Source organism: Streptomyces sp. NPDC048504 (assembly GCF_043200035.1).
GTDB lineage: Bacteria > Actinomycetota > Actinomycetes > Streptomycetales > Streptomycetaceae > Streptomyces.
Map to the genome: position 1 here is coordinate 227,992 of NZ_JBICXA010000007.1, position 56,334 is coordinate 284,325.

The window sequence follows — 56,334 nt, forward strand, 5'->3', positions numbered from 1 at the left end:
ACTCCATCGGCGAATCGAGCCCAAGGTGGTCGATGCCGGTGCCGCGGACAACCATGATGTCCTCGGGTACCGGGCGAGCGTCCATGACCTTGTCCATCTCGTCGATTGTGTGCAAGATCGAATCGGGCACTTTGGTGTCATAACGGAGATGGTCGTTGATGGGATCGTAAGCGGAGCCGGTGTAGGTGACCAGCCCTTCCTTCCTCTCGGGGTCGAGGCCGTCCATGAACTCTTTCCAGTGCGCGTGGCCGTACTCCAGCCCTGCCGCGTTGCTGACGCTGGGCGCGGGGTTCGTGCCGTGCGCCAGTTCGGCCATTGCCACCGCGTGCTGCTGTTCGGGCGTGAGAGCTTCGAACTCGTCATTCGACATGGACGGCTTGTACTCGAACGGTTCTCCGGCCCGGTGCCCCAGCTCGTCCGTGCCCGGGTGACCGGCGTCGGCGCCGTGCATGGCGGCGTCCATCCCGCCGTGCGGATCGACGTGCCCTGCGTCACCGTGGCCGACGTCACCGTGGTGACCAATGCCGTCGTGACCGTGCCCGTCATGCCCGTCGTGACCGGCACCGCCGTGACCGGCACCGTGGTCCGGATGCCCCCCAGTGCCCGGGGTGTCGTGACCGCCCGGGTGAGGGCCGGTCGGCGGAGCGTCGTGCGGGGTGGTGTGCGGCACCTCGTGCGCCGGGGCCGTCGGGGTCTCGTGGTACCACGCCGAGGGCGTCGTACCGGCGTGCTCGCCCGCCGAGACCGCGTCGCCCGTGCCGTGCGGGACGCCTCCGGTGATGCCGTCGCCCGGGACGTGCGGAACCCCGCTGTGGACACCGTCACCGACGGACTTCGGAATGCCGCCGTGGACACCGTCGCCCACGGACTTCGGGATACCACCGTGGATCCCGTCGCCCACGGACTTCGGAATGCCGCCATGGATCCCGTTCCCGGGAACATGCGGGGTGCCACCATGCACGGCGTTGCTCGCAGAGTGGGGAACCGCGCCGTGGACACCGTCACCCACGGACTTCGGAATGCCACCGTGGATTCCGTTCCCGGGAACATGCGGGACACCGCCATGCACGGGGTTGCTCACGGAGTGCGGAACCCCGCCGGGGACGCTGTCCGTCGTGTGCGGGAGGGTCCCGTGCACGCCGTTGTCCACCGCGTGCGGGAGACCCCCGTGCACCCCATTGTCCGCCGCATGCGAGACACCCACGGACGCCGGTTCCGACGCCGGGACGGTCCAGTGGGACGGGAGTCCCGGCGCCGCTTCCTTCGGGATCGGGGTCGTCTCGACGTTGCCCGCGTGGTCGAGGAGGTTTCCGTTCGGTTGCAGGAGGCGGCCGTCGGGGAGGTGTACCGAGCCGTCGGGAAGGGTCGGGATGTCGATCTTGCCGACGCCCTTCAGGTTCTTGGCGATGTCGCCGACCTTGGACAGGCCGGCGCCGGCGCCCTTCATGACGTACGTCATCGGGTCGATGATCTTGCCGGCCTTCCCGGCCAGGGAGACCGCCTTGGCCACCGCGCCCGCCTTGCCGGCGCCGGCCGCGGCCGCACCCTCTCCACCGGTGAAGACGGTGGTGAGGACGTTGAAGGTGACCGCACCCGCGGCACGTGCGGGGTTCTTGCCCCACTCGTCCCACGCCAGCAGTGCCTTCCCCGTCTGCTTCATCGTGTTGCGCGACTCGCGGAACCACGACGGCAGGGCCTTGTCCGGCAATGCCCAGAAAGCGACCTGGGCACCCGGCATCATCGACAGCGTCAACCCGGTCGCCAGCTGCGCCAGGCCCTTCCACGCCTGCCCCATCGCGTCCCAGCCGCCGAACCCGACCAGCGTCCCCAGGCCCTTGATGGTGCCCCAGACGCCGTCCACGATCAGGCCGTCCCACACGAACGACTTCACCCAGTGCCCGACGTCGTACCAGTGGTGCCTCTGCTCCACCGGGTCGCCCCACGGCAGCTTCGCGTCCTTCAGGTCCGACGCGTTGTAGCCGTACTGGTCCTTCCTGTCCGAACCGTCGCCGGCGACCATCTGCGTGCCGTGCCACAACGCCGTGATCTCGTTGTGGCACGTACGCTCGGCGGCCCAGAACGCCGCCACCGCCGCCGTGATGTCGTCACGGATCCGGTTGTGCTTGTCGACCTTGTCCCCGTCGTACTCCCAGTCGTCGTCCCCCTTGACCGAGGCGACGAACTCCGTCGCCTCCGTCTTCAGCTGCTTCAGCTTCGCCACCAGCGGACGGATCTCGGTCGCATATCCCGACAGCGCCGAGGAGACCGTCTCCAGATCCGTGGCGAAGGTGTCCGAGCGATCCGACACCGGCTTGGTCGACGCGAACAGGGTCTCCGCCTCAGGAGCGTGGTAGTACGCCGACAGCCCCTGGAACTGCGCGTGCACATCCGCACCCGTGGAGCGGATGTTCCCGGCGTCCTTCTTCAGAGCGCCGTAGTCCTTCTCCAACTGCTCCAGATCACCGGTGAACTCAGGGATCTCCTCCGGATTGATCACGCCTACTTCACTCCCGGCATCGTCACCCCGGGCATGGACGCCTTGCGCTGCACCTCTGCGGCCATCGCGTCGTCGCCGTTCAGGTACGCCGTCGTCGCGTCCACCGCGCCCTGCATCGACTTGCCCGCCCGTGCGGCGATGAACTGCAGGTCCTTCATGGCGTGCTCGGCGTACTGCGACAGCGCCAGCGCCACCAGGCCGCCCTGTGCCTTCCCGCCGTCCTTGCCGCCCTGACCGCCCGACGCGCCACCCGATCCGCCGTCAGCGGAGATCGTGCCCGCGCTCGACGCCGCCGACTGTAGATGCGCGCCGTAGTCCTTCGCGTACGTCTCCAGATGCGACGCCGTCGTGCCCGTCGTCGTCAGCACATGCTGAATGCCCTGCGGACGCAGGTCCCAGCCCGTCATACCAACCCCCGTGAACCCGGCACCCGGCCGTCACGAACCATCAAGAACCACAACAGACACAGCGACCACAGCGGCCGCCGGTGAACCACCAACCAGCCGCGGTTCAGCCGATGTTGTCCACCGCCGACTTCGCCTTCGCCAACGTCGAATGCGCCGTCGAGTCGTTCTTCTCCATCGTCGTCTTCAGCAGCTGAATGATGTTCCGGACCTCCTGCGAGGCCTGGTTCCAGCGGTGCTCCTTGCCGTGGTACTCGTCCGCCACACCATCGGCCGTGAAGTCCGACATCGCCTTCTTCACCTGCTTGTCCCGCGCCGAGATCACCGTCTCCAACTGGGCGATCACCCCCGCGAGATTCCCCTGTACGTCCCCCGACGCCGTCGTGTCGTAGGAACGACGATCCGAACCCGCACCCGCCATCACACACCACTCCCCGAAAACAACCTGAACGACCTGAACAACGCGAACGAAGCGAACGAAGCGAACTCTCAGCGGCCCGAGAACCGTGCCGCGTCGAAATTGGCGGACCCCATGTGCTGCCGGGCGTTGTCACGCTGCTCGTCGTCACCCGTGCTGAACGCGCTGTCCATCCCGGACTGGCCACCCAGAATCGCCGCCAACGACGAGTTCAGCTCCTTCGTGATCCCGTCCGCCCGCAACTTGAACTGATCGAAGGCCGCACGGCCCCCGCCGTTGAACTTCCCCTCCAGCGGCTCCGCCGCCCGCACCAACTGCTGGATCAGCGTGCCCAGATCCTGACTCGATCCGCGCGAGTCACGCATCAGCGTCGACAGCGCCTGCGCACCCATGTCGAACTTCATGTCGGCTCCCCCGTACAGGCTCACGCGGCGTGTGCCGCTCGTGTCACATACGGATTCATCAATATCAACTCGCGAATCGTCCGGGCAACCCGGGGCCTTCACCATCACAAAGTCGGCAAACTTTCCTCACCGAACACCGGGGAGGAACCGCCTCGCCCGCCGGTGAGGGTCAGCGCCCCGCCTGGGCCGTCGGACCCTCGCGGCACACCAGCAGCAGGGCCCGGTCGTCGTTGACGTCCTTGGCGACCGCTTCGATGAGGTGCCAGGCGGCGCCGTGGAAGCCGCCGGCGACATAGCGGTCGGCCTCGCCGGTGAGGCGGTCGATGCCCTCGACGATGTCCCGGTCGGAGGTCTCCACCAACCCGTCCGTGAACAGCATCAACACGTCCCCTGGCCGCAGCGATCCCTTCACAGAGTCGAACTGCGCGCCGTCGTACACACCGAGCAGTGGCCCTTCCGCCGCCTTCTCCTCCCAGCGGCCGCTGCCCGCGCTGAGCTGGAGGCCCGGCGGGTGCCCGGCGGAGAAGAGTTCGTAGTCGCCGGAGTCGAGGTCCAGGACGAGGTGGATCGAGGTCGCGAAGCCCTCGTCCCAGTCCTGGCGGAGCAGATAGCCGTTGGCGGCGGGGAGGAACGCGTGCGGGGGCAGCGAGCCGAGCAGGCCGCCGAAGGCGCCCGACAGCAGCAGGGCGCGTGAGCCCGCGTCCATGCCCTTGCCGGAGACGTCCGTGAGGACCACCTCCATGGTCCGACCACCGTTCGTCCGGGCCGCGACCACGAAGTCGCCGGAGAACGACTGGCCGCCCGCCGGCCGCAGCGCCATCTCCCTGTGCCAGCCCTGCGGGAGTTGGGGCAGCTTGCTCTGCACCCGGATCCGCTCACGCAGGTCGAAGAGCATCGTGCCGCCGCGCCGCCAGGGGACGCCCACCCGGCTGCGGAACTGCGCGATCAGCAGCCCGAAGAAACCGCACGCGGCCACCACGAGCACCACGCCCGGGGTCACCCGCGCCGGGCCCTCGGTGTACGGGCCGAGCTTCACCGACTCCACGATCAGGCCGGTGGCCGCCGCCGCGTACAGGCCGAGCAGGCTCGCCGGCCGCAGCAGCAGACCGCCCGCGACGATCGGCAGGACCAGCGCGGCCGCTGAGAACCACACCGCGTTGGCGAGGGTCATGGCCACGATCACCGGGATCGTGATCAGCAGCCCGGCCAGCGCGACCCAGTCCGAGCCGTCCCCGCGGAAGTAGTCGACGGCACTTCTGCGCAGGCCGGTGCGGACCCGGTGAACCAGCTTCTTCAACCGGGCCGTGAACGTGTCGGCCTCCGCGCGCCGCTCTCGTCCTGCTGCCATTAGTTCGGGACCCTATCCATCCGACCAGCCGCTTGGCACGGGAGGTCCCACTTGTCCCCCCTGCGAGGTTCAACTTCACAGTGAACTTCACCGGAGGCCGTCGTGGTGGCGCCGAGCGGAAATTCCCTGGCTCGTCCCGCAATGCGCTGGTAGGCATGGCCCATGGGGACAGTTGCGAGAAACACACCGGCCGCGCCGACCGAGCTGCGGGTACTGCGCCAGGACGAGTGGAACACCTGGTACGACAACCTTGTCGACGCCTTCGGTGGCGTCCCGGAGTCGCCCGAGGAGCGTGAGCTGTGGCAGCGGCTCACCGAGTTCGACCGCTCCCTCGGCGTCTGGGACGGGGACGCGTGCGTGGGGACGGCGGGCGCGTTCAGCTTCCGGGTCACCGTGCCCGGCGGCGCCTCCGTGCCCGCCGCGGGCATCACGATGGTCAGCGTGGCCGCGACGCACCGGCGGCGGGGCATCCTGACGTCGATGATGCGGCGGCAGCTGGACGACGTACGGTCCTGGGGCGAGCCGTTCGCCGTGCTGACGGCCTCCGAGCCGGCGATCTACGGCCGGTTCGGGTACGGCGTCGCGACGATGCGGACGATCGCCGAGATCGACACCGACCGGGTGCGGCTGACGGTGCCGCCGGGCACGGACGACGTACGCCTGCGCTTCGCCGAACCCGCCGCCGTACGGGACCAGTGCGAGGCGGTGTACGCGCGGCTGGTGGCCGGGCGGCCGGGGATGACGGCGCGGCGGCCCGGGTGGGAGGACCTGCCGCTGCTGGACCCGGAGAGCGAGCGGGAGGGGTCCTCGCCGCTGCGGTGCGTGGTGGCCGAGAGGGACGGTGAAGTCGTCGGCTACACGCGGTACTTCATCAAGCCCGAGTGGGACGTCCAGGGCCCCAAGGGGACCGTCCTGCTGCGTGATCTGGAGGCGCTGGACCCGGCGTCGTACGCGGCGCTGTGGCGGTTCCTCTTCGACATCGACCTGACGCGGAAGATCGCGGCGCGCAGCCGTCCCGTCGACGACGCCTGGCAGCATCTGGTCTCCGACATCCGCCGGTGCGGTGTCCAGCAGGTGGACTCGCTGCACGTACGGCTGGTGGACCTCGGCGCCTCTCTGGAGGCGCGCACCTACCAGGCGCCCGTGGACGTCGTGTTCGAGGTCGCGGACGCCTTCTGCCCCTGGAACGAGGGGCGTTGGCGGCTCACCGGCGACGCGAAGGGCGCGTCCTGCAAGCGCACCGAGGAGCCGGCCGATCTCGCCCTGTCCGTACGGGAGTTGGGGTCCGCGTATCTCGGCGGGGTGTCCCTCGCGTCACTCGCGGGGGCCGGTCGGGTGCGGGAGCTGCGGGCCGGGGCGCTGGCGGAGGCGTCGCCGGCGTTCGGGTCGGCGGTCGCGCCCTGGCTGCCGCACGGGTTCTAGGACATCCCCAACAGCGCTACGGCTTCTGGCAGTTGGGGCACCAGAACAAGTTGCGGGCGGCGAGGTCGGCGGTGCGGATCTCGCCGCCACAGATGTGGCAGGGCTGGTGGGCCCGGCGGTAGACGTAGACCTCGCCGCCGTGGTCGTCGACGCGCGGCGGACGGCCCATCGCCTCGGGGGTGTGTTCGGGGCGGACGGTGTCGATGCGGTTGTCGCGGACGCCCTCGCGCATCAGCTCGACGAGGTCGGTCCAGATCGCGTCCCACTCGGCGGGCGTGAGGTCCTTGCCCGCGCGGTACGGGTCGATGCCGTGCCGGAAGAGGACCTCGGCGCGGTAGACGTTGCCGACGCCCGCGATGACCTTCTGGTCCATCAGCAGGGCGGCGATCGTCGTACGGCTGCGGGAGACGCGTTTGTACGCCGCGTTCGGGTCGGTGTCCCCGGCCGGGCGCAGGGGGTCGGGGCCGAGGCGGTCGTGTATCGCCTGCTTCTCGGTGTCCGTGATCAGGGCGCAGGTGGTGGGGCCGCGGAGATCGACGTACGACGTGTCGTTCGCGAGGCGTAGGCGGACGGTGTCCGTGGGCGGGGGTACGGGGGCTCCGCCGAAGGTGACCTTGCCGAAGAGACCCAGGTGGATGTGGATCCAGTCGGCGTCCCGGAAACCCAGGAACAGGTGCTTGCCGTGGGCTTCGGTGCGGGTGAGTTCCGTACCGGTCAACAGTGCTGCGGCGTCGCTGAACTTGCCCTGGGGACTGGTGACTTGTACGGCCCGGCCGGTGAAGTGACTGCCGTAGTCCAGTGCGAGCCGGTGGATCGTGTGCCCTTCTGGCACCTGACGAACTTCCTTTCCCACCCGCCCACCTGTCTCGGTCAGTTGACAGGCGGGCGCTCCAAAGACCTCGGGGCTCCGCCCCGGACCCCGCTCCTCAATCTCCCCCAGAGGGGGCACCCCCAAGGCGCTGATTCCGCCTACTGCTGCGGATGATGCGCCGGAATCTCCGGCAGTTCCCCCGTCGCCTCGTACTTCGTCAGCATGTCGATGCGACGAATGTGCCGCGGGTCCTCGGAGAACGGCGTACCGACGAAGATCTCGACGAACTTCGTCGCCTCCTCCTCCGTGTGCATCCGCGCGCCGACGGCCACGACGTTCGCGTTGTTGTGCTGGCGGCCGAGCGACGCGGTCTCCTCGCTCCAGGCGAGGGCCGCACGGACGCCCTTGACCTTGTTCGCCGCGATCTGCTCGCCGTTGCCGGAGCCGCCGATGACGATGCCGAGGGCCTCGGGGTCGGCGGCGGTGCGCTCTGCGGCGCGGAGGCAGAAGGGCGGGTAGTCGTCCTGGGCGTCGTAGATGTGCGGGCCGCAGTCGACGGGCTCATGGCCCGCCTCCTTCAGCCACTCGACGAGGTGGTTCTTGAGTTCGAAGCCCGCATGGTCGGAGCCGAGATACACGCGCATGCGTCGAGTGTGACACGGCTGTTTCCGGGAAGCAGCTCCGGGGCCCGACCACGTTAAATACAGGCAACGCCTCGCAACCTCAAGGAAACCTCAAGTAACGATCTGGATTCAAAGGTTCAGGAATTCCTTTACCTCCGATTCACTGGACCGACTCGTACGCCGCTCGTACGGGCACCCCCACCGGCATCCCAACCGGCGTAAAGGAACTCCCCCCATGACTTCCTCCATGACTGATGGCTCCGGCCTTCAGGCAGGACTCAAGAACCGACATCTCACGATGATCGCGATCGGCGGTGTCATCGGTGCCGGCCTGTTCGTCGGCTCCAGCTCGGGCATCGCGACCGCGGGCCCCGGCATCCTGCTCTCCTACGCGCTCGTCGGCACGCTCGTGGTGCTGGTGATGCGCATGCTCGGCGAGATGTCGGCCGCGAACCCCACCTCCGGCTCGTTCTCGGCGCACGCCGACCGCGCGCTCGGCCGCTGGGCCGGTTTCTCGATCGGCTGGCTGTACTGGTTCTTCTGGGTCGTCGTGCTCGCCGTCGAGGCGACCGCCGGCGCCAAGATCCTCGAAGGGTGGATACCGGCCGTACCGCAGTGGGGCTGGGCCCTCATCGTGATGGTGGTGCTGACCGCCACGAACCTCGTATCGGTCGGTTCCTACGGCGAGTTCGAGTTCTGGTTCGCCGGGATCAAGGTCGTGGCGATCGGCGTGTTCATCGTCGTCGGCGCGCTGGCGATCTTCGGCGTGCTGCCCGGCGCGCACACCGACAAGGCGGGCTTCGGCAATCTCACCGACCACGGCGGCTTCCTGCCGAACGGGCCCGGCGCGATCCTGACCGGCGTCCTGCTGGTCGTCTTCTCCTTCATGGGCAGCGAGATCGCCACGCTGGCCGCCGGTGAGTCCGAGGACCCGCAGCGCGCGGTCACCAAGTCGACCAACAGCGTCATCTGGCGTATCGGCGTCTTCTACCTCGGCTCGATCTTCATCGTCGTCTGTCTGCTCCCGTGGAACGACCCGTCGATCAAGGCGCAGGGCTCGTACGTGGCCGCCCTCGACTCCCTCGGTATCGCGCACGCCGGCCAGATCATGAACTTCATCGTGCTGACCTCGGTGCTGTCCTGCCTCAACTCCGGTCTCTACACGGCCTCCCGCATGGCCTTCTCGCTCGGCGGCCGCGGTGACGCCCCGAAGGCGTTCGCCCGGACCACGTCCCGTGGCGTACCGATGGCGGCGATCCTCGCCTCCGTCGTCTTCGGCTTCGTCGCGGTGTTCTTCAACTACGCCTTCCCGGACACGGTCTTCCTCTTCCTCGTCAACTCCTCTGGCGCGGTAGCCCTGTTCGTGTGGCTGGTCATCTGCGCGTCCCAGCTGCGCATGCGCCGGATCATCGAGCGCGAGTCGCCCGAGAAGCTCGTCGTGCGGATGTGGCTCTACCCGTATCTGACCTGGGCGACGATCGCCCTGATCGTCTTCGTCCTCGGCTACATGCTCACCGACACCGAGGGCGAGAGCAGCGGTCGTACGACCGTTCTGCTGTCCCTGCTGGTCGCGTTGGCCGTGGTGGCGGTCTCGGTGATCAAGGAGCGGGTGCGGGGCGGACAGGCGGTCCCGACCGCGGTCTCCGACACCGACAGCGACAAGGTGTCTGTGAACTAAGCGCCCTACTAAGGGAGTTCACTCAGACTGTTCACAGCACGACGAAGCTGTTCTTGACCCTGTCGTAGGTCTTCAGGGCCTGGGTCTCCACGCCCGGCTGGTACCAGGTGTTGATCTGGTACGACTTCCCGTCCTCGTCGAAACCGAGCAGCCGGGCGTGCCACGGGACGCCCTTGAGCGTGAACGTGTACTCCCAACTCACCGCCGGATAACCGCGGAACGTCGTCCTGTCGAGCCGGATTTTCCGGTAGCTCTCCCCCTGGTGCGCGTTCCGTTCCGAGGCCTCCCAGGTCTCCATCAGGTCACCGCGGGCGAGGGACGACTTGCCCACGAGCTCCTGACTCCCGTCCGGGGACGTGTAGTGCACCTCGGCCCCCGTCTTCAGATCCCGCCGCCAGCCGTTGGGCGTCGCCCACGCGAACCCGCCCGCCTCTCGGTGCGTGCCCGGGGGCAGGGTCGGGGGGCGCGAGGTGCCCTCGACCGTGGGGGACGGGGAGGTGGACGGGGACGTGGCTGTGGGGGACGGGGAGGTGGACGATCCCGCCGAAGCCGATGAAGTACCGGCCGATCCGCCGGAGTTGGCGAGGATCGTTCCGACGACGGCGCCCGCGACCACCACGGCCGCGGCGGCGATCAGTCCGGTACGGCGGCGAGTGCGGTGGGTCCCTTCGGGGGCGAACGGCTGGGCGGGGCCCGGGAGTTCACCGCCCGCCGACGGGGCGGCGGAACGGGGCACACGGGCGGGGTGGGGGCCCAGGTCCGGGCGCCGTAGAGCAGGGCGGGGCGAGCGGGCCGGGTGGGGACCGGGGTCGGGGTGCGGTGGTGCCGGGCGCGGGGCCGGCGGGTGGGCCGGGAGGGCCACGGGCTTTCGCGCGGTCAACGCCGCGGCTCGTTCGGCGAGTTGAGACTCATCGCCGCGCTCGGCTTGTGCGGCGCGCTCACCCCGATCAGCGCGGTCGAGGGAGACGCCCGTCCTTCGAGGAGCAGTTCGCCGGTTGTTGGACGAGGCCTCGGAGCTCGACTCCGAGGCGGCCTCGGCTGCGGAAGCCGGTTCTTCGGCGGCGGAAGCCGGTTCCGCTACGGCGGGACGCTGCGTCGGTATCGCGTCCTCGACGGGGTGGGGGTCGCGGTCAGGGGCGGGTTCGTAGACCCGGGGATCGCGTGCCGCGCGGACGAGCGGCGGCGGCAGGAAGGCCGGGGTCGGTGACTCCCGATAGGCCACGGGCGGCGATTCCTCCTCCAACTCCGTTTCCGGCGCGGCGAGTTCCTCTCTCCCCTGCCCCGCAGGCCCGCCAGGCTCCTCCGGCGGAGACGCCACCGGCACCAGAACCCGTTCCAGCTCGTCCAACCCCGGCCGGGCCTCAGGCTGCTTCCGCAGGAGCGCGGCGAGGATGTCGCGCAACGGGCCTGCGGCGGACGGGAGTTCCGGCTCCTCGTACAGAACCGCGTGCAAAGTGGCGAGTGTTGTGTCCCGGGAGAACGGTGACCGGCCGCCGAGTGCGGCGCAGAGTGTCGCGCCGAGGGACCAGATGTCCGAGGGCGGTCCCTGTGGATGGCCGGAGATCCGCTCGGGTGCCATGTAGTCGGGCGAGCCCACCAGCATGCCGACCACGGTCAGCGCCGTGGCGTCCTGGATCGCGGCGATGCCGAAGTCGGTGAGCACGACCCGGTGCCCGTGGCTCTCGACGAGCACGTTGCCGGGCTTGATGTCGCGGTGCAGGACGCCTCCCGCGTGCACCTGGCGCAGGGCGGCCACCAGGCCCAGACCGATACAGGCCACCTCGCGCGGGCCGAGCGCGCCGTCGTCCGCCAGCATGCGTTCCAGGGAGCGGCCGGCGACCAACTCCATGACGATCCACAGGCGTTCGCCCTCGTCGACGACGTCGTAGACACGCACGACGTTGGGGTGGTCGATGCGGGCCGTCGCCCTGGCCTCGCGCAGGGTGCGCTCGCGGCGGGTGCGGGTGTCCTCCGGGTCGAGGCCGTCGATGCGCATTTCCTTGACCGCGACCTGCCTGTCGAGCATTTCGTCGGCGGCTCGCCACACCCGCCCCATTCCCCCCTGGCCGATACTTTCGACCAGCCGATAGCGTCCGGTCACCCGTAGTCCCGGAACACCGCCGCTCCCCATGTTTCCCGTATTCCCCATTTTCCCCGGCAATCCGCCGCACCCCCACAATGGTCACACTTCATGCCGTACCAGCATAGTGCGGAGAAATCTTGTGGTACCTCTTCAAGTACTGCGAATTCAGGCACAGTCGCAGGGGGATACAGGGGAACACAAGGGGGACGAACATGAGTTCTCGTCGTGCTACGACCATGACCACGGCCGTGGCCAAGACCATCGCAGGATCGCTGCTCACGGCATCCTTCTCGGCGGTGATGGTCCTATCCTTCACCGCCTCGGCGGATGACCAGGGACCGGGGAGCGGCAAAGGCGGAAAGGCGATGGACGCGGCTCCGGCCGGAGTGAAACTGACCACGCTCCTGCCGGAGAAGATCTCGGTCGACAACCGTTCGAAAAAGACGGCGATCACCGCCACGGTGAAGAATGAGGGGACCAACGCGAGCGGCGATCTCCATCTCCTGGTCGTCGGTTTCGACGGCCTCAAGGTCAATGGCGTGCAGGGTTGTTCGGCTATCGCCGAAAAAGATCTGCCGCCCGGTTCGAACAGCGGATTCACGTGCTCCGTCGGCGCTCTCGCCGCGGGCAAGTCGAAGTCGTACGCCGTCGAAGCGACGTACGACCTGAGCAAGGCCGGGAAGATCTGTCTGCCGGTGACGTCCGCCGACGGCAAGAAGACGTTCTGGCAGCAGGGCCCGGTCCCGTTCGGTACGACGAACCCGTCGCCGAACGCCCCGGCCACCCCGTTGCTGCTCGGCACCGACAACAAGCCGGTGGCACCGGGTGGCGACACCCTGCCCAAGACGGGGGCCGGCGATGACGTCCTGCCCCTGGGCGCGGCCGGCGCGGCACTGATCGCGGCGGGTGCGGCGGGTCTGTACTGGTCCCAACGACGGCCGAGGCAGCGGCCGTTGGGAAGCTAGGGCAAGGGGGAGGGCCGGGTAGCGGGAGTACCCGGCCCTCCCCCGCTCGCTCTCGCTCGTTCCCGCCGGAAAGCCTGACGGCACATGTCAGGTTATGCGGCCAGCATGAACCCATGAACCGCACACAGCCGCTCACCTTCCACCCCACCGACCCCGGCTACGAGGACGAACTCGCCGGTTTCCAGACCGGGTTCACCCAGCGCCCCGCCGTGATCTTCGGCGCGCGCTCGGCCGACGACGTGATCGCCGCCGTACGGTACGCGGCCGCCGAGGATCTGCCGGTCGGCGTCCAGGCCACCGGACACGGGCTGCCGGGTGCCTCCGAGGGCGGGGTGCTGATCACGACGAAGCGGATGGACGGGGTGAGTGTCGACCCCGAGGCACGCACCGTCCGCGTCCAGGCGGGCGTGCGCTGGAGCCAGGTCGTCGCGGCGGCGGAACCGTACGGCCTCGCTCCCCTCAACGGATCCGCGCCGAGCGTGGGTGCCGTGTCGTACACGCTGAGCGGTGGACTGGGCATCCTGGCGAGGGAGTTCGGGTACGCGGCCGATCACGTCCGCTCGCTCGACGTCGTCACCGCCGATGGCCGACTCCGCCGGGTCACACGGGAATCGGAGCCCGAGCTGTACTGGGCGCTGCTCGGTGCCGGTCACGCCTTCGGAGTCGTCACGGAACTGGAGATCGGTCTCGTCCCCGTGCCGAGGCTCTACGGCGGTTCGCTCGCCTTCGACGGACGGGAGGTCGATGCCACGGTCCTGCTGCGGGCGTACGAGGAGTGGACGCGGACCGTACCGGACGAGCTGACCTCGTCCTTCGCCGCCGTACCGTACCCGGACATCCCGGTGCTGCCGCCGCATCTGCGCGGGCGGTACGTGCTCTCCGTGCGCGTGGCCTACACGGGAAGCGGCGATGAAGGTGCCCAACTCGTCGCGCCGCTCAGGAAGTTCGGGCCCGTGCTCGCCGACTCGTTGCGGGAGATGCCGTACGCCGAGAGTCATACGATCCACAGCGACCCGCCCGCCCCGCACGCGTACTACGGGGACAGCGCGGTGGTGAGCGAGCTGGATGCCGCGCGGGTGGGCGAGGTGTTGTCGCTCGCCGGGCCGGACGCGGCCGGCATGTGTGTCGTACAGGTCAATCATCTCGGCGGGGCGCTGGCGAGCCCCGCGCCGAACTCGGTGCCGTATCGCGAAGGGCGGTTCCTGGTACGGATGTTGGCGGTCGGGGAGCGGGAGGCCGCCCGTGCGCTACTCGACCCCGCCTTCGCGCTGCTCGCGCCCGCGACGCTCGGGCGGGCGGGCAGCTTCGCGTTCGGGGCCGGCGATCGGAGCGAGGGGCTGTACGACGCGGAGACGCGCAAGAGGCTCGCCGAGCTGAAGTCGAAGTACGACCCGGCGAACCTCTTCCGGAGGAACTTCCTTGTCAGCTCTGCTTGTTGACGAACTTCCAGGCCGTCGGGGCCGCGCCCATCGCCAGGGCCGCCTTCAGGGCATCGCCGATGAGGAACGGGGTGAGGCCTGCGGCGAGCGCGGCGCTCGTCGAGAGGTCGAGGCTCAGCGCGAGGTACGGGACGCCGATCGCGTAGATGATCGCCTCGCCGAGCAGCATCGTGCCGGCCATGCGGAGGACCGAGCGGTCGGCGCCACGGCGGGCCAGGGCGCCGACGGCGGCGGAGGCGAGCAGCATGCCGACGATGTAGCCGAAGGAGGCGCCGCCGCCGGAGGTGCCCTGGGCGAACCACGGCACGCCGGCGAGGCCGAGCAGCGCGTACAGGGCGAGGGAGAGGAAGCCGCGGCCGGCGCCGAGGGACGTGCCGACGAGCAGGGCGGCGAAGGTCTGGCCGGTGACCGGGACCGAGGAGCCGGGCACGGGCACGGCGAGCTGGGCGGCGAGGCCGGTGAGCGCGGCGCCGCCGAGCACGAGGGCGATGTCCCGGACGCGGGAGGCGGGCAGCAGGTCGGCGAGGACCTGGCCCGGGCGGGCGGTGGCGACGGCGGTACTCAAGGGGGACTCCGCAGGTTGACGGGGGTACAGGGGGACCTCGTGACGCTATCCCAGGGTCCTCGCGCCGATCACCGTCAGCGTCCGACAAAGGGTTCGTCGCGGACTTGGCGGGCTCCGGACAAAGGATGCCCGTTACACGCGCCTCGGCGTGATGCCGGTCACGCGGACCTCGTGCCGTCTCGCACACCAGTACCCGTGCCGTCTCGCACACCGGTCACCGTCTGGGCAGCCGTGGGCCGCTTTGCTAGCTTCGACCGCATGGTTGCCCAGGCCCGGAACTTCGCGTCGCGTCGCTATGTCGACCTGCGACGCCAGGCCGCGGCGACCTGTCACCGCCCCTGAGGCGGGCGGAGCGGATCCGGTGCGCCTCCCATCCGAGACGGCGCACTGTCGGACCCGTTCCCGAGGAAGATCCCCATGCCCCGTACCGCGGCACCCCTTCTCGCCTCCCACTCCCCCAACTCCCCCATACCGCGCGCCGCCGACAGCGACCGGCGGCGCACCAACGCGAGCGTCATCCTGCGCTCGGTGCTGGAGCACGGCCCGGTGGCCCGCTCCACCATCTCCCGGCTGACCGGGCTCTCCCCTGCGTCGGTCACCGACTACTGCGCCCGCTTCACCGAACTCGGGCTCATACGGGAGTCCGCCACACCCCAGCGCTCGAAGGGTGTGGGCCGGCCCCATGTGCCCGTCGACCTGGACGGGTCACGGTTCGTTGTGGGCGGAGTCCATGTGGCGGTGCCCTATACGACGGTCGCGCTGCTCGATCTGCGCGGGCGGGTGGTGGTCGAGCGGCGCCTCGATCACGACGGCACCAACCCGTCTCTGGTGCTGGCGAGAGCCGCCGAGGGACTGGACGCATTGCTCGCGGAGGCGGCCGGGACCACCGCGCTGGGTGTCGGGGTCGCCGCCGGCGGCTGGGTCGACCGGGACTCCGGGACCATCGTCGACCATCCGCTGCTGGGCTGGCGGGACGTGCCGGTGCGCGAACTGCTCGGCGCCCACACCGGGCTGCCGGTCCATGTGGACGGCCACGCGAGGGCGTTGGTGAACGGGGAGCGGCTCTTCGGGCGGGCGCGCGGCAGCCGTAGCGTGCTGCATCTCTTCGTCGGCAATGTGGTCGACGCGGCCTTCGCCACCAACGACGAGGTGCACTACGGCCCCCGTTCGCAGGCGGGAGCGATCGCCCATCTGCCGTTGCGCGGCGGCACGGAGCCGTGCGACTGCGGACGCGTCGGCTGCCTCCAGGTCGAGCTGAGCGAGCGGACGTTGTGCCGGCGGGCGCGGGAGGCGGGGATCGTCGACGGGGTGAACCCGACCCACGTCGTGACGGCGGCCGAGCGCGGAAACCCCGTCGCCGTACGGCTGTTGACGCAGCGGGCGCGGATGGTGGGGCGGGCCGTCGGGCTGCTGCTCGACATCCTCAACCCCGAGACGGTGGTCGTCACCGAGCTGGGGGTCATACGGCGGGAGGACTGCCTGCGCGCGCTGCGCGAGGAGGTCGGCGACGCACGGGCGTCGGCCGTGATGCCGACGAGTTTCCCGGATTCCGTGCTGGCGGTGGCGGGCGGTTCGGTGATGCTGGATGTGCTGTACCGGGATCCGTTGAGCGTGTGACCGAGCGTTTCACCGGGCCGTATTTAATTCAGAAACTCCGAATGTTGACAGGGGGCTCGCATGACCGGGAACATCCTGGTCATGAGCCTGCAGATGAGTTGTCGCACTTCTTGTTGCTGACCCGTTGACGCGCCCCGGGCGCCGGTCTCATCCTGCCTGAATTCCTTTCTCCGGACGGCTCCGTCTTTCGCCGTCCGTGAATTCCGCGCGCATTCCCGCGTTCCTTCGTTCCCTCGTTCCCGAAACTTTTGATCAGGGAGTCCTCCCATGCCGTATTCCCGTGCGCCCGGCGTCGACCGGCGGCTCTTCCTCACCTCCGTGCTCGGTGCCGCGGCAGGCATCGCCGGTCTCAGCGGCTGCGCCACGAGCAGTGCCGCGGCCGCCAAGTCGGGGGCCGGTCTGTCCGCACCGCTCGCCGAGAAGGTCCCATCCGGCACGAGCCTGAAGATCTCCTCGTACCTGAACACCCAGCAGCTCCAGTTCAAGCTGGCGAAGCTGCCCAAGTTGCCGTTCACCGTGTCGAGTTGGGTGAACATCGGCGCCGGTCCCGATGTCATCAACGCGTTCCGCGCCAAATCCCTGGACCTCGCCAACAACGCGGGCATCCCGCCGATCCAGGCGCACTACCAGGGCTACGACGCGAAGATCGTCGCGATCGACGTCACCCGCAAGCCCAACTACCTCTTCGCCACCAAGCCCGGCAGCGACATCCGCACGGTCGCCGACTTCAAGGGCAAGAAGCTGGCGTTCTCGCAGGGCCAGGCCCAAGGCGTCGTGCTGCTGCGGGCGTTGAAGGAAGCCGGGCTGAAGTACGACGAGGTGAAACTGGTCCCGCTGACCAGCAACCAGTTCTTCACGGCCCTGCAGTCGGGCCAGGTCGACATCGCCCCGCTCGCCAACAGCCAGGCACCGGCATACCTCAAGCAGTACGAGGCGAAGGGCGCCCGCGCGATCAGGACCGACGTCGTAGACCTGCTCAATCTGCTGTGGGCGCCGTCCGCCGTGCTGGCCGACTCGGCGAAGGCGGCCGCGATCGCCGCGTACATCCCGCAGTGGGCGCAGGGCCAGGTCTGGCAGTACGAACACCCGGACACTTGGAACGAGGAGTTCTACGTCAAGACGCAGAACCTGACGCTCGCGCAGGCCAAGTCGGTAACCGCGCTCGCCAACAAGCCCTTGTTCCCGCCGAGTTGGGACGAGGCCGTGAAGTGGGAGCAGGAGACCGCCGATCTGCTCGCGGAGGGCGGCTTCGTGAAGGAGTTCACGGTGGACTCGCTCTTCGACCGGCGCTTCGAGGAGATCGCGGCGAGGGCCGTGCCGGCGGAGTACCGGAGGTGACCGCGATGACCACCTCCCAGACTGTGGACACGTCTGCCGCAACTCCCCTGCCGGTGACCGCCGTTGAGGGTGCCGTAGAGGCTCCGCGCAGGCGGCGGCGTGGTCTCGCCCCCGGCAAACGGCTGCCCGCCTCCCGGATCATCGGCCCCGCGCTCTTCCTCGCCCTCTGGGCCGTCGCCTCCGCCGCCGGGCAGCTGGACCCGGCCGCGATCCCGGCGCCCTGGACGGTGCTGCGGACCGCCGGCCGGCTGTGGACGTCCGGCACGCTGCCCACGGACATGCTGACCTCGCTGGAACGCGCCGCCTACGGCTTCACGCTCGGCCTCACCGCCGGTGTCGTCCTCGCCCTGGCCGCCGGGCTGAGCCGGATCGGCGAGGCGCTGATCGACGGGACCGTGCAGCTCAACCGGGCGATCCCAACCCTCGGCCTCATCCCGCTGTTCATCCTCTGGCTGGGCATCGGCGAGACCTTCAAGATCGCCATCATCGCGATCGTCGTCTACATCCCGATCTACCTCAACCTGCACGCCGCGCTGTCCGGCATCGACCACCGTTACGTCGAACTCGCCGAGGTCCAGGGCCTGTCGAGGCTCCAGTTCGTCCGCCAGATCGTCATCCCCGGTGCCCTGCCCGGCTTCTTCGTGGGCCTGCGCCTCGGGGTGACCGGCTCCTGGCTGAGCCTGGTGGTCCTGGAGCAGATCAACGCCACCAGCGGCCTCGGTTACATGATGTTCCAGGCCCAGAACTACGGCCAGTCGGACGTCATCCTCGTCGGCCTGCTGATCTACGGCGTGTTCGGCCTGGTCTCCGACAGCGCGGTCCGTCTCGTCGAACGGAGGGTGCTGTCATGGCGCCGCACACTGAGCAGCTGACCACCGCGCCCGCCGTCCCTGCGGTTCCGGCGGTTACTGCGGTCCAACTCCGGGGGCTTACCCGGTCGTTCGACGGTCGCACGGTTCTCGACCACATCGATCTGGACCTGCCCGCCGGGCAGTTCACCGCTCTGCTGGGGCACAGCGGTTCCGGCAAGAGCACGTTGCTGCGGGCCATCGCGGGGCTCGACCACGAGGTCGTCGGGAGTGGTCAACTCGCGGCCCCTGAGCGGGTGTCGGTGGTCTTTCAGGACTCCCGGTTGCTGCCGTGGCGGCGGGTTCTCGACAACGTGCTGCTGGGGACGGAGGGCAAGGAAGCCGCCGCGAAGGGCCGCGAGGCCCTTGCCGAAGTGGGGCTCGCCGGGCGTGAGCGGGCCTGGCCCAACGAGTTGTCCGGGGGTGAGGCGCAGCGGGCGGCGCTGGCCCGTTCGCTCGTCCGTGAGCCTGAACTGCTGTTGGCGGATGAGCCGTTCGGGGCGCTGGACGCTCTGACCCGGATCCGGATGCATGTGTTGCTCCGCGAGTTGTGGGAGCGGCATCGGCCCTCGGTGTTGCTGGTCACCCATGACGTGGATGAGGCGATTGTGCTTGCGGATCGGGTGCTTGTGCTGGACCAAGGGCGCATTGGGCTCGACCTGGTCATCGATCGGCCTCATCCGCGGTCGTATCGGGAGCCAGTGCTTGGTGAGTACCGGGAGAGGTTGCTTGCGGCGCTGGGGGTGACGGAGGACGTCGATTGACCGTGCGTTGCGCGCCGTTGCTGGGGGCTGCGCCCCCAGACCCCCATCGGCCCTGAACGGGCCTCGTCCTCAAACGCCGGACGGGCTGAAAAATGCCGGCCTGTGTTGAGAAGTCACCCGACGAGCTGATTCACGCACCCGGAACTCCCACCTAAGGACCTCCCATGCCCCGCCAACTCCGCCTCAACGCCTTCCTCATGAACACCGGTCACCACGAGGCCTCCTGGCGCCTCCCGGAGAGCAACCCCTACGCCCACGTCGAACTGGACCACTACACACACCTCGCCCGGATCGCGGAGCGCGGCACCTTCGACTCCCTCTTCCTGGCAGACGGACCGCAGTTGTGGAGCAACCTCGCCCAACGCCCGGCAGGCGCCCTGGAACCACTCACGCTCCTCACCGCGCTGGCGACAGCCACCGAGCACATCGGCCTCATCGCCACCGCGTCCACGTCCTACAACTCCCCCTACAACCTGGCCCGTAAGTTCGCCTCGCTCGACATCATCAGCGGCGGCAGGGCGGGTTGGAACATCGTCACGACCGCCGGTGCAGAGGCCGCCCGTAACTTCGGGCTGGAGCACGAGCCCGCGCACGCCGAACGGTACGCGCGGGCCGCCGAGTTCCTCGATGTGGCGCTGAAGCTCTGGGACAGCTGGGAGGACGACGCGATCGTCGCCGACAAGGCGGCCGGCGTGTGGGGCGACGACACGAAGATCCACCCGCCCCACCACCAGGGGACGTACTTCAGCGTCGCGGGCGCTCTCAACGTCCCCCGCTCACCGCAGGGTTACCCCCTGCTCGTGCAGGCGGGTTCGAGCGAGGACGGCAAGACGTTCGCCGCGCGGTACGCGGAGGCGGTGTTCACCGCGCAGCAGACCCTCGCCGACGCGCAGGCCTTCTACAAGGACCTCAAGTCCCGTACGGCGGCGGCCGGTCGGGACCCCGAGCACATCAAGGTGCTGCCCGGCATCGTCCCGGTGCTCGGCTCGACGGAGGCCGAGGCGCACGCGAACGAGCGGCTGCTGGAGGACCACATCGTGTACACGCACGGCGTGGACCGGCTGGAGCGACTCCTGCAACTGCCCTCCGGCACGCTGGAGTTGGACGCCCCGCTGCCCGCCGACCTCCCGCCCGAGGACGCCATCGAGGGCGCGAAGAGCCGCTACACACTCGTCGTAGAACTCGCCCGCCGCGACCGACTGACCGTACGACAACTCATCGGGCGGCTCGGCGGCGGACGCGGGCATCTCACCTTCGCCGGTACGCCGGAGCAGGTCGCCGACGCGATCGAGTCCTGGTTCACGCAGGGCGCGGCCGACGGCTTCAACATCATGCCCGCGGTCCTGCCGTCCGGCCTCGACGCCTTCGTCGACCACGTCGTCCCGCTCCTCCGCACCCGTGGCCTGCTCCGCACGGAGTACGGCCCACGCACCACCCTCCGGGAGCGCTACGGCCACCCCCGCCCGGCCAACCAGTACACCCGACCCACGCAGCCCACCAAACCCGCCCTCGTCTGAAAGGACTTCACCATGTCCATCGAGATCCAGAAGGTCACCGCGAACATCGGCGCCCGCGTGTCGGGCGTGGACATCGACAAGCCGCTGGACGCCGAGCAGGTGACGGCGATCCGCGATGCCCTCAACATCCACAAGGCCCTGGTCTTCGACGACGTCCACCTCGACGACGAGGGCCAGGAGGCCTTCGCCCGCCACATCGGCGACCTCACCACCGCGCACCCCACCGTGCCCGCCGTCGACGGCGCCCCGAACGTGCTGCCCGTCGACAGCGAGCGCGGCCGGGCCAACCACTGGCACACGGACGTGACCTTCGTCCTCAACCCGCCCCAGGCCAGCACCCTGCGCAGCATCACGGTCCCGCCGTACGGCGGCGAGACGCTGATCGCCAGTTCGGCGGCGGCCTACCGCGATCTGCCCGAGCCCCTGCGCGTCCTGGCGGACACCCTGTGGGCGGAGCACACCAACGACTACGACTACGCCGTACCGGACGAGGAGATCGACGATGAAAAGGCGGCCCAGCGCGCCCAGTTCACGTCGATCAAGTTCCGCACGGTCCACCCGGTCGTCCGCGTCCACCCGCTGACCGGCGAACGCGGCCTGTTCATCGGCGGGTTCGCGCAGCGGATCGTCGGCCTCTCGACGGGCGAGTCCCGCAAGATCCTGGACCTCCTCCAGTCCTACGTCACCCGCCCGGAGAACATCCTGCGCTGGCGCTGGTCCCCCAACCAGCTCGTCCTGTTCGACAACCGCATCACCCAGCACTACGCCATCGACAACTACGACAACCAGCCCCGCCGCCTCAACCGCGTCACCGTCGCCGGCGACATCCCGACCGGCATCGAGGGCAAGGAGAGCTACTCGATCGAGGGGGACGCGTCGCACTACACGTCGGTGGCGGAGTGACTACACGACGCCTTTTCGCTGCTAGGTTGTAGTTGCAAGCTATGTGCAATAAGAAGTCCGGAGGGGATCGATCCGCCATGCCCGTCTACACGTTGCCCGACCTGCCCTACGACTACTCCGCGCTCGCCCCCGTGATCAGCCCCGAGATCATCGAGCTGCACCACGACAAGCACCACGCGGCCTACGTCAAGGGAGCCAACGACTCGCTGGAGCAGTTGGCGGAGGCGCGCGACAAGGAGCAGTGGGGTTCGGTCAACGGGCTGGAGAAGAACCTGGCGTTCCACCTCTCCGGCCACATCCTGCACAGCATCTACTGGCACAACATGACGGGCGCCGGCGGCGGCGAACCGCTGGCCACGGACGGACTCGGTGGCCTGGCGGACGCCATCACCGAGTCCTTCGGTTCCTTCGCGGGCTTCAAGGCCCAGCTCACCAAGGCCGCCGCGACCACCCAGGGCTCAGGCTGGGGCGTACTCGCCTACGAACCCCTGAGCGGCCACCTGATCGTCGAGCAGATCTACGACCACCAGGGCAACGTCGGCCAGGGCTCCACCCCTCTCCTCGTCTTCGACGCCTGGGAGCACGCCTTCTACCTCCAGTACAGGAACCAGAAGGTCGACTTCATCGAGGCGATGTGGGCGGTCGTCAACTGGCAGGACGTGGCAAGCCGTTACGAGGCAGCGAGGTCCCGGCAGACGATCCTGCCCTCGTAGGAAGCGTCCTGCCTCGTGATCGTCTTCTCAACCTTCACGTGGGCGGGCGAATGATGAGGAGGGCCCCCGCGAGGACGTGACTCGCGGGGGCCTTCCTCATCTCACTTCACCTCGAAGACGTGCCTCACCAGTTCCCCGTCCTTCTTGGGGAGCGCCAGGTCGAACGTGCCGTCGGCGGTGACGAGTTCATAGCGCTCGAACTTCGGACCCAGCGCCAGCTTCACACCGGTGGGCTTGAGGGAGAAGGGCGGCCTCAGGCTCGCGGTCCGGTCTCCCCTCCGGTCGTTCCAGACCGGTTCCTCCCCCACGGCCAGACGCAGTTGTCCCGATCTGAGGCGCGCGATCTGCTTGCCCTTGCCGACCGAGGACATGGCCGCCCCGCCGATGCTCTTCGTGAATCCCGCGACAAGCAGCGCCTGCCCGTTTTCGAAGTCCTCGATGTCCTGCGCGGACGTACGCCGTCGGATCCACGTCCAGCGCAGCAGCACATCCACCCCGGTCAGCGTCCCCGCGGCACGCCGTGCCGCCCGCTTCTCCTGCCCCATCGTCCCCACCCTCTTCGGCCGTCGATTACACAGGCACGTTAAGCGAGAGGAACGCGGCCCCGCCCGGCGCCATCCGGATCTCGGACACCGCCGCGTTGCGCAACTGCGGAAACACCCGCCTGTATTCACCGAGCGGAATCCCCAGCAACCGGCACAGCACCAGTCGGAGGAGGGTGTTGTGGGCCACGATCAGGACGCGCCGGCCGGAGTGCGCGGCCGCGATGCGGTGCAAGGCGGCGGTGCCTCGCTCGGCGGCGGCCAGTGGGTCCTCGGACTCCGGGAAGGGGTTCGCCACCGGATCGGACCGAAATGCCTCCGCCGCCCCGGAGTTCTCCGCCGCGAACTCCGCGAGCGTACGGCCCTCCACCACGCCGAAGTCGCATTCGCGCAGGGCCGGTTCGGTGTGGGGGGTGAGGTTCAGGGCGCGGGCGGCCGGGGCTGCCGTGAGGATCGCTCGGGAGAGCGGGGACGTCCAGATCGCGTCGACCGGGTGGGCTGCGGCCCAGCGGCCGAGGGCTTCCGCCTGGGCGACGCCCGTGTCCGTCAGGGCGACGTCGCTGATGCCGGCGTAGCGGTTCTCGGCGTGCCAGGTGGTCTGGCCGTGGCGGGCGAGGAGGAGGGTGGTGGTGCTCATGAGTCGATCGTGTCCTCGTTCAGGCGGGTGCGGGTGTGGGTCGCGAGCGGGGTCGGCAGCCAGCCTCGGGTCTCCAGTTCGTCCACCAGGCGAGCGTACGGTTCGGTGAAGCGGGCCGTGTGGGACGCGCGGGGTTCGAGGAGTGTGCGGATGCGGACCATGCGCTCGGCGACCTCCGCCAACGCCAACCCCGTCCCCGCCCTTGTCCCCGCCCCCATTCCTGTCCCCGCCCCCGCCCCCACCTCCGTCCCGTACGCCGCCAACACCGCCATCCCCAGCGCCGGTTCGATCTGTTCCGGTACTCGGGCCGGGCGGCCGAGGATGTCGGCTCGGAGCTGGTTCCAGTACGCGCTGCGGGCCGCGCCGCCCGTGAAGGTGAGAGGGCCGTCTATCGGGGCGCCGAGGTAATGCAGGTAGTCCAGGCACAGGCGCTCCGTGAACGCCACGCCCTGCAGTACCGCCGCCCAACTGTCCGCCTCCGACGCCGGCTTGCCCAGGGTGAACGCCGTTGCCTCCGGGGCGAAGAAGGGGAAGCGTTCGCCGGGCGAGGAGAGCGGGTACGTCAGGGCGCCTGACGGTTCGTACTCGGCCGCCCGGATGTCCATCTCCGACGGATCCGGCCCCACCGGCAGCGCCCCCGCGCCCACACTCGACGCCCCACCTGGTAGCCAACTGCCGTCCGGCGCACGGTGGTTGTAGACCACCCCGGCGTCGTCCCGGACGGGGTTCGCGGACGCGCCCTTGAGGACCAGGGTGGTGCCCAGCACCGAGTTCCAGGCGCCGGAACGCAGGGCGCCGGACGCGATCTGGGCCGCGCAGCCGTCCGTCATGCCCGCGACGACCGGGGTGCCGGCGGGGATGCCGGTCGCCTCGGCGGCGGCTCGGCAGACCTCGCCCAGCCGGGTGCCGGGGCGGACCACCTCCGGCAACACCTCGCCCACGCGGGCCAGTTGGGGCGGCCAGGCCTCGCGCTCCGCGTCGTAGCCCGTCTTGAGGGCGTGGCTGGAGTCGGTCGGGACCACCCCACCCGTCAACTGCGCTGTGATCACGTCGGGTTGGTGCGTCACCCGGGCCACCTGCCCCCTCCCCTCCTTCCACCCGTACGCGTCCAGCAGCCACAACGCCTTCGGCAGCGCCCAGCTCGTCTGCATCCCGACCCGCGCCGCCTCCTCCGTCGCACGCCCGTCGTCGTACATCAATCCCCGTGTGAGCGGGCGGCCTTGGGTGTCTGCCAGCAGGACGGTCCCGGAAGTGCCGCACACCGCGAGGCCGCCGATCGCCCGTACCGGTGAGGACCCTTGCGACATCGCGGCCCGGGACGCCGTGCACGCCGCCTCCCACCACTCCCCCGGGTCCTGTTCATGCCGTACGCCGTCCCGGTGGTTGGTCAGCGGGGCGGTGCCCGCGCCGAGGACCGTGCCGTCGGCGGTGACCAGCAGTGCGCGGACGCTCTGCGTGCCCAGGTCGATCCCCAGCCACGCTTCGGCTTCGCCCTCGAACATCATCCGGACCTCCCTCAGGGGTTACGCATTCGGCATTCCCCGTTCATCGTGGCGGAGAGGGAGGGAGCCCCACGATGACCGAGACCCTGCGTGTCGTCGCCGCCGGTGACCATTTCGTACTGCCTTCGCTGATCACTGCGGCCATCACCGAGGAACTGCGCGAACACCCCTTCACCGTAAGAGAGTTGACGCTCGGCTGGCCCCTGGAACCCTTCGGATCCGTCGCCGAGGTGGAGGAAGCGAGCGATGCCGAGGACGAGGTGATCGAAGCCCTGCGGAGCAGCGGCGGCCACGTGCTGGTCACTCAGATGGGCCCAGTCACCGAGCGCGTACTGGAGGCCTGCCCCGATCTGCGGCTGGTCGTCGTGTGCCGGGGCGGTCCCGTCAACGTCAACCTGGACGCGGCGAAGACCCACGACGTACGGGTGTGCTTCGCGCCCGGGCGCAACGCCGCCGCGACCGCCGAGTTCACCGTCGGGATGATGCTGGCCGCCCTGCGCCGCATCCCGCAGGCCCATGAACTCCTTGCCGGACAAGGGAGTTGGGAGGCTGGGGCCGCCTACTACACCTACGAGCACAGCGGGTTGGAGCTGGAGGATCTACCGGTCGGGCTCGTCGGGTACGGGGCCGTCGGCAGCCGGGTGGCGCGGGTGCTCTGTGCCTTCGGGGCACGTGTGATGGTGTACGACCCGTATGTGCACGGCGAGATCCACGGACTCCGGGTCGGCGGGCTGGACGAACTCCTCCGGCGTTCCCAAGTCATCACCCTGCACGCCCGGTTGACCACCGAGACGCGTGGTCTGATCGGCGCCCGCGAGCTGGCGCTGCTGCGGCCCGGTGCGGTGGTGGTGAATGTGGCGCGGGGTCCGTTGCTGGACGAGGAGGCGTTGTGCGACGCGTTGGAGAGCGGGCAGGTGTCGGCGGCCGCGCTGGACACCTACGCGCGTGAGCCGTTGCCCGCCGGGGCACGGCTGTTCGGCTTCGCCGACCGGGTCGTCCTCACCCCCCATCTCGGGGGTGCCTCACGGGCAGTGGCCGAGAAGGCGGCACGCATAGCGGCGGCGGAGGTGGGCCGCTGGGCCCGAGGTGAGCGTCTGTCCCACCAACTCGGGTGAGAGCCCACCAAGTCCCGCTGTCCCCACGTGGACGGCCGAGAGGGAGCCGTAGGGGCGCGCCGGTGTCGAGAGACCCAGCGCGCGGAGGCGCGCAGCGCCGAGCACGGTGGGGCTCTCGACACCGGCTCCCAGCGCCCCGAAGGCGACCGAACCAATAGAGGTGCGCGCGCGTGGGTGCGTTGACAACACAGGCCCACCTACGCCACACCACCCAACACCGGCCCACCTCCACCCCGCCCCACCCCACACCCCATCCCCCACCCCCAGGAGGCCCCCATGTACGTCGGAATCGATGTCGGCACGTCCACGGTGAAGGCCGCCGCCTTCGACGGCTCCGGGCGTGAACTCGCCGTAGCCGCAAGGCCGGTGGGGCTGTCGATGCACGGTGGGTTCGTCGAGCAGGACATGGACGAGGTCTACGGCGCGGTCGTCGCCGTACTGGACGAACTCTCGGCGGAGGTCGACGGACCGTTCGAGCTCGCCGGGCTGACCGGGCAGGGCGACGGGGTGTGGCTGGTGGACGCGAAGGGGCGGCCGGTGCGGGCGGCGGCGTCCTGGATGGACGGGCGGGCCCATGAACTGCTCGATCAGTGGCTGGCGGACGGGACCTTCGAGACGGTGTTCCGGCGGACCGGGAGCGCGATGTTCCCCGGGTGTCCGGGGCCGCTGCTGGCCTGGCTCGCGGCGCACGAGCCCGCCGCTCTCGACGCTGCCACCAGCGCCCTGTACTGCAAGGACATGGTGTTCCAGCGGCTGACGGGGGCGCGTGCGGCCACCGATGTCTCGGACGCGTCGATGCCGTTCCTCGACCCCCGGACGCGGTCGTACGACAACGGTGTCGTCGAGCTGCTCGGGCTGACCCGGAGGCGGGGGCTGCTGGCGCCGGTCAGCGATCCGGTCGCTACGGCCGAGACGCGTGGCGAGGGGCTGCCGGCGGGGACCCGGATCGCGAACGGGCCGTACGACCTGCCTGCCTGCGCGCTCGGCGCGGGGGTGACGGAACCGGGCGACGGGCTGCTCATCGTCGGGACCTGTCTCGCCAGTCTCGTCGCGACGACGGAGCTGGATCTGAGCGGTGAACCGGCCGGGCTGTACATCTCCCTCGACCGGCCGGGGCACTGGCTGCGGGCCATGCCGGCGATGGTCGGTACGGCGGCCCTGGACTGGGTGCTGTCGACGACGGGCGTCCGGCACAAGGAGGTGGACGGGCTCCTCGCGGCGACCCCGCCGGGCGCGGGCGGGGTGCGGGTGCTGCCGTACTTCGCGCCGTCCGGTGAGCGCGCGCCCTTCGTCGAGCCCCGGCTCCGCGCCGAACTGACCGGTGTCTCCCTGGAGTCGACGCCCGCCGACCTGATCCGGGCGACCTGCGAGGGCATCGGTTACGCCGCCCGGCACTGTCTGGAGGCGGCGGGGCTGACGGGGTCGCTGGCCGTGTGCGGTGGGGGTACGCGCAGTCCCGCCTGGATGCAGCTGCTCGCGGACGTGCTGGGGCGGCCGTTGCGGATCGTGGAGGGGGAGGTGGGGGCGCGGGGCGCGGTGCTCGCGGCGGCCGAGCGGTACGGGGTTCCGCTGGACGCGGGGGCGTGGACCCGGCCGACCCGGATCGTGGAACCGGACGCGGACCGGGCGGCGTACTACTCCGCCGGTTTCGAGGACCACCTCGGCCGGCTGACGGCGGCGCGCCACCGGAGCCGGTGATTTCGGGGGCGGGCGCCCGCGATTCGCGGTGTACTACCGGCCTGGCCGTGCGTGGCGAGGAGGAGTTCATGACGGTGCTTCGACGGTGGTGCCCGAACTGTCTCGGGTGGCAGGACTTCCAGAAGATGACCGACGCCGAGAAGGCCGCCGTCCGTGCGGAGAAGGGGCCCCGGCACTACGTGGGGGATCTGTGGCGCTGCGCCGTCAAGGGCTGTGTGCGGTACCAGCCGGCGTACCACGCGCGAGGCGGCGGCGATCTCCCCGAGAAGTTCCGTGAGGAGAAGGCCGCCGCCCCGGAGTGAGAGTGAGCGCCGCCGTGCCTACACCAGGTTGCTGAAGTCCGGGCCCTTCGTGCGGGTGCGCTTCAGCTCGTAGAAACCGGGGACCGAGGCGACCGCGACGGTGCCGTCCCAGAGGCGGGCGGCCTGCTCGCCCTTGGGGGCGGGGGTGACAACCGGGCCGAAGAAGGCGATCTGCTCGCCGTCGGGGCCGGGGACGGCGATGACGGGGGTGCCGACGTCCTGGCCGACCTTGTCGATGCCCTCCTTGTGGGAGGCGCGCAGCTCGGCGTCGAACTCGAAGTCCTCCTGGTCGGCGTAGTCGATCAGGTCTGCGGGCAGGCCGACCTCCGCGAGCGCGCCGGCGATCGCCTCGACGGTCGGGCCCTCGCCGTTGTTGTGGATGCGGGTGCCGAGCGCGGTGTAGAGCGGGCCGAGGGCGTCCGCGCCGTGCTTCTGCCAGACGGCGGTGACCACGCGGATCGGGGCCCATGCCTTGGTGGACAGCAGCTCGCGGTACTCCTCGGGCAGCTCGTCGAGCTTGGGCTCGTTGAGCACCGCCAGGCTCATGATGTGCCAGCGGACCTCGATGTCGCGGACCTTCTCCACTTCCAGCACCCACCGGGAGGTCATCCAGGCCCAGGGGCACAGCGGGTCGAACCAGAAGTCCACGGGCGTCTTTGCGGGCGTGGTCGCGGTCTCGGACATGACTCTCCTCGGAATACGGCCGTTTCCCCTCGCAACACCGTCCCTCGCCACCTCATTCCCGGGTACCTGCGGTCAGGGGCACATGGCAGGATCGGCCCTGACCGCATATCGAACACCAGCCGACATCATCCGAGGGAGCCACTCCGTGCCCGGTGAGAATCTGACCCGCGACGAGGCCCGCGAGCGGGCCGCCCTGCTGTCCGTCGACGGGTACGACGTGTCCCTCGACCTGCGTTCGGCGGTCGGCGACGACGCCGGTGAGGGGCCGCGGACCTTCCGGTCGGTGACCACGATCCGGTTCCGCTGCGCCGAGCCGGGCGCGGCGAGCTTCGCGGACCTGATCGCACCGGCCGTGACCGCCCTGTCGCTCAACGGCAAGGACCTCGACCCGGGCGCGGTCTTCGACGGCACGCGCATCCAGCTGGAGGACCTGGCCGCCGAGAACGAGCTGGTCGTCGACGCGCGGTGCGCGTACTCCCGTACCGGCGAGGGCATGCACCGCTTCGTCGATCCCGAGGACGGCGAGGTCTACCTCTACACCCAGTACGAGCCGGCCGACTCGCGCCGGGTCTTCGCCACCTTCGAGCAGCCGGACCTCAAGGCGCCGTTCCGCGCCGAGGTGCGGGCCCCCGAGGGCTGGACGGTGTGGAGCAACGGCGTCGGCGAACTGACCGACGGTGTATGGAAGTTCGCGGAGACGAAGCCGATCTCGACGTACATCACGGCGTTCGCGGCGGGCCCGTACCACTACGTGACGGACTCCTACTCCCGCACCTTCGACGACGGTACGACGCTGGAGATCCCGCTCGGCGCGATGTGCCGCAAGGGTCTGGCGCCGTACTTCGACGCCGACGACGTCTTCCTGATCACCAAGCAGGGCCTGGACTTCTTCCACGAGCACTTCGACTACCCGTACCCCTTCGGGAAGTACGACCAGGCGTTCGTGCCGGAGTACAACCTCGGCGCGATGGAGAACCCGGGGCTCGTCACCTTCCGCGAGGAGTACATCTTCCGGGGGAAGGTGACGCAGGCCTCCTATTCGGGGCGGGCGAACACGATCCTGCACGAGATGGCGCACATGTGGTTCGGCGACCTCGTCACCATGGAGTGGTGGGACGACCTGTGGCTGAAGGAGTCCTTCGCCGACTTCATGGGCGTGTTCGCGAACGTCGGCGCGACCCGCTTCACCGACGCCTGGATCAGCTTCGCCAACCGCCGCAAGGCGTGGGCGTACCGCGCGGACCAGCTCCCCTCCACGCATCCGATCACCGCCGACATCCGCGACCTCCAGGACGCGAAGCTCAACTTCGACGGCATCACGTACGCCAAGGGGGCTTCCGTACTGAAGCAGTTGGTGGCGTACGTCGGCCAGGACGCGTTCCTGGAGGGCGCGCGCCGCTACTTCAAGCGGAACGCGTACGGCAACACGCGCCTCGGTGACCTGTTGTCGGTGCTGGAGGAGACGAGCGGGCGGGACATGGCGTCCTGGGCGCGGTCGTGGCTGCAGACGGCCGGGGTCAACTCCCTCACCCCGCAAGTGGTGTTGGACGTGGAGGGCGGCCGCATCGCCGAGCTGACCGTGCTCCAGGAGGCGGCGGAGTCGCACCCCGAACTGCGCCCGCACCGGGTGGTGGTGGGCCTCTACCGGATGGAGGGCGGCCGTCTCGTGCGGTACGAGCGGGCCGAGGTGGACGTCGACGGCGCGCGGACGGTCGTGGTGGAGCTGGCCGGTGCGGACGCGCCGGAGCTGGTGCTCGTCAACGACGAGGACCTCACGTACGCCAAGACCCGTTTCGACACTGTGTCGTTGGCGACCCTGCGGGACCATCTCGGCGCGCTCACCGACCCGATGGCGCGGGCGCTGTGCTGGTCGGCGCTGTGGAACATGACGCGGGACGCGCTGCTGCTCGCGCCCGACTTCATCGACCTGGTGATGCGGTTCGGGCGCCGGGAGACCGACATCGGTGTGCTGCAGATGCTGCACGCGTGGGCGAACTCGGCGCTGGTCAACTACTCGCCGCCGTGGTGGCGCGAGACCGGCGCGAAGCTCCTGGCGCACGTCGCGCTGCGGGATCTGCGGGACGCCGAGCCGGGCAGCGAGCAGCAGCTGGCGTGGGCGCGCTTCTACGCGTCGGTGGCGTCGGCGCCGGAGGAACTCGCCCTGCTGCACGCCCTGTTGGAGGGTACGGAGAAGATCGAGGGCCTGGCCGTCGACCAGGAGCTGCGCTGGGCGTTCCTGGAGCCGCTGACCGCGCACGGCGCCGCCGACGAGGCCGTCGTGGCCGCCGAACTGGCCCGGGACGACACCGCGTCCGGCAAGCGCCACCAGGTCCGCTGTCTCGCCGCCCGCCCCTCGGCGGCCGTCAAGGCGCAGGCGTGGGCGCAGGTCGTGGAGTCGGACGCGCTGTCCAACGCGCTCGTCGAGGCGACGATCGCGGGGTTCGCGCAGCCGTCGCAGCGGGAGTTGCTCGCGCCGTACACGGAGAAGTACTTCGCGGCGATCGAGCGGGTGTGGTCGGAGCGGTCGATCCAGATCGGCGTGGACGTGGTGCGGGGACTGTTCCCGGCGTACCCGGCGGCCGAGGACGCGCAGGCGACGCTGGACGCGACGGACGCGTGGCTGACGTCCCACGAGGGCGCGGCGCCGGCGCTGCGACGGCTGGTGCTGGAGTCGCGGGACGACCTGGCGCGGGCGCTGCGGGCGCAGGCGGCGGACAACGAGGGGCGGGGCGCTGAGGGGTGACCTCTTCGACCGGCGGTCGGGGGCTGCTGGGTGCTGCCGGGTGCTGCTTTGGCCAATGATCCAGCCGTGCTTTGGCCTGTGATTGGCCTCTCCGTCACCGTTACTGAATACAGCTAATCCACCCCGTAACCCCTGGTCCACCCCATCCGGACCAGGGGTTTTCGGCGCCTACTCGGCATCCGAACGCCTGTCCTTTAGTACCGCGTTGTCCGGATTTGTCGACGGGCGTGTAACAGCGGTTAGGGACCGGATCCGGCGCGGGAAACCCCGTTGCATGAACCACGACACCCCGCTCTCCCCCCGCCCCCTCAGCCACCTCACCGAGGTGCACCGCCGCGTGCTGACGACGGCTCAGCTCCGGGCGCACGGTGTCCCGGCCGCCGAGGTGAACGAGCAGTGCCGTCCCGACGGGCCGTGGCAGCAACTCCTCCCCGGCGTCGTCCTGTTGCACTCCGGCCCGCCGACCGGCGAGGAGCGGCTGCACGCGGTGCTGACGTACGCGGCACGGGAGCGGACGGCGGGGGTCCCGGTCCAGCCCGGCGCGGAGGGGCCGCACCGCCCGACGTACACGGAGACGATGGTCACGGGCCTGGCGGCGCTGGCCCTGCACGGCTTCACGTCGGCGCCGGAGCCGGCCTCGCTGAAGCAGATCGACGTCCTGGTCCCGCGGATGCGCCGGCTGCGCTCGACGGGCTGCGCCCGCATCGTCCGCACCGCGTCGCTCCCCACCCCGCAGCAGGTGAAGGGCGTCCCGGTCGCGCCGGTGCCGCGGGCCCTCGCGGACGCGGTGGCCGAGCTGTCGGACGCGAACGCGGTACGCGGGCTGCTCACCGAGGCGGTACGCGGCGGGCACTGCGAACCGGCCGCGGTGGTACGGGAGTTGAACAACGCCAAGCTGCTGAGTCGGCCGCACGTGGTGGACGCGGTGGACTCGCTGCTGGCCGAGGGCCGCGCGATCGCGGAGGACCGCCTCTACCGGATGGTGAGCGAGCACGGCCTCCCCGACCCGGTGTGGAACGTCGACCTGCGCCTGCCGGGCGGCCCGCACCTGGGCGGCCTGGACGCGTACTGGCCCGAGCAGGCGGTGGCCGTCGAGCTGGACACCCGCGCCCCCCGTCAGGACGAGGACGCCCTGTGGTCGGAGTACGCCCGCAAGCGCGAGCACCTGGAGCGGCTGGGCATCACGGTCGTCCACATCACCCCGAAGAAGCTCCGGGACGCGATGGAGCAACAGGCGGCGGTGGTCCGAACGGCGCTGATGGCGTCGGCCGACCGCGATCCGGCCGCGTATGTCGTGGTGCTGCCCCGGTAGTGACGGACCGGGGCGGCATCAGGAGGGGAGAGGAGGGGCCACCGGGGGTCGGTGGCCCCTCCTCATATGTGCCGTCGCGTGTTTTACAGGGGTGTGTTCTACAGGGGCTCGGGCAACGGCGGCGGAGTGGCGCTCGTCGTCGTGTGTCCCGCGTGCAGGCCGTCGATGAGGGCGGCGTAGGAGGCGATCATGCGCGTACGGCTGAAGCGTTCGCGGCTGCGGGCGTGGGCCTTGGCGAACTCCGCGCGGCCGATGACCGCCTCGGTCCAGGCCGACGCGACGGCGTCCGGGTCGGGGGGCGTGATGATGCCGTGCCCGGCGACGATGGACGCGCTGTCGCCGATGTCGGTGGAGACGGGTACGGCCCCGCACATCATGCCCTCGATGAGGCAGAGGGGCGCGGCCTCGCCGAAGGACGACGTCAGCGCGACGACGTCCGACCCGGCGTAGACGGTCTCCATGTCCCGGCGTACGCCGAGGAGATGGAGCCGCTCGGCGAGTTCTTCTTTGTCCGCTCCGAAGGCGTCGTCGATGTCGGCGGCGAGGGCGGGCTGGTCGTGGGCGGTCATGCCTGTGCCGCACATGAGGACATGGCCGGCGGGTTCGCGCCGTAGCCATTCGCGGGCGGCGCGGAGGAAGAGCGGGACGTTCTTCATGGTGGCGTAGCGGGCGGCGAAGACTACGACGGGTGCGGCATCCGGAATTCCGAGGGAGGCGCGCAGCGCGAGCCGCCGGACGGGATCAGGCCGGAAGCGGAACAGATCGACGCCGTTGGGGATGACGTGCAGGACCTCGGGCGGGATGCCGGCGGCCTGGTAGGCGTCGCGGGTGGACTCCGCGCAGCAGACGGCGGCGACGACCTTGCCGTCGGCGATGGCGGCCTTCAGTTCGTCGAGAGCGGTGCCCGAGTGTTCGGGGTCCGAACGGTGCAGGCACACGACGACGGGGCGGCGGGGCAGGCCCGCCTGGTTGAGCAGCGAGAGCGGCTGCTCCTTGAGCGACAGGACGACGTCGGCGTCCGCGAGGGCACGGGCGGCGTCGGCGAGCTCGGGCCCGGTGAACCCCACGGTGGCCTGGTCATCACCACCGCCGAAGCTGCGGCCGAGGGTCGAGACGCCGACGCCGGCCGCGGTCAGTTGCTGATAGCAGGCGTCGTTCTCCATGGCCTGCCGGGTCGCTTCTCGGTGTACTTCTCCGTGGATGCTGAGCACCGTATGGTGCTGGCCGCCCTCCACCAGCCCCAGTACGACGTCGCTGTGGACGATGCGGGCTCCTCCGGAGAAGAACCCCTCGTAGACCGACAGCACGTGCAGCTCGTGTCTAGCGCGCACACGACCACCCGCCTTGCATATGAATCGAGCCATCCCCGTGAACAGCGGGTTAGCCGTTATGAGGCGGCACGGACATTTCGTCCGAATGAACTCGGCGTCTCGTGTCTGGGTCCGATTGGTTATCCCGGGGTCAATTGGTACAGGGGCCTACGGCGAGCTGGACGCGAACCGTCTTTCCGATGTCTCCGCGCAGAAATCATTCGGGTGATTCGAGGGCTTTCCCGACCACGGCGAACACCGGCGCCGGGGCCGATACGCCGATCGTCTCCGCGGTGGTCTCTTCGTCTACGGCGGCTCTCGGTCGGACCTCGCATCCGGGGAGCCGTCCGTGCCGTACCGCGGGGGTGGGAGCGCGGGGTGCTGATGGCTGCCGGGTCCGACGGGTCTTCTACTGGGGGTGGTTCACGGCCACTCGTACAGACATCGCAGCCGCACTACACCACCCACCGACGACTCCGACGAGTGGCAGGCCCATGCTGACTCGCCCCACCGCCTCACCCTCACCGGCATCGCGGTCCGCGACTCCAAGAACCCCACCGGCCCGGCGCTACTCCTCCCCGCGACGCCATGGACCCGCTTCGTCACCCAGCTCCGCGAGACGGACTCACGCGACTGACGAACGCCCACCCTGCTGCGCATCACCCGGCTCGCTCCCACCGTGCGCGGTGAAGACGAACGCCGACGTGTCGCCATCCAGATCAATGGTCAGCGAGGCGTCCAGCGCCTTGGCCAGGCGGGTGAGCAGGGGCAAGGTGGGTACGGAGTCGCCGCCCTCGATGTTGGAGATCTGCGGCTGGGTCATCCCCGCCCCGCGAGCCAGCTCGGTCTGCGAGAGGCCCAGCTCGGTACGCCGATCGTGGACGGCCTGCCCCAGAGCAAACGCATACCCGGCCTCCACGTAGGCCGGCGACTCCTCGACAGGCTCGCCCAGGAGCTTCCTGGTCCGCCGGGTCTTCCACTGGGAATGGTTCACGGCCGCTCCTCCTCGATCCGCTCGTAGCTGTGCTCGGCGGATCCATGCTCCGCCTCGCACACCTTCTGCACGCATTGCCATCCATAAGGAAACGCAGCTCCCGCACCTTGCCACCAAGGTGCCGCGAGAGAAGCTCCAGCCGCTGCCGGACTTCGGGCTCGATCTCGATCCGCCAGAGGTCGCTCACACCCTCCGCTATACAGAAATCCATATAACGCAGCGGGTGGGTTCCTGCGCGTCCACGAAGCCCGGGGCCCGAGCCGTCACGCCCCGCAGAACTCCCCCACCACCACCGCCCCCGCGTCCCCCGACCAGTCCCCGTTGAAGTTGAACGCCAGCGAGTGGCGGCCGTCCGGCGTCGCCACCACCGCCGACGACGAGCCGTGGATACCGCCGTCGTGGCCCCAGAGATGGACACCGCAGGGCAGCTTGATGTCGGAGATACCGAGGCCGTAGCGCGTGGTCGGGCTGTCGCCCGCCGGCACTGTCGTCTGCATCTCCTTGAGCTGCTTCGCCGGGAGGAGCTTTCCGCCCAGCAGCGCGCCGTAGAAGCGGTCCAGGTCGGCGGAGTCGGAGATCATCTCGCCCGCCGACGACGCGATGGACGGGTTCAGCTTCGTGACGTCGTACGTCGGGCCCGTCGTCTCCTCCGCCAGCTTGCTGTAGGCATGGCTGCTCGGGCTCGGAACCGTCACCTTCGTGCCGGGGAGTGAAGTCGCCCTCAGGTGCAGGGGGTTGATGATGCGGTCGCGGATCTCGGTCGCGTACGAGTGACCGGTGACCTTCTGGATGACCATGCCGGCGAGCACGTAGTTGGTGTTGGAGTAGTTCCACGACGTGCCCGGGGCGAAGTCCGGCTTGTGGGTCATCGCGATCGCCACCAGGTCGGCCGCGCTCTTCGTGTCGTAACGGTGCTGAAAGAAGCCGTCCTTGGTGAAGTACGCGGTGCCGAAGTCGTCGTCCGCCGTGTAGTTGAAGATGCCGCTCGTGTGGTTCAGCAGCTCGCGGAGGGTGATTTCGCTGCCGTCGTTGCCGTTGCCCTCGACCACACCCGGCAGCCACTTCCCCACCGTGTCGTCGAGCGACAGGCGGCCCTCTGCCTCCAGTTGGAGCAGCACCGTCGACACGAAGGCCTTGGTGATACTGCCCACCCGGTACCGGTCGTCGGCCGAACGCGGCTTGCCCGTGCGGAGGTTGCCCACACCGGCTGTCGCCGACCAGGTGGTGCCGCCGTCCCGCACGGTGGCCGTCACACCGGGAACGCCGTCCTGCACGGCCGCCCGGAGTGCCTCCCGGGTCGCCGTATGGTCATTGCCGGCGGGCCCCGCCGCCAGCGCGGGCCCCGCCAGTGCGACCGACAGCGCCACCGCCGTCGCGGCCATGAGTGCCGTACGGACTGCCATGTCTTCCCCCTTCGTTGAGCCTGGTTCGGCTCGGTCGGGGGGAGGGACACGGTGGTCGGGAGCGAAGGTTGCTCCGCTGTACGCCAGTTGAGTGAGTTTCAGCCCTTCTTAGAGTCAGCCCTTCTTGAGGAGCAGCTCCGTGTTGCGGTCCCTCGCGGCGCCGCCCAGCACCGTGCTGGAACCCGGTGCGTTGTACGACAGTTCGCGGTACAGGGCCGCGAGGCCGGTCTGGGTGAGGTCGGAGAAGTCGGTGCGGTGCGGGGCCGCGGACTCAATGAGGGTCGTGAAGAGGGAGAGCGTGCCGTCCTTGTTGTCCACCAGCTCGATGACGCGGGCGAGTTGGGGGTAGTCGACATGCGAGGCGGTGGAGATCTCCCAGAAGCTGCGGCCGTCGGGCGCCGAGTGCGGGGTGATGACGTTGCGGTGGATGTGGCCGTTGACCCAGGCCAGCACGTTAGGGTGGCTGCCGAGGAGGGCGATGACCGCCGAGCCCTCGTAGCGGCGCTCGGTGGGGTGCGCCGGGTCGGGGCGGGTGTTGTCCATCGTCTGGCTGGTGTGGTGGCTGAAGATCACCGCGTACGAGTCCTTGTTGTCGCGGAGTGTCTTGTCCAGCCACCTCAACTGCGTTGCCCCGATGGACCCTTCGTAGTGGCCGCCCGCGTCCGTGGTGTCGAGGCTGATGCCGATCACGTCGTCGGCGATACGGAACGCGTAGTACTGGGTGCCGGCGTCGACGTTCGCCGAGGAGTAGCCGTGACCGACCGGGCCGAGGCCCTGGTAGGCCGGGTCCAGGTGAGCCTTGAGGTACTCGGCGGAGGTGTACGGGGCGCGCTTCTCGTCCGGTGTGATCGACCGCGCGGAGCGGGCGTGCGCCTTGAGGAAGTCACGGTAGCCGGAGCCCTTGGGGTCCTTGGCGTCCCGGATCGAGTTCTGCAGCTTCTTCGCCTCGGCCGCCGTCGCGGTCATCAACTTCTTGCCGCCGATGGCGAGTTCGGTGAGGTACGGGTCCGCGTGCGAGCCGAAGCAGCCGAGCGGGAGCGCGTCGTGGTTGCCGACGGTCGAGTACCAGGGCAGGTTGAGGCCGGGGCTGCGGACCTCGCGGATCGCGGCGGCCAGGAAGCCCTTCAGGTGCGGGAAGCCGACCTGCTTGTCGCCGTCGCGCACGGTGGAGTCGGGCTGCCAGTACAGCTTGAGACCGCTGTTCATGACGCCCTCGTAGTGGCGCGGGTCACCGGTGTTGGGGGTGAACCGGCCGCCGCTCATGATCTTCAGGAACCATTCCAGCTCGGACTTGGCGTTGTTGTCCGTGTTGTCGCCGGTGGTCATCACGAAGTGCAGCGGGGACCCGGTCACCGGCGCCCCGCGCAGCGCGTTGACCCGCTCGACCAGCGAGATCCCGCCCTGCACGGTCAGCGCCTCGTGCGGCCGCCACGCGTGCTTGTCGGTGGAGCGCAGGTACTCCAGGCGCAGCGGGTGCTGGGTGTCCATCAGGTGCAGATCGGTGAACTGCACGAACGACGCGAGTGCCGTACGGCGGCCCGCGCGTCCGGACTTGGCGTTGGCGAGGTCGCCGCGCACGACGCGCTTCCATCCGGCGCCGTCGCCGAGCCGGCGGTAGCCGGAGCTGGTGCGCGGGGCGGCGACCGTGGCGAGGGTGGTGCCCCTGGTGTACGGGGCGAGGGGTGCGGCCGGTGCCACGCGGGAGTGCGCGACGGGCGCCTCTGCGGCGGTGTTGGTACCGGCGGCGTCGGCCGTGGCCGCCGCGCTGTCGGTGGGCCTCAGGGCGTACCCGACGCCTGCGGAGACGGACACGGCCGCGGTGGCGGCGAGGACGGTACGGCGGTTGACCCCCAGCGCGGAGCTGGCGACAGAGCGTGTGCGCGACATGGCGCGATCTCCCCGAGTACGAACTGCGTCGGCAGTGGTCGCGGGTGTTCGCGGCGATCGGTTTTCGATCGCGGTCGCGAACTTCCCGCTCGTACTGGATGCTTGGCATCGGGGATGACCTGCGCGTAAACGAGACGGCAACGTGTAGCGCCGATCACCGTACGTCGATCTTGGAGACCCCTGTGCGTTCGTGAACGCTCGTCGAGCCGCCGGGAAGCCGCTACTCCGTGTTCATCTGCCGGGGTACTGAAGCTATTCCGGGACCCGTTCGACCCGCCCTACGGCCGGCCGCTCGCGCCACAGCCGCAGCGCGATGTCGATCAACGGGACCCGCCGCAGGCCGGACACGTCGTCCAGCGGATGCCAGGCGGCCATGTCGGTGGAGCCGCGGATCTCGTTGCGCAGCTCGCCGCCGACGATCCTGGCCTCGTAGACGAGCCGGAGGCCGTGCTGGTCCACCTTGCGTCGGTGGCGCCATGGAATGACGTGGTGGATCGAGTCCATGCCGAGGAAACCGGTGACCTCGACGTGGTAGCCGGTCTCCTCCTCCAGTTCCCGTACGACCGTGTCGTTCGGGTGCTCGGCGTGGTCCATGCCGCCGCCGGGGAGCACCCACTCGTGTCCTCCGCGCTCGGCCGGTGAACGGGCGAGGAGGAGTTGGCCGTCCTGGACGCAGACGGCGTAGGCGGCGACCCTCAGCTTTTGGCGCATCCGGAGACGTTAAGTGCTCTGTAGGAAGTGCCGCAATGTGTCGTTGTTTGGGTGCGGCGCCGTTGTGGCTGGTCGCGCAGTTCCCCGCGCCCCTTCCGGGGCGCTCAACGCGCCGGGGTTGGATTGGCGGGGGAGTATTCGGGGGCGGACCAGCGGAGTGGGAGTGCGGTGGGGGTCTCGATCACCTCGGTGAGGGTGAAACGCACCCTGCGTTCGCCGTTCTGCCCGAACTCCGGCCTTGCCTCGCCGGTTAGTTGGAGGGTGGTGCCTGTGGTCCAGTCGAGGAAGAGGAGGCCGGCTCGGGGGTCGGTGAGGAGGTTGCCGAGGCTGAGGAACATGGCGTTGCCCGCGTAGTCCGGCCAGGTCAGCTCGTGGGGTGAAGTCGCTTGTACGAAGCCTGGGTTGCCGCCCCGGTGGCTGGTGTCGGCGCCGTGTTCGTGGACGGTGGCGAGGAAGAAGGTGTCGGCCGCCTCGATGAACGAGGCCTGCGCGCGCGTCAGTTCGGTATCGCGCCTCGGCCGTGCGGGTTCGCCGTCGGCGACCGTCTCGTAGGACTCCCTCCGCTGGATGTACTTGGGGCAGTTGGCGAAGACTCGTTCTGCCTCTATCGCCAACCCCCTTGTCGTGCACCGGAGTTGGCCGTCCACGCGCATACGGCGGCGGGTGCGGGGGTCCAGGGCGATCGTGCCGACCGGGAGGTCCTGTGCCTCGGTGAGGGCCGGGGTGAGGGGGTCGGTGGGGCGGGTGGCGCCGGTGATCGAGATCTGGTGCGGGCCCGTCGCGCGGACGAAGCCGGGGGTGCCGGTGAGCGGTGAGGCCCATACCCGGCCCGTCGCGGGGTCTGCCGCGCCCAGGATCAGGAGGGGCTGGAGTTCGAGGAAGGCGGCGGCCACGGGTTTGATGCCCTGGCCGATGATCTGGCCGACGTGGTCGGCGAGTTCACGCACCCCCGCCCGGTCCTGCATGGTGCGGGAGCCCGCGTGATAGGTCTCCATGGCATCGGCGGCTTCCATGGTTAGAAGAAGCCGCAGGTCGGGGCTTCCGCGTTCGGGGCCGGGGCGTCCTCCGCGCCGGTCGGCACCGAGATCTCCAGGCGGGTGCCGTCCGGGTCGTGGAAGAAGATGCCGCCGGAGGCCGCGCCTTCGCGGTGGGCGACCACGCCCTCGTACGCGAACTCGGCGCCGCAGGCCTTGAGCGCCTCCTCGTACCGCCGGACCCGCTCGATCGAGTCGGCCGCGAACGCGAGGTGGTGCAGGCCGGCGCGGTCGCTGTCGTACGGCCCCTGCGCCTGCTGCCAGAGGGTGAGGACGGGGCGGCTGTCGTCGACGTCGCCCAGGAACGCGTAGCGGCGGTCGTCCTCCTTGCCCTCGGCTAGGACCGCGAAGCCCAGGACGTCGCGGTAGAAGGCGAGCGAGCGGTCGAGGTCGGTGACGTTCAGGCCGATGTGGCCGAGGTGCGGGGTCATGGGAAGCCCTTCGCCGATATAACCGTTGCCGGTGACTTTAGTGGTTAGGATCGGAGACAGTCAACCGGTCACGTACTCTTGACCGGTTAGATCAGAGGAGAGGCACCCGATATGCCGAAGCCCACGTCGAAGCCGACGCCCCTCACCGAGGACCCCCGGCCGCTCATCGGCGAGCCGCTCGCGCTCGACCTGCTCAACACGTGGTGGATGCGGGACGGGGCCCTACAGGATCTGTTCGCCGTCCCGGGCGGGCTCGCCGTGTGGCTCGGGTCGAACGGGCTCGGCGAGCGGTTCGCGGCCGACACGGTCACCCTGACGCATGTCAGCATCACGCGCACCGCGCTGAAGCTGGCCCTGGACGACGGTCGCACGGACGACCTCGACGCCGTGCTCAGCATGGGACGCATCCGGGCGACGCTCACCGCCGACGGGCCCGCCGAGGTACCCGAGTTCCAGGACCCCAGGTGGGGGCCCGGCTGGCTCGCCGCCCGCAGTTATCTGGAGCTGCTCTCCACCGCCCCGGACCGCATCCGCCACTGCGCCCACGAGGCGTGCGTCCTGCGCTTCTTCGACACGTCGCGGAACGGCACCCGCCGCTGGTGCTCGATGGCGGCCTGCGGCAACCGCGCGAAGGCGTCCCGTCACTACGCACGTTCGAACCCCGGGCACGAATAGGGGGTTTTCCCCATACGTTCATAGCGTTTCGGTCAACACTTCCCAAACAAGCGTCCCTTGGGTAAAGCTGTGCCCTCGTCCGGCACTGGATTCTTCACCTACAAGGGATGCCGATGACCCTCTCCCACCAGAGACGCGTGGCCCGAATATCCGTGGCCGCCGGTCTCGTCGCCGCGCTCTCCGCGGCCGGGCCGATACCCATGGCCTTCTCCGCCGACTCTCCGTCCGCCACCACACCCGCGGACGCGACCGTCAAGTCCGCCGCCGCCAAGCTCGGTTCGGACGACGCCGATCTGCTCGCCACGGCCAAGGCCGACGGCGACAAGAACGTCACGATGATGATCGCCACCGCGCCGGGCGCGACCGAACAGGTCGCCCAGCAGCTGGACGCGGTCAAGGGCGGCTCCGTGGGCCGCACCTACGACAAGCTCGGCTACGTCCGCGCCACCGTCCCGACCGCCAAGGCCGACTCGGCGATCGCCGCCGCCGCGAAGCTGTCCTCGGTGCAGGCCATCGACCTGCGGCAGGAGATCGCCCTCGACGACCCGACGCCGAGCGCGGACACCACGAGCGGCGCCAAGAGCGCCAACAAGACCACGGCGACGACCACTTACTCCGGGCCGAGCAAGAGCACCCCCGCCGAGAACCCGTACAACCCGTCCTTCGAGACGGGCGCCGTCGACTTCGTGAAGAAGAACCCGAAGGCGGACGGCCGCGGCATCACCATCGGCATCCTCGACTCCGGCGTCGACCTCGGCCACCCGGCGCTGCAGAAGACCACCACCGGCGAGCGCAAGATCGTCGACTGGGTCACCTCGACCGACCCGATCGTCGACGGCGACCAGACCTGGCGCCCGATGGTGACGGCCGTCTCCGGCCCCAACTTCACCTACGGCGGCACGAGTTGGACGGCGCCCGCAGGGTCGTACGAGATCAGCACGTTCAAGGAGTCGTACACCACCGGCGGTGACGCGAAGGGCGACGCGAACCGTGACGGTGACACCACCGACGCGTGGGGTGTCCTGTACGACCCGGCGGCCGGCACGGTGACGGTCGACCTGAACAACAACCAGAACTTCAGCGACGACACCCCGATGAAGCCGTACAAGGACGGCTACCAGGTCGGCTACTTCGGCACCGACAACCCGGCGACGGACGTCGTCGAGCGGCAGCCGTTCGTGGTGCAGATCAGCAAGGACGTCCCCATGGACCCGTACGGCGGGTCCTGGGTCGGCAAGACCGCCGACTTCGTCAACATCGGCGTCATCGAGTCCGAGCACGGCACGCACGTCGCCGGTATCACCGCGGCCAACGGCCTGTTCGGCGGCAAGATGAACGGCGAGGCGCCCGGCGCGAAGCTCGTGTCGTCCCGCGCCTGCACCTGGACCGGCGGCTGCACCAACGTGGCGCTCACCGAGGGCATGATCGACCTCGTCGCCAACCGCGGTGTCGACATCGTCAACATGTCGATCGGCGGCCTGCCCGCGCTGAACGACGGCAACAACGCGCGCGCCGCGCTGTACACGCGGCTCATCGACACCTACGGCGTGCAGCTCGTGATCTCGGCCGGCAACTCCGGTCCGGGCGCCAACACGATCGGCGACCCCGGCCTGGCCGACAAGGTGATCTCGGTCGGCGCCTCGATCTCGAAGCAGACCTGGGCCTCCAACTACGGCTCGCAGGTGGCGACTTCGTACCAGCTGCTGCCGTTCTCCTCGCGCGGTCCGCGTGAGGACGGCGGCTTCACGCCGACGCTCGTCGCGCCCGGCGCCGCGATCAACTCCACCCAGACCTGGCTGCCGGGCTCACCGGTCGCCGAGGCGGGTTACACGCTGCCGGCCGGCTACTCGATGCTCCAGGGCACCTCGATGGCCTCCCCGCAGGCCGCGGGCGCCTCGGCGCTGCTGCTGAGCGCCGCGAAGCAGAGGAACATCGCGCTCACCCCGGCGACCCTGCGCACGGCGCTGACCTCAACGGCCGATCACATCAAGGGTGTTCAGGCCTACGAGGAGGGCGCGGGCCTCATCAACATCGTGGACGCGTGGAAGTCCATCAAGGACGGCGCCAGCGCCCACGAGTACACCGTGAAGGCTCCCGTCGACACCGCGATCGACTACGCGCTGAAGACGCCCGGCTTCGGAACCGGTCTCTACGACCGCGAGGGCGGCCTCAAGGTCGGCTCGAAGAAGACGTACGACATCACCATCACGCGAACCACCGGTGCGGACAAGGCGGTTCGGCACGAGCTGCACTTCGAGAACAACGCCGGTGGCACCTTCAAGATCGTCGGCTCGGACGAGGTCAAGCTCCCGCTGAACCAGCCGGTGACGGTCAAGGTGCAGGCGGCGCCCAGGAGTTCGGGCATCAAGAGCGCGATCCTGGAGGTCGACGACCCGAAGACCGAGGGCCTCGACAAGCAGATCCTCACGACGGTCGTGGTCGCCTCGCCCGTCAACTACACCTACTCCACGGCGAATTCGGTGCAGCGCAACAGCACCCAGTCGTACTTCGTGACCGTCCCCGAGGGCGCCAAGGCCCTTGAGGTCGCGATGAGCGGGCTGAAGGACAAGAGCCAGACGCGGTTCATCTCGATCCACCCGTACGGCGTTCCGGTCGAGGACACCGGCACCCCGTACTGCTACAACAACTACCTGGACGGCAACGGCTGCAAGCCCGACGTGCGGTCGTACGCCGACCCGCAGGCCGGTGTCTGGGAGATCGAGGTCGAGGCGCGCCGTACGTCGCCGCTGCTCGACAACCCGTACAAGCTGGACGCCACCGTCCTCGGCGCGGCCTTCGACCCGGAGACCGTGACCGTGCCCGAGGCGAAGGTAGGCGTCCCGGCCACCGCCTCCTGGAAGGTGACGAACAACTACGCGGCGCTGGACGGCACGTTGAAGGGCGGCCCGCTCGGCTCCTCGCTGACCGCGCGGCCCACCATCACCGAGGGTGTCACCCAGACCACCACGGTCGACGTGCCCGCCGGCGCCACGTCCTTGGACGTCGCGATCGGCAACGTGTCGGACACGGCGGCGGACCTGGACCTGTACGTGTACAACTCCGCCGGGACGGTCGTCGGCCAGTCGGCGGACGGCGACTCGGAGGAGGCGGTCTCCGTCGCCAACCCGGCCGCCGGTACCTACACGGTCGAGGTCGCCGGCTACTCGGTGCCGTCCGGCTCGACCGCGTACGACTACCGGGACGTGTTCTTCTCCCCGGCGCTCGGCACGGTCACCGTCGACGGTTCGACGCCGGTGAAGCTCGCCACGGGCGCCTCGGCGACGGTCTCCGGCAGCGTCACCGCCCTGGCCCCGGCCCCCGAGGGACGTGAGTTCTTCGGCCAGGTCCAGCTGGTCAACGCCCACGGCACGGTCGCGGGGCTGGGCAGCGTGAAGATCGAGAAGGTCACGTCGTAGCCCTGAAAGGGATACGGCGGTGAGGGGGGCGGGCGTCCGTGCGGGCGCCCGCCCCTTTCCTGTCAGCCGGTCGGGCAGGTGGTGGTGCCGGGCGCGGTCAGCGCTTCGACGATCGCGTCCCGGTCCGTGGCGACCGCGTCGTCGCCGACGGCCCAGAGGGTCGCCGTGTCCGAGCCCTTCGGGACCCCGACCAGCACGTGCTGACCCTGGCGCGGCGCCGGTCGCGCCCCCGCGGCCAGGACGACCGTGACGTCGGCCGGGCCGTGGGCGGGCCGGTAGGAGCGGGTGACGGCGAGCGTGATCCGTTTCCGGGGGTCGGAGCCCGGCCGCACCTCGGTCACCGTCCCCTCGACCAGGAGGCGGGAGCAGGCCACGTACAGCTCCGGGTCGGACAGCGCGCCCGAGGCCTCCGGTGCCTTGTCCTGCGCCGGGCCGGAGCCGGTCTTCGACCCCTGGTCCGCGCTGCTGGACGCGTCGCCCGAGAGCCCGTTGTGGGCCCCGAGCCAGGCGAGCCCGGTGACCATCCCGGCGATCATGGCCGTGGCGAGGGTGCCGTAGGCGAGGACACGCAGGGCGGGACGGCGGCGGCGGGCCGGGCGGGCCCTGGTCACGGGTTCCGGTGCCGGGGGTGCCGACAGTTTCTCCCCGATGATCCCCAACTGCTCGCGCAGCAAGGCGACCTCGGCCGTGGCGACCCGGTGCTCGGCCATGAACTCGGCGTCCGCGTCCGCCCCTCGCGGCAACGGCTCGTCCGTGATCGCGGCCATCAGCGCGTCCACGCCGTCGTACTCGGCAGCCACGTCACACCACCTCGTCCTCGTGCAGGCGGTCGCGCAGGGCGCGGACCGCGGAGTGCAGCCGGCTCTTGACCGTGCCTTCCGGGATGCCGAGTTCCTCGGCGATCCCGCGCACGGGCAGGTCGGCGTAGAAGCGCAGGACGAGGACCTGGCGGTGCTGGTCGGGCAGTTCGTCCAGGCCCTGTGCCACCGCCATGGACAAAACGCTCGTGTCCTCGCCGGAGGGGTGCTCCAGCTGGCGCAGGGAGGCCAGCCGCTCCCCCACCCGCTCCTGGCGGCGTTTGGCGCGGTGCCAGTCCATGGCGAGGTTCGAGGCGACGACGGCCGCCCACGCCGAGACGTCGCGCGGCGCCTCGTCGCCCTTCGCCGCCCGCTCCAGCAGTCGCAGCCGCACCTGCTGGACGCCGTCCGGCAGATCCGCCTGCGGCACCCCGCCGAGCGCGAGCACCGCCCGTACCCGGCGTTCCTGGGCCGCGTCCAGAGGATCGTCGTCCTCCTGGACCCGGCGGGCCTTTCTGCGCAGCACAAGCCACCCCCTCACCGCGTTTCCTCTACGACGCGGGAGCGGGCGGAAACGTTCGGCCGGGCGAGGAGAGTTTTCCGCGGCGGCGGGCGGAGGCGTGGATCACACCGGCGGGCGGGACGGCTTGCGGTCCGGGGCCGGTGCGGGGCGGATTTCTCGCAGCGCGCGGAGCCGTCGCCGCAGGATCGGGCCGGGGGCGGTCGGGTGTCGCGTCCCACTCCTCGGGCCGGGCGGCGAAAGGATTGGACACGCGGGCACGGGTGAGACGCATCATGGAAGCGCTGGACCACGTAGAACGCACGCAAAGGGAGTCGCCGTGAAGGTCGGAATCGTCGGAGCCACCGGTCAGGTCGGCACGGTCATGCGCAGGATCCTCGTGGAGCGGGACTTCCCCGTGACCGAGCTGCGTCTGTTCGCCTCGGCCCGTTCGGCGGGGACGGTGCTGGACGGCGTGACGGTGGAGGACGCGGCGACCGCGGACTACTCCGGGCTCGACATCGTGCTGTTCTCGGCGGGCGGCGCGACCTCGAAGGCGCTGGCCGAGAAGGTCGCCTCGCAGGGCGCGGTCGTCATCGACAACTCCTCCGCCTGGCGCAAGGACCCGCAGGTCCCGCTGGTCGTCTCGGAGGTGAACCCGCACGCGATCGTCGACCGTCCCAAGGGCATCATCGCCAACCCGAACTGCACGACGATGGCCGCGATGCCGGTGCTGAAGCCGCTGCACGCGGAGGCCGGGCTTGAGGCGCTGGTCGTCGCCACGTACCAGGCGGTGTCGGGTTCCGGGCTCTCCGGTGTGGCCGAGCTGCACGGGCAGGCGCTGAAGGTCGTCGCCGACGCGGACAAGCTGACCCACGACGGCAGCGCGGTCGACTTCCCCGAGCCGCAGGTCTACAAGCGCCCCATCGCCTTCAACGTGCTCCCCCTCGCCGGTTCGATCGTCGACGACGGCCTGCACGAGACCGACGAGGAGCAGAAGCTCCGCAGCGAGTCCCGCAAGATCCTGGAGATCCCCGAGCTGAAGGTCTCCGGCACCTGCGTCCGCGTCCCGGTCTTCTCGGGCCACTCCCTCCAGGTCAACGCCCGTTTCGCCCGCCCCATCCCGGTCGAGCGCGCGACGGAGCTGCTGGGCGGCGCCCCGGGTGTCGCCCTCACCGACATCCCGACGCCCCTCCAGGCGGCCGGCCAGGACCCGTCCTACGTCGGCCGTATCCGCGCCGACGAGACGGTCGAGCACGGGCTCGCGCTGTTCATCTCCAACGACAACCTCCGCAAGGGCGCCGCGCTGAACGCGGTGCAGATCGCGGAGCTGGTGGCGGCGGAGCTGAAGGGCTGACGCCGGGAGTTCTCCGCCCCCGCCGCCCCTACCCGTCCCATCCTTCTGGGGCTCCGCCCCAGACCCCGCTCCTCAAACGCCGGAGAGGCTGAATTCGACCCCGGCCGGGGCTTGGTCTTCCAGCCCGTCCGGCGTTTGAGGACGCTACGCCCTGCGCACCTCAAAGAAGAAGCACCCGTACTCCACCGCCCTGATGTGGACGAGGACCACCGACGGGTCGGAGAAGGCCCTGCGGATGGCCTCGTCGTCCAGGGTGTCGACCAGCTCGCCGCCCAGGATGTGCCCCTCGGCCGAGTAGCGGCGGACCGTGCGGTGGGCGTTCACGAAGGGGTACCCCGAGCCGGCCGCAGGGCCCTCGCACTCCTCCGCGTGGACGAACACCGGCCCCTGCTCGTCGTACGCCCCCGGCTCGGCCCCCGTCTGCGCCGCCCAGCGCCGCAGCGGGGCGTAGGAGACAAGGGCGATCCGCTCGCCCGGCTCGCTGCGGCGCAGGCAGCAGCGGAGCGGAGCGCCGCCCTCCTCATCCATCACGGGAACCATTCGGCGCCCCGCATCGTCAGCAGAGCGCAGCTCCTTCAGGACCGTGGGGTCGATGGGTCGTGCCGTGTACGTCGTCATGTCCCCATGCTCGCGCTCGTCCGCCCCGCTCACCGGCGGGATACGGACATCGCGCTTCCCGCAGGTCCCGTGGAAGGATGGCGCAACCCACACATAACGAGGAGATGACCGCGTGCCTGGCACAAACCTGACTCGCGAAGAGGCGCGGCAGCGGGCAACGCTGCTCACCGTTGACTCGTACGAGATCGATCTCGACCTCTCCGGCGCGCAGGAGGGCGGGACCTACAGGTCCGCGACGACGGTGCGCTTCGATGTGACGGAGGGCGGCACCGAGTCCTTCATCGACCTGGTCGCCCCGGCCGTCCACGAGGTGACGCTGAACGGCGACCCGCTCGACCCCGCCGAGGTCTTCAAGGACTCGCGGATCGCGCTGGCGGGGCTGCTGGAAGGGCCGAACGTCCTGCGGGTCGTCGCCGACTGCGCGTACACCAACACCGGTGAGGGACTGCACCGGTTCGTCGACCCAGTCGACCAACAGGCGTACCTCTACACCCAGTTCGAGGTCCCGGACGCGCGAAGGGTCTTTGCCTCCTTCGAGCAGCCCGACCTCAAGGCGACCTTCCAGTTCACCGTGAAGGCGCCCTCCGGCTGGACCGTCATCTCCAACTCCCCGACGCCCGAACCCCGGGACGACACCTGGGTGTTCGAGCCGACGCCGCGCATCTCGACGTACATCACCGCGCTGATCGTCGGGCCGTACCACTCCGTGCACAGCGTGTACGAGAAGGACGGGCAGTCCGTCCCGCTCGGCATCTACTGCCGGCCCTCGCTCGCCGAGTTCCTCGACTCGGACGCGATCTTCGAGGTCACGCGGCAGGGATTCGACTGGTTCCAGGAGAAGTTCGCCTACCAGTACCCGTTCAAGAAGTACGACCAGCTGTTCGTCCCGGAGTTCAACGCGGGCGCGATGGAGAACGCCGGTGCCGTCACCATCCGGGACCAGTACGTGTTCCGGTCGAAGGTGACCGACGCCGCGTACGAGGTGCGGGCCTCCACGATCCTGCACGAGCTGGCCCACATGTGGTTCGGCGACCTGGTCACCATGGAGTGGTGGAACGACCTGTGGCTGAACGAGTCGTTCGCCACCTACGCCGAGGCCGCCTGCCAGGCCTACGCCCCCCAGTCGCGCTGGCCGCACTCCTGGACGACCTTCGCCAACTCCATGAAGACGTGGGCCTACCGGCAGGACCAACTGCCGTCCACCCACCCGATCATGGCCGAGATCAACGACCTCGACGACGTGCTCGTCAACTTCGACGGCATCACGTACGCCAAGGGCGCGAGCGTCCTCAAGCAGCTCGTCGCGTACGTCGGCATGGACGAGTTCTTCGCGGGCGTGCAGGCGTACTTCAAGCGCCACGCGTACGGCAACACCCGCCTGTCCGACCTGCTCGGCGCGCTGGAGGAGACCTCCGGGCGTGACCTGAAGACCTGGTCGAAGCTGTGGCTGGAGACGGCCGGCATCAACATCCTGCGTCCGGAGATCGAGACCGACGCCGACGGCGTCATCACCGCCTTCGCGATCCGGCAGCAGGCCCCGGCGCTCCCGGAGGGCGCGAAGGGCGAGCCGACCCTCCGCCCGCACCGCATCGCGGTCGGCTTCTACGAACTCGACGAGGACACCGGCAAGTTGGTCCGCGACGAGCGCGTCGAGCTGGACGTGGACGGCGAACTCACCGCCGTACCGCAGCTGGTGGGCAAGCGCCGTCCGGACGTCGTCCTGCTCAACGACGACGACCTGTCGTACGCCAAGGTCCGCCTCGACGAGCAGTCCCTCGCGTTCGTCACCGAGCACCTCGGCGACTTCGAGTCCTCGCTGCCCCGCGCCCTGTGCTGGGCCTCGGCCTGGGACATGACGCGGGACGCCGAACTCGCCACCCGTGACTACCTGTCGCTCGTCCTGTCGGGCATCGGCAAGGAGTCCGACATCGGCGTCGTTCAGTCGCTGCACCGCCAGGTGAAGCTCGCGATCGAGCTGTACGCCGACCCGGCCGCCCGCGAGGCCCTGCTCACCCGGTGGACGGACGCCACGCTGGCACACCTGCGTTCCGCCGAGGCCGCGAGCGACCACCAGCTGGCGTGGGCCCGGGCGTTCGCGTCCACGGCCCGTACGCCGGAGCAACTCGACCTGCTGGACGCCCTGTTGGAGGGCACCCAGACGATCGAGGGGCTGGCCGTCGACACCGAGCTGCGCTGGTCGTTCGTCGAACGCCTCGCGTCCGTGGGCCGGTTCGACGAGGCGGAGATCGCCGGCGAGTACGAGCGGGACAAGACAGCCGCCGGTGAGCGCCACGCGGCGACCGCCCGTGCCGCCCGCCCGACCGCGGAGGCGAAGGCGGAGGCCTGGGCGCAGGTCGTCGAGTCCGACAAGCTCCCCAACGCCCTTCAGGAAGCGGTAATCTCGGGCTTCGTCCAGACCGACCAGCGCGAACTCCTGGCGCCGTACACGGAGAAGTACTTCGCCGCCGTCAAGGATGCCTGGGACACCCGCTCGCACGAGATCGCCCAGCAGATCGCGATCGGCCTCTACCCGTCGATCCAGGTCTCCCAGGACACCCTGGACCGCACGGACACCTGGCTGACGGCCGCCGAGCCCAACGCGGCCCTGCGCCGCCTGGTCTCGGAGTCCCGCTCGGGCGTGGAGCGCGCGCTCAGGGCACAGGCTGCGGACGCGGCCGCTTCATAGCCGGTTCTACGACGACGAAGGGCGCCCGGTGCATCGGCCGGGCGCCCTTCGTCGTCCGCTCAGCCCGGGAACATCCCGCCCGTGACGTTGACGAACGTGCCGGTGATGCTCGCCGCGTGGTCCGAGGCGAGGAAGACGGCGGTCGCGGTGATCTCCGCGAGGGTGGGGTTGCGGCGGGTCATGCGCAGGCTCGACAGGTGGTCGAGGATGCCCTGGATAGCCGCCTCGTTGAGGGCGGGGTTGACCTTGCCGAGCTTCTCGACGGTGAGGGTCTCGGGGATGCCGGCGGCCCACAGACCGACCGCGCGCACCCCGCGCGGGCCCAGTTCCATCGCCAGGTTGCGCACGAGGCTGTCGGTCGCCGCGTCGGCGGGACCGGTGCCGCCCATCATCGGACTGCCGTGCGCGGAACCGCTGTTGAGGGTGAGGACGACGCCGCGGCCCCGCTCGGCCATCCGGCGGGCGGCGGCGCGGGCGGTGATGAAGTTGGCGCGGGTGCCGTTGATCACCGGCCGCAGGAAGTCGTCGACGGGCATGTCGGTGATCGGCAGTCCCTGGACGTCGCCGCGCGAGACGAGGTTGAAGGACACGTCGATGTCGCCGACGCGGGCGAGGTATTCCGTGACGGCGCTCTCGTCGAGGGCGTCGACGACGGCCACCTCGGCGTCCTTGAGGTCACCTGCCACGGCCTCCAGCGTCTCCCGGGTGCGTCCCACGAGGTGGACGCGGGCTCCCTCGGCGGCGAAGGCGCGGGCGACCGCACCGCCGATCGAGCCGCCGGCGCCGTAGACGACCGCGGTCTTGTCGGTGAGCAGCATGGTGATCTCCTTGCGGGTCGTGTGTCGTTCGAGTCGGCCATACAGACGCACGCGGGACCCGCCACTAATCGGTCACAACCTCAGCGGCAGTCCGAAGGCCGGGAACAGGTGCGGTTCGAAGGACGTGATCTCCACGATCCGGTCGTCGGCGTCGAAGCGGAGCACGTCGAGGACCTGGGCGCGGTAGACCGTCGTACCGGGCCTGCGGACGTAACCCCCGGCCGCCAACTGCCCGTTGGCGCGGGCGGGCAGATGGCGCCAATGGCCGTGGAACATGGGCGAGTTGGGGTCGAGGCTCACGCTCAGGAACTCCAGGAGCGCATCGCGGCCGGTGAACCAGAACGGGTTCGGCGGCATGGTGAGCGTGACGTCCTCGCTGAGCAGCTCGGCGACCTCGGACAGGTCGAGGCGTTCGGCGGCGGCCATGTACCGCTTGACCAGGGTGCGTTGGTGCTCGGTGGGTCCGGCGGTCGTCCAGTCCGCGCGGCGGCCGGGCAGCCGGTCGCGCAGGGTGGGGCGGGCCCGTTGCAGCGCGCTGTTGACCGAGGCCACGGTCATGCCGAGCGCCTCGCCGGTCTCCACGGCGGTCAGCCCGAGCACGTCCCGCAGCACCAACACCGCGCGCTGGCGCGGCGGGAGATGCTGTACGGCGGCCAGGAAGACCAGTTCGAGGGTCTCGCGGGAGACCGCGGCGGCCTCCGGCTGCTCCTCGGCGGAGGGCAACTCGTCGTCGGGGTACGGCTGTAGCCACGTGATGCGGGCGGGCGGCTCCCCGCCGCCGTGGTTCATGCCGGGCAACGGTTCGTAGCGCTTGGGGCGGCGGGCCGTACGGCGCTGGAAGTCCAGGCAGGCGTTGGTGGCGATGCGGTACAGCCAGGTACGGGCACCGGCCCGCCCCTCGAAGGTGTCCCGGGCCCGCCAGGCCCGCAGGAACGTCTCCTGCACCAGGTCCTCGGCGTCGTCGTACGACCCGGTCATGCGGTAGCAGTGGACCTGGATCTCACGGCGGTGGGACTCGACGAGGGCCGCGAAGTCGCCTTCGTCCACCGGGACTTCAGGAACAGCGGGGGCTTCGGCAACAGCGGGGACTTCCGTAACGGGTACATGGGTGACGGATTCCTGAGCGGTGTCCCGCGCCGTCCGCGCCACCCTCCTCAGCCGCGCGACGGACGACGACAGTTCCGTCACGCCGGAGTAGAAGACGGAAGGCGGCTGCGGCACCAGCTCCTCCACCTGCCGCCCGATCTCCCTGATCAGCCCGTCGACTCCGACCCCGCCACCGCCGCCCTGCCGCTCGCGGTAGGCCTTCTGCCGACAGGCGGCGGAACAGTACACGGAACGCCGGCCGGTACGACCCGCCCGCGCGGTGAGCGGTTTGCCACAACTGGGGCAGGAGTCTTCGGCCACGAGCGCCTCCGGCGTTGCGTCACGAGCGTTGCGTCACAGCTGTCGCCGCACGGCGTTGCGTAACGGCATTCCCGCGTGACGCTACCTCCCGAACGGGAACAGGAGGCGTACGCGTACCGGTCTGCCCGAACACCGTCGCCCCGAACGCCAGCGCCATCCCCGCCATCTGCACCGCCGTGAGCGCCTGCCCGAGCGCGGCCCAGCCGACGACGGCCGCGGTCAGCGGGGAGAGCGGGCCGAGGAGGGTGACCTGGGTCGCGGAGAGCCGGCCGATGCCGCGGAACCAGAGCCAGTACGCGATCGCCGTGTTGGCCAGCGCGAGGTACAGGTATCCGCCGACCGCCCGGCCGTCGAGCGCGGGCGGCGCCCCCTCGGCCAGGAAGGCGACGGGGGCTATCAGCAGCCCGCCCGCGGTGAGCTGCCAGCCGGTGAGGGCGAGCGGGCCGACGCCGTCGGGGCGGCCCCACCGCTTGGTCAGCACGGTGCCGGTGGACATCGAGGCGGTGGACGCGAGGGCCGCGAGCACGCCGACCGGGTCGAGCGCCCCGGCCGCCTTCAGCACGACGAGACTGACGCCGAAGGCCGCGACGGCACCGGTGAGCACGCTTCGGGCCGTGGGCCGCTGCCCCAGCAGCAGCGCCGAGAGGCCTACGACGATCAGCGGCCCGACCGATCCGACGACCGCCGCCATGCCACCCGGGAGCCGGTACGCCGACAGGAACAGCAGCGGGAAGAAGGCACCGATGTTCAGCGCGCCGAGCACCGTCGCCTTCCACCACCAGGCGCCGCGCGGCAGCACCCGGGCGAGCGCGAGGAGCACGAGACCGGCGGGGAGGGCGCGCATCAGGCCGGTGAAGAGGGGGCGGTCGGGCGGGAGGAACTGGGTGGTGACGGCGTAGGTGGTGCCCCAGGAGACGGGGGCGAGGGCGGTGAGGGCGGCCGTCAGGACCGGACGACTGGCCATGGGAGAGACGCCTTTCAGCAGGGGCCGACGGAGGTCGGAGTAGGTCGACGGTGATTAGCTTACCGCTAAGCAACTTACCGTCAAGCCACTGACCCTTGATCCACTTTCTTGCGACCGACCTACTGACCGGCGGATACTCACCCCATGAACGACAAGGACCCCGTCGACGCGATCGTCGAGCAGTGGGCGACGGTGCGGCCCGACCTCGACACCGCCGCGATGGAGGTCTTCGGGCGGATCTTCCGGCTCGCCCGGGCCATGGGCGACCGCATGGAGAAGGCCTACGTCCCGCACGGCATCTCCCGCGGCGAGTTCGACGTTCTCGCGACCCTGCGCCGGGCCGACGAGCCGTACACGCTCTCGCCGCGCGAGCTCTCGGCGACCCTGATGCTCACCACCGGCGGCATGACCGGCCGCCTCGACAAACTGGAACGGGCCGGCCTGCTCCGCCGCTCCCCCGACCCGCACGACCGCCGGGGCCTCCAAGTCACCCTGACGGAGAAGGGGTTGGCACTCATCGACGAGGCGGTCGGCTCAGGCCTCGCCACCCAGACGGCGGCCCTCTCCGGCCTCGACGCCGAACAGGCCGCCCAACTGGCCGACCTGCTCCGCAAGTTGCTGACCTCGACCGAGCGGTAGCCCAAGTCCCGCTCCATGCAGCCCCGTTGAACCGACCGTCTCCTACGGCACCCTTCAGCCGACGTGCCCGGCGAGCGCCGCCCCGACCGCGGCCGGCTCGGCGGTGTCCGCGGCCCACGCCACGTAACCGTCGGGCCGCACCAGCAGCGCCGTACGACGATCGCTCGCCCAGTGCTCCATGGCCAGCCGGTCCTTGCGGGTGCCCTGGTCCTCGTACGGCTCCGGCGTGATCAGTACGAACCGGCCGCCGCGCAGCGCCTCGTAGAGGCGGCCGCCGTTCGCGAGGGAGACGTCCGGGGCGCGGGTGCCGACGAGGCGGTGGGCGCCTCGGGGGGACGGGTAGGCGTAACCGATGCCGGTGAGTTGACCGAGGGCCTTGCGGCGGGCCGGGGCCACGTGACCGAGGACGGTGGTGAGGGCCGCGCGCAGGGCGAGGGTCCAGGGGCGTTTGGCCATGGCGAGGCGGACGATGCCGCCGCTGCTCCGCAGGACCGCCTTGCCCACCGGGTGCCGCTCGGCCTGGTAGGTGTCGAGGAGGTCCGGGGCCGCGTGGCCGTCGATCACCGCGGCCAGCTTCCAGCCGAGGTTGGCCGCGTCCTGGAGGCCGGTGTTCATGCCCTGGCCGCCGGCCGGTGTGTGGACGTGCGCGGCGTCGCCCGCGAGGAACACGCGGCCCACCCGGTAGGCGGGCGCCTGGCGCTCGTCGCTGTGGAAGCGGGACATCCAGCGGGCGTCGCGCATCCCGAAGTCACGGCCGAGGGCGAGCCGGGTGATCTCCCTGACCTCGTCGAGGCCGAGGGGTTCGTGGTCCGGGACGTCATGGGCGCGGTTCCAGCCGATGACCCGGTAGTAGCCGTCGCCGAACGGCGCGATGAAGGCGAAGGCGTCGCCGACGGTGGCCACCGTGAGCAGGGTCTCGGGCTTCTCGTCGAGCAGCACGTCCGCGAGGACGACGGAACGGATGACGGAGTGACCGGGGAAGGGCAGCCCGATGGCGTCCCGCACCGCGCTGCGCATCCCGTCCGCCCCGACGACGTACGCGGCACGCAGCGAGTCGGCCACCCCGCCCGGCCCGCGCACCTCGACGGTCACGCCGGCCGCGTCCTGCGACAGCCCGGTCATCTCGGTCTCGTAGCGGAAGTCGACCCCCGCCTCGGCCGCGCGCCGCAGCAGCGCCTTCTCCACCTCGTACTGCGGCAGGACGAGGAGGTGGTTGAAGCGGGAGGGGAGAGGGGTCAGGTCGACGGTGAGGCGGCCGAACAGGCGGAGCCGGTCGAGGGGTTGGCCGACGGCCTCCAACTCGTCGGCGAGGGCGCGGGCGTCGAGCTGCTCCAGGGCGCGGGCATGCAGGACGAAGGCGCGGGACAGGTTGCTGATCTTCCGCGGGCGCTTCTCCAGCACGGTGACCGGGACGCCGGCGGCGGCGAGGTCACCGGCCAGGAGCAGACCGGTGGGGCCGGAGCCGACGACGATGACGGTGCGGTTCATGATGGCCTCCTGGGGTCAACGCTTGTTTGCCAACGCTTGTTGACGAACATAGAACCGGATCCCTGGACTGTCAACACATGTTGGCCTACGCTCGTTGGCATGGACGACAGCATCACCAACGGCACCCAGGGAGCCCGCCGCTCCGACGCCACCCGCACCGCCATCCTCGAAGCCGCCCGCGAGCGCTTCGCCACCGATGGCTACGAACGCGCGACCATCCGCGCCATCGCCAAGGACGCACGGATCGACCCGTCGATGGTGATGCGCTACTACGGCAACAAGGAGGGCCTGTTCGCGGCGGCCGTCTC

50 protein-coding genes and 1 pseudogene (2 of these 51 cut by a window edge) are annotated in these 56,334 nt (G+C 70.1%); 23 read left to right on the plus strand and 28 right to left on the minus strand.

What is annotated here, in order from left to right; all coding sequences use genetic code 11:
* The 5 genes from ACGFY9_RS19385 to ACGFY9_RS19405 all read right to left on the minus strand — a co-directional run.
* Window positions 1–2,497, minus strand: partial view of an ADP-ribosyltransferase gene (locus ACGFY9_RS19385; protein WP_393755575.1) — the 5' portion only. It extends 263 nt beyond the left edge of the window; the window shows 2,497 of its 2,760 coding nt (coding positions 1–2,497); it begins with the start codon at window positions 2,495–2,497; its stop codon lies beyond the left edge, outside the window.
* 2 nt (window positions 2,498–2,499) lie between these two features.
* The gene (locus ACGFY9_RS19390; RefSeq protein WP_393755577.1) at window positions 2,500–2,904 is read right to left on the minus strand and encodes a DUF6507 family protein; all 405 of its coding nucleotides are present in this window, start codon (window positions 2,902–2,904) and stop codon (window positions 2,500–2,502) included.
* 103 nt (window positions 2,905–3,007) lie between these two features.
* Window positions 3,008–3,322, minus strand: a complete 315-nt coding sequence (locus ACGFY9_RS19395) for a pore-forming ESAT-6 family protein (protein ID WP_393755579.1) — start codon at window positions 3,320–3,322, stop codon at window positions 3,008–3,010.
* Window positions 3,323–3,390: 68 nt separating this feature from the next.
* The gene (locus tag ACGFY9_RS19400; RefSeq protein ID WP_393755581.1) at window positions 3,391–3,723 is read right to left on the minus strand and encodes a hypothetical protein; all 333 of its coding nucleotides are present in this window, start codon (window positions 3,721–3,723) and stop codon (window positions 3,391–3,393) included.
* A gap of 169 nt (window positions 3,724–3,892) precedes the next feature.
* Complete coding sequence (locus tag ACGFY9_RS19405) at window positions 3,893–5,071, minus strand: PP2C family protein-serine/threonine phosphatase (protein ID WP_393755583.1); 1,179 nt, start codon at window positions 5,069–5,071, stop codon at window positions 3,893–3,895.
* A 162-nt stretch (window positions 5,072–5,233) separates the two neighbouring features.
* Here ACGFY9_RS19405 and ACGFY9_RS19410 point away from each other — a divergent pair, with 162 nt between their 5' ends.
* The gene (locus tag ACGFY9_RS19410; protein ID WP_393755585.1) at window positions 5,234–6,493 is read left to right on the plus strand and encodes a GNAT family N-acetyltransferase; all 1,260 of its coding nucleotides are present in this window, start codon (window positions 5,234–5,236) and stop codon (window positions 6,491–6,493) included.
* A 16-nt stretch (window positions 6,494–6,509) separates the two neighbouring features.
* Here the strand turns inward: ACGFY9_RS19410 and ACGFY9_RS19415 are convergent, their stop codons facing one another.
* Both ACGFY9_RS19415 and ACGFY9_RS19420 read right to left on the minus strand, forming a co-directional pair.
* Window positions 6,510–7,325 carry an Fpg/Nei family DNA glycosylase gene (locus ACGFY9_RS19415; protein WP_393755586.1) on the minus strand — a complete coding sequence of 272 codons (816 nt, stop codon included), beginning with the start codon at window positions 7,323–7,325 and terminating at the stop codon, window positions 6,510–6,512.
* A 137-nt stretch (window positions 7,326–7,462) separates the two neighbouring features.
* Complete coding sequence (locus ACGFY9_RS19420; protein WP_393755588.1) at window positions 7,463–7,948, minus strand: ribose-5-phosphate isomerase; 486 nt, start codon at window positions 7,946–7,948, stop codon at window positions 7,463–7,465.
* A gap of 226 nt (window positions 7,949–8,174) precedes the next feature.
* On the opposite strand from ACGFY9_RS19420, the gene ACGFY9_RS19425 reads away from it, so the two are divergent.
* Window positions 8,175–9,605 carry an amino acid permease gene (locus tag ACGFY9_RS19425; protein ID WP_393755961.1) on the plus strand — a complete coding sequence of 477 codons (1,431 nt, stop codon included), beginning with the start codon at window positions 8,175–8,177 and terminating at the stop codon, window positions 9,603–9,605.
* Between the two features lie 31 nt (window positions 9,606–9,636).
* Here the strand turns inward: ACGFY9_RS19425 and ACGFY9_RS19430 are convergent, their stop codons facing one another.
* Window positions 9,637–11,754 (minus strand): serine/threonine-protein kinase, encoded by a 2,118-nt coding sequence (locus ACGFY9_RS19430; RefSeq protein ID WP_393755590.1) that lies wholly within the window; start codon window positions 11,752–11,754, stop codon window positions 9,637–9,639.
* 146 nt (window positions 11,755–11,900) lie between these two features.
* On the opposite strand from ACGFY9_RS19430, the gene ACGFY9_RS19435 reads away from it, so the two are divergent.
* Window positions 11,901–12,653 carry an LPXTG cell wall anchor domain-containing protein gene (locus ACGFY9_RS19435; RefSeq protein WP_393755592.1) on the plus strand — a complete coding sequence of 251 codons (753 nt, stop codon included), beginning with the start codon at window positions 11,901–11,903 and terminating at the stop codon, window positions 12,651–12,653.
* Between the two features lie 113 nt (window positions 12,654–12,766).
* A complete protein-coding gene (locus ACGFY9_RS19440; RefSeq protein ID WP_393755594.1) occupies window positions 12,767–14,092 on the plus strand; it encodes an FAD-binding oxidoreductase in 1,326 nt (441 codons plus the stop codon).
* Here ACGFY9_RS19440 and ACGFY9_RS19445 read toward each other — a convergent pair.
* Entirely contained in the window at window positions 14,076–14,657 is a 582-nt protein-coding gene (locus ACGFY9_RS19445) for a biotin transporter BioY (protein WP_393755596.1), read from the minus strand. The genes ACGFY9_RS19440 and ACGFY9_RS19445 overlap by 17 nt on opposite strands.
* 417 nt (window positions 14,658–15,074) lie before the next feature.
* Here ACGFY9_RS19445 and ACGFY9_RS19450 point away from each other — a divergent pair, with 417 nt between their 5' ends.
* From ACGFY9_RS19450 to ACGFY9_RS19480, 7 genes are all read left to right on the plus strand, one after another.
* Complete coding sequence (locus tag ACGFY9_RS19450) at window positions 15,075–16,274, plus strand: ROK family protein (RefSeq protein ID WP_393755598.1); 1,200 nt, start codon at window positions 15,075–15,077, stop codon at window positions 16,272–16,274.
* Window positions 16,275–16,541: 267 nt separating this feature from the next.
* Window positions 16,542–17,612, plus strand: a complete 1,071-nt coding sequence (locus tag ACGFY9_RS19455; protein ID WP_393755600.1) for an ABC transporter substrate-binding protein — start codon at window positions 16,542–16,544, stop codon at window positions 17,610–17,612.
* A 5-nt stretch (window positions 17,613–17,617) separates the two neighbouring features.
* Window positions 17,618–18,484 (plus strand): ABC transporter permease, encoded by an 867-nt coding sequence (locus tag ACGFY9_RS19460; RefSeq protein WP_393755602.1) that lies wholly within the window; start codon window positions 17,618–17,620, stop codon window positions 18,482–18,484.
* Complete coding sequence (locus tag ACGFY9_RS19465; protein ID WP_393755604.1) at window positions 18,460–19,224, plus strand: ABC transporter ATP-binding protein; 765 nt, start codon at window positions 18,460–18,462, stop codon at window positions 19,222–19,224. Before ACGFY9_RS19460 ends, ACGFY9_RS19465 begins: the two co-directional genes overlap by 25 nt.
* A 164-nt stretch (window positions 19,225–19,388) precedes the next feature.
* Entirely contained in the window at window positions 19,389–20,741 is a 1,353-nt protein-coding gene (locus ACGFY9_RS19470) for an LLM class flavin-dependent oxidoreductase (protein WP_393755606.1), read from the plus strand.
* Between the two features lie 12 nt (window positions 20,742–20,753).
* Complete coding sequence (locus ACGFY9_RS19475; protein WP_393755608.1) at window positions 20,754–21,644, plus strand: TauD/TfdA dioxygenase family protein; 891 nt, start codon at window positions 20,754–20,756, stop codon at window positions 21,642–21,644.
* Between the two features lie 77 nt (window positions 21,645–21,721).
* Window positions 21,722–22,357, plus strand: coding sequence for a superoxide dismutase (locus tag ACGFY9_RS19480; RefSeq protein ID WP_393755610.1), 636 nt, complete (start codon window positions 21,722–21,724; stop codon window positions 22,355–22,357).
* Between the two features lie 101 nt (window positions 22,358–22,458).
* Here ACGFY9_RS19480 and ACGFY9_RS19485 read toward each other — a convergent pair whose 3' ends face one another.
* From ACGFY9_RS19485 to ACGFY9_RS19495, 3 genes are read right to left on the minus strand one after another with little or no spacing between them, the layout of a single operon-like run.
* Window positions 22,459–22,902 (minus strand): hypothetical protein, encoded by a 444-nt coding sequence (locus ACGFY9_RS19485; protein ID WP_393755611.1) that lies wholly within the window; start codon window positions 22,900–22,902, stop codon window positions 22,459–22,461.
* Between the two features lie 25 nt (window positions 22,903–22,927).
* Entirely contained in the window at window positions 22,928–23,536 is a 609-nt protein-coding gene (locus ACGFY9_RS19490; RefSeq protein ID WP_393755613.1) for a histidine phosphatase family protein, read from the minus strand.
* Window positions 23,533–25,041 (minus strand): FGGY-family carbohydrate kinase, encoded by a 1,509-nt coding sequence (locus tag ACGFY9_RS19495; RefSeq protein ID WP_393755615.1) that lies wholly within the window; start codon window positions 25,039–25,041, stop codon window positions 23,533–23,535. The genes ACGFY9_RS19490 and ACGFY9_RS19495 overlap by 4 nt, the downstream gene beginning before the upstream one ends.
* A 71-nt stretch (window positions 25,042–25,112) precedes the next feature.
* On the opposite strand from ACGFY9_RS19495, the gene ACGFY9_RS19500 reads away from it, so the two are divergent.
* The 3 genes from ACGFY9_RS19500 (at window position 25,113) to ACGFY9_RS19510 (ending at window position 28,153) form a co-directional block, all read left to right on the plus strand.
* Window positions 25,113–26,153 (plus strand): 2-hydroxyacid dehydrogenase, encoded by a 1,041-nt coding sequence (locus ACGFY9_RS19500; RefSeq protein WP_393755617.1) that lies wholly within the window; start codon window positions 25,113–25,115, stop codon window positions 26,151–26,153.
* 276 nt (window positions 26,154–26,429) lie between these two features.
* Window positions 26,430–27,851 (plus strand): FGGY family carbohydrate kinase, encoded by a 1,422-nt coding sequence (locus ACGFY9_RS19505; RefSeq protein WP_393755619.1) that lies wholly within the window; start codon window positions 26,430–26,432, stop codon window positions 27,849–27,851.
* 68 nt (window positions 27,852–27,919) lie between these two features.
* Window positions 27,920–28,153: a hypothetical protein gene (locus ACGFY9_RS19510; protein ID WP_393755620.1), complete on the plus strand. Its 234-nt coding sequence runs from the start codon at window positions 27,920–27,922 to the stop codon at window positions 28,151–28,153.
* Window positions 28,154–28,171: 18 nt separating this feature from the next.
* Here the strand turns inward: ACGFY9_RS19510 and ACGFY9_RS19515 are convergent, their stop codons facing one another.
* Complete coding sequence (locus ACGFY9_RS19515) at window positions 28,172–28,837, minus strand: DsbA family protein (RefSeq protein ID WP_393755622.1); 666 nt, start codon at window positions 28,835–28,837, stop codon at window positions 28,172–28,174.
* 145 nt (window positions 28,838–28,982) lie between these two features.
* Here ACGFY9_RS19515 and pepN (ACGFY9_RS19520) point away from each other — a divergent pair, with 145 nt between their 5' ends.
* Window positions 28,983–31,580 (plus strand): aminopeptidase N, encoded by a 2,598-nt coding sequence (gene pepN / locus ACGFY9_RS19520; protein WP_393755624.1) that lies wholly within the window; start codon window positions 28,983–28,985, stop codon window positions 31,578–31,580.
* Window positions 31,581–31,854: 274 nt separating this feature from the next.
* A complete protein-coding gene (locus tag ACGFY9_RS19525) occupies window positions 31,855–32,892 on the plus strand; it encodes a hypothetical protein (protein WP_393755626.1) in 1,038 nt (345 codons plus the stop codon).
* A 98-nt stretch (window positions 32,893–32,990) separates the two neighbouring features.
* Here the strand turns inward: ACGFY9_RS19525 and ACGFY9_RS19530 are convergent, their stop codons facing one another.
* Window positions 32,991–34,199 carry a glycosyltransferase gene (locus ACGFY9_RS19530; protein ID WP_393755963.1) on the minus strand — a complete coding sequence of 403 codons (1,209 nt, stop codon included), beginning with the start codon at window positions 34,197–34,199 and terminating at the stop codon, window positions 32,991–32,993.
* A 421-nt stretch (window positions 34,200–34,620) separates the two neighbouring features.
* On the opposite strand from ACGFY9_RS19530, the gene ACGFY9_RS19535 reads away from it, so the two are divergent.
* Window positions 34,621–34,839 carry a DUF397 domain-containing protein gene (locus ACGFY9_RS19535; protein WP_393755628.1) on the plus strand — a complete coding sequence of 73 codons (219 nt, stop codon included), beginning with the start codon at window positions 34,621–34,623 and terminating at the stop codon, window positions 34,837–34,839.
* On the opposite strand, the gene ACGFY9_RS19540 is transcribed toward ACGFY9_RS19535, so the two are convergent.
* From ACGFY9_RS19540 to ACGFY9_RS19570, 7 genes and pseudogenes are all read right to left on the minus strand, one after another.
* Entirely contained in the window at window positions 34,828–35,196 is a 369-nt protein-coding gene (locus ACGFY9_RS19540) for a helix-turn-helix domain-containing protein (protein WP_393755629.1), read from the minus strand. The genes ACGFY9_RS19535 and ACGFY9_RS19540 overlap by 12 nt on opposite strands.
* Window positions 35,193–35,383 (minus strand): annotated as a pseudogene (locus ACGFY9_RS19545) (DNA-binding protein). Before ACGFY9_RS19545 ends, ACGFY9_RS19540 begins: the two are co-directional and overlap by 4 nt.
* A 76-nt stretch (window positions 35,384–35,459) precedes the next feature.
* Window positions 35,460–36,599, minus strand: coding sequence for a serine hydrolase domain-containing protein (locus ACGFY9_RS19550; protein ID WP_393755631.1), 1,140 nt, complete (start codon window positions 36,597–36,599; stop codon window positions 35,460–35,462).
* A gap of 114 nt (window positions 36,600–36,713) precedes the next feature.
* Window positions 36,714–38,486, minus strand: a complete 1,773-nt coding sequence (locus tag ACGFY9_RS19555; protein WP_393755632.1) for a TIGR03767 family metallophosphoesterase — start codon at window positions 38,484–38,486, stop codon at window positions 36,714–36,716.
* 252 nt (window positions 38,487–38,738) lie between these two features.
* Window positions 38,739–39,197 carry an NUDIX hydrolase gene (locus tag ACGFY9_RS19560; protein ID WP_393755633.1) on the minus strand — a complete coding sequence of 153 codons (459 nt, stop codon included), beginning with the start codon at window positions 39,195–39,197 and terminating at the stop codon, window positions 38,739–38,741.
* A gap of 104 nt (window positions 39,198–39,301) precedes the next feature.
* Window positions 39,302–40,192: a pyridoxamine 5'-phosphate oxidase family protein gene (locus ACGFY9_RS19565; protein ID WP_393755965.1), complete on the minus strand. Its 891-nt coding sequence runs from the start codon at window positions 40,190–40,192 to the stop codon at window positions 39,302–39,304.
* 20 nt (window positions 40,193–40,212) lie between these two features.
* Window positions 40,213–40,662 carry a VOC family protein gene (locus ACGFY9_RS19570; RefSeq protein WP_393755634.1) on the minus strand — a complete coding sequence of 150 codons (450 nt, stop codon included), beginning with the start codon at window positions 40,660–40,662 and terminating at the stop codon, window positions 40,213–40,215.
* A gap of 111 nt (window positions 40,663–40,773) precedes the next feature.
* On the opposite strand from ACGFY9_RS19570, the gene ACGFY9_RS19575 reads away from it, so the two are divergent.
* Together ACGFY9_RS19575 and ACGFY9_RS19580 are read left to right on the plus strand one after the other, a co-directional pair.
* Entirely contained in the window at window positions 40,774–41,337 is a 564-nt protein-coding gene (locus ACGFY9_RS19575) for a CGNR zinc finger domain-containing protein (RefSeq protein WP_393755635.1), read from the plus strand.
* A 113-nt stretch (window positions 41,338–41,450) separates the two neighbouring features.
* Window positions 41,451–44,753 (plus strand): S8 family serine peptidase, encoded by a 3,303-nt coding sequence (locus tag ACGFY9_RS19580; RefSeq protein ID WP_393755637.1) that lies wholly within the window; start codon window positions 41,451–41,453, stop codon window positions 44,751–44,753.
* 62 nt (window positions 44,754–44,815) lie between these two features.
* Here the strand turns inward: ACGFY9_RS19580 and ACGFY9_RS19585 are convergent, their stop codons facing one another.
* Window positions 44,816–45,553 (minus strand): hypothetical protein, encoded by a 738-nt coding sequence (locus ACGFY9_RS19585; RefSeq protein WP_393755638.1) that lies wholly within the window; start codon window positions 45,551–45,553, stop codon window positions 44,816–44,818.
* 1 nt (window position 45,554) lies between these two features.
* Window positions 45,555–46,076, minus strand: a complete 522-nt coding sequence (locus ACGFY9_RS19590) for a sigma-70 family RNA polymerase sigma factor (protein WP_393755967.1) — start codon at window positions 46,074–46,076, stop codon at window positions 45,555–45,557.
* A 313-nt stretch (window positions 46,077–46,389) separates the two neighbouring features.
* Between ACGFY9_RS19590 and ACGFY9_RS19595 the strand changes: the two genes are divergently transcribed.
* A complete protein-coding gene (locus ACGFY9_RS19595; RefSeq protein WP_393755640.1) occupies window positions 46,390–47,406 on the plus strand; it encodes an aspartate-semialdehyde dehydrogenase in 1,017 nt (338 codons plus the stop codon).
* Window positions 47,407–47,550: 144 nt separating this feature from the next.
* Here ACGFY9_RS19595 and ACGFY9_RS19600 read toward each other — a convergent pair whose 3' ends face one another.
* Window positions 47,551–48,024, minus strand: coding sequence for a DUF1203 domain-containing protein (locus tag ACGFY9_RS19600; RefSeq protein WP_393755641.1), 474 nt, complete (start codon window positions 48,022–48,024; stop codon window positions 47,551–47,553).
* A gap of 112 nt (window positions 48,025–48,136) precedes the next feature.
* Between ACGFY9_RS19600 and pepN (ACGFY9_RS19605) the strand changes: the two genes are divergently transcribed.
* Window positions 48,137–50,710: an aminopeptidase N gene (gene pepN, locus ACGFY9_RS19605; protein WP_393755643.1), complete on the plus strand. Its 2,574-nt coding sequence runs from the start codon at window positions 48,137–48,139 to the stop codon at window positions 50,708–50,710.
* A 59-nt stretch (window positions 50,711–50,769) separates the two neighbouring features.
* Here pepN (ACGFY9_RS19605) and ACGFY9_RS19610 read toward each other — a convergent pair whose 3' ends face one another.
* The 3 genes from ACGFY9_RS19610 to ACGFY9_RS19620 all read right to left on the minus strand — a co-directional run bounded on the left by ACGFY9_RS19610 (window position 50,770) and on the right by ACGFY9_RS19620 (window position 53,899).
* On the minus strand, window positions 50,770–51,528 hold the full coding sequence (locus ACGFY9_RS19610; RefSeq protein ID WP_393755644.1) for an SDR family NAD(P)-dependent oxidoreductase: 759 nt from the start codon (window positions 51,526–51,528) through the stop codon (window positions 50,770–50,772).
* Between the two features lie 72 nt (window positions 51,529–51,600).
* A complete protein-coding gene (locus ACGFY9_RS19615; protein WP_393755646.1) occupies window positions 51,601–52,935 on the minus strand; it encodes a sigma-70 family RNA polymerase sigma factor in 1,335 nt (444 codons plus the stop codon).
* Between the two features lie 19 nt (window positions 52,936–52,954).
* Entirely contained in the window at window positions 52,955–53,899 is a 945-nt protein-coding gene (locus tag ACGFY9_RS19620) for an EamA family transporter (protein ID WP_393755647.1), read from the minus strand.
* 144 nt (window positions 53,900–54,043) lie between these two features.
* Here ACGFY9_RS19620 and ACGFY9_RS19625 point away from each other — a divergent pair, with 144 nt between their 5' ends.
* The gene (locus tag ACGFY9_RS19625) at window positions 54,044–54,538 is read left to right on the plus strand and encodes a MarR family winged helix-turn-helix transcriptional regulator (protein ID WP_393755649.1); all 495 of its coding nucleotides are present in this window, start codon (window positions 54,044–54,046) and stop codon (window positions 54,536–54,538) included.
* Between the two features lie 54 nt (window positions 54,539–54,592).
* On the opposite strand, the gene ACGFY9_RS19630 is transcribed toward ACGFY9_RS19625, so the two are convergent.
* Window positions 54,593–56,026, minus strand: coding sequence for an FAD-dependent monooxygenase (locus ACGFY9_RS19630; protein ID WP_393755651.1), 1,434 nt, complete (start codon window positions 56,024–56,026; stop codon window positions 54,593–54,595).
* A gap of 99 nt (window positions 56,027–56,125) precedes the next feature.
* Here ACGFY9_RS19630 and ACGFY9_RS19635 point away from each other — a divergent pair, with 99 nt between their 5' ends.
* Window positions 56,126–56,334, plus strand: the start of a protein-coding gene (locus tag ACGFY9_RS19635; RefSeq protein WP_393755653.1) for a TetR family transcriptional regulator. It continues 376 nt past the right edge of the window; the window shows 209 of its 585 coding nt (coding positions 1–209); its start codon is at window positions 56,126–56,128; the stop codon falls past the right edge of the window.

Bases quoted from the DNA above. Each gene is read 5' to 3' on its own strand.
- ACGFY9_RS19440 (WP_393755594.1), top strand. From the start codon at position 12,767: ATGAACCGCACACAGCCGCTCACCTTCCACCCCACCGACCCCGGCTAC.
- ACGFY9_RS19490 (WP_393755613.1), bottom strand. From the start codon at position 23,536: ATGAGCACCACCACCCTCCTCCTCGCCCGCCACGGCCAGACCACCTGG.
- ACGFY9_RS19470 (WP_393755606.1), top strand. From the start codon at position 19,389: ATGCCCCGCCAACTCCGCCTCAACGCCTTCCTCATGAACACCGGTCAC.
- ACGFY9_RS19480 (WP_393755610.1), top strand. From the start codon at position 21,722: ATGCCCGTCTACACGTTGCCCGACCTGCCCTACGACTACTCCGCGCTC.
- ACGFY9_RS19555 (WP_393755632.1), bottom strand. From the start codon at position 38,486: ATGTCGCGCACACGCTCTGTCGCCAGCTCCGCGCTGGGGGTCAACCGC.
- ACGFY9_RS19485 (WP_393755611.1), bottom strand. From the start codon at position 22,902: ATGGGGCAGGAGAAGCGGGCGGCACGGCGTGCCGCGGGGACGCTGACC.
- ACGFY9_RS19390 (WP_393755577.1), bottom strand. From the start codon at position 2,904: ATGACGGGCTGGGACCTGCGTCCGCAGGGCATTCAGCATGTGCTGACG.
- ACGFY9_RS19525 (WP_393755626.1), top strand. From the start codon at position 31,855: ATGAACCACGACACCCCGCTCTCCCCCCGCCCCCTCAGCCACCTCACC.
- ACGFY9_RS19405 (WP_393755583.1), bottom strand. From the start codon at position 5,071: ATGGCAGCAGGACGAGAGCGGCGCGCGGAGGCCGACACGTTCACGGCC.
- ACGFY9_RS19570 (WP_393755634.1), bottom strand. From the start codon at position 40,662: ATGACCCCGCACCTCGGCCACATCGGCCTGAACGTCACCGACCTCGAC.
- ACGFY9_RS19395 (WP_393755579.1), bottom strand. From the start codon at position 3,322: ATGGCGGGTGCGGGTTCGGATCGTCGTTCCTACGACACGACGGCGTCG.
- ACGFY9_RS19565 (WP_393755965.1), bottom strand. From the start codon at position 40,192: ATGGAGACCTATCACGCGGGCTCCCGCACCATGCAGGACCGGGCGGGG.
- ACGFY9_RS19460 (WP_393755602.1), top strand. From the start codon at position 17,618: ATGACCACCTCCCAGACTGTGGACACGTCTGCCGCAACTCCCCTGCCG.
- ACGFY9_RS19500 (WP_393755617.1), top strand. From the start codon at position 25,113: ATGACCGAGACCCTGCGTGTCGTCGCCGCCGGTGACCATTTCGTACTG.
- ACGFY9_RS19580 (WP_393755637.1), top strand. From the start codon at position 41,451: ATGACCCTCTCCCACCAGAGACGCGTGGCCCGAATATCCGTGGCCGCC.
- ACGFY9_RS19575 (WP_393755635.1), top strand. From the start codon at position 40,774: ATGCCGAAGCCCACGTCGAAGCCGACGCCCCTCACCGAGGACCCCCGG.
- ACGFY9_RS19550 (WP_393755631.1), bottom strand. From the start codon at position 36,599: ATGGCAGTCCGTACGGCACTCATGGCCGCGACGGCGGTGGCGCTGTCG.
- ACGFY9_RS19430 (WP_393755590.1), bottom strand. From the start codon at position 11,754: ATGGGGAATACGGGAAACATGGGGAGCGGCGGTGTTCCGGGACTACGG.
- ACGFY9_RS19625 (WP_393755649.1), top strand. From the start codon at position 54,044: ATGAACGACAAGGACCCCGTCGACGCGATCGTCGAGCAGTGGGCGACG.
- ACGFY9_RS19510 (WP_393755620.1), top strand. From the start codon at position 27,920: ATGACGGTGCTTCGACGGTGGTGCCCGAACTGTCTCGGGTGGCAGGAC.
- ACGFY9_RS19505 (WP_393755619.1), top strand. From the start codon at position 26,430: ATGTACGTCGGAATCGATGTCGGCACGTCCACGGTGAAGGCCGCCGCC.
- ACGFY9_RS19515 (WP_393755622.1), bottom strand. From the start codon at position 28,837: ATGTCCGAGACCGCGACCACGCCCGCAAAGACGCCCGTGGACTTCTGG.
- ACGFY9_RS19600 (WP_393755641.1), bottom strand. From the start codon at position 48,024: ATGACGACGTACACGGCACGACCCATCGACCCCACGGTCCTGAAGGAG.
- ACGFY9_RS19420 (WP_393755588.1), bottom strand. From the start codon at position 7,948: ATGCGCGTGTATCTCGGCTCCGACCATGCGGGCTTCGAACTCAAGAAC.
- ACGFY9_RS19465 (WP_393755604.1), top strand. From the start codon at position 18,460: ATGGCGCCGCACACTGAGCAGCTGACCACCGCGCCCGCCGTCCCTGCG.
- ACGFY9_RS19450 (WP_393755598.1), top strand. From the start codon at position 15,075: ATGCCCCGTACCGCGGCACCCCTTCTCGCCTCCCACTCCCCCAACTCC.
- ACGFY9_RS19560 (WP_393755633.1), bottom strand. From the start codon at position 39,197: ATGCGCCAAAAGCTGAGGGTCGCCGCCTACGCCGTCTGCGTCCAGGAC.
- ACGFY9_RS19495 (WP_393755615.1), bottom strand. From the start codon at position 25,041: ATGATGTTCGAGGGCGAAGCCGAAGCGTGGCTGGGGATCGACCTGGGC.
- ACGFY9_RS19455 (WP_393755600.1), top strand. From the start codon at position 16,542: ATGCCGTATTCCCGTGCGCCCGGCGTCGACCGGCGGCTCTTCCTCACC.
- ACGFY9_RS19475 (WP_393755608.1), top strand. From the start codon at position 20,754: ATGTCCATCGAGATCCAGAAGGTCACCGCGAACATCGGCGCCCGCGTG.
- ACGFY9_RS19410 (WP_393755585.1), top strand. From the start codon at position 5,234: ATGGGGACAGTTGCGAGAAACACACCGGCCGCGCCGACCGAGCTGCGG.
- ACGFY9_RS19400 (WP_393755581.1), bottom strand. From the start codon at position 3,723: ATGAAGTTCGACATGGGTGCGCAGGCGCTGTCGACGCTGATGCGTGAC.
- ACGFY9_RS19630 (WP_393755651.1), bottom strand. From the start codon at position 56,026: ATGAACCGCACCGTCATCGTCGTCGGCTCCGGCCCCACCGGTCTGCTC.
- ACGFY9_RS19620 (WP_393755647.1), bottom strand. From the start codon at position 53,899: ATGGCCAGTCGTCCGGTCCTGACGGCCGCCCTCACCGCCCTCGCCCCC.
- ACGFY9_RS19425 (WP_393755961.1), top strand. From the start codon at position 8,175: ATGACTGATGGCTCCGGCCTTCAGGCAGGACTCAAGAACCGACATCTC.
- ACGFY9_RS19610 (WP_393755644.1), bottom strand. From the start codon at position 51,528: ATGCTGCTCACCGACAAGACCGCGGTCGTCTACGGCGCCGGCGGCTCG.
- ACGFY9_RS19435 (WP_393755592.1), top strand. From the start codon at position 11,901: ATGAGTTCTCGTCGTGCTACGACCATGACCACGGCCGTGGCCAAGACC.